The sequence below is a fragment of the Flavobacterium sp. FlaQc-52 genome (assembly GCF_044007495.1).
Lineage (GTDB): Bacteria > Bacteroidota > Bacteroidia > Flavobacteriales > Flavobacteriaceae > Flavobacterium > Flavobacterium cupriresistens.
Genome location: NZ_JBIPCV010000013.1, coordinates 115,343 through 172,130 on the forward strand (window position 1 = coordinate 115,343; position 56,788 = coordinate 172,130).

Genomic DNA, 56,788 nt, shown 5'->3' on the forward strand with positions numbered 1-56,788 from the left:
TAAAAATAGAGACTATTCGCCCATAATCTGGAAAATGATTCGCCCAACATTTGAAAAACCGTTTAATAAAGGAGAAGAATAAAATGAGAAAAGTAATTTTAATGAAAGGATTGCCTGGAAGCGGTAAATCGACTTTGGCAAAAAAGATAATTTCAGAAAATCCTGAAACATACAAACGTATTAATAGAGATGATTTGCGTGCTATGTTTGATAACGGATTTACAAGTCAGAGAAACGAGAAGTTTGTCAAAAAAATTCGTGATATCTTAATCACAAAATCTCTTGAAGAGGGAAAAAGTCTTGTGATTGATGATACTAATTTGTCTGAAACAAATCTTAGACGTGTTTCACAATTGGTAGAAGAATACAACGCAGAATTTAATGAAAAAGTGGTGGTTGAAGTAATAGAAGTAAACACTGATGTTGAAGTTTGTATAGAAAGAGATACTTTGAGAGCAAAACCGGTTGGAGAAAAATTAATCCGAAAAATGCACCGTCAGTTTTTCAAAGATTCTCCTGAATACTGTGTTCAAAATCCGGAGCTGCCAAAAGCTATTATCTGCGACCTCGACGGAACTCTAGCCTTAATGAATGGAAGAAACCCCTTTGACGCCAGTAAATGCGATGAAGACGAATTGAATAATCCGGTAGCCAATGTATTGAGAAACTACAAGAAATTGGGTTACAAAATACTCTTAGTTTCGGGAAGAGAAGACCAATACAGAGAACCGACTTTACGTTTCCTAGCAAAACACGAAATCGGTTACGATGCTCTAATCATGAGAAAAACAAAAGACTATAGAAAAGATTCAATCATTAAAACTGAGATTTACAATGAATTTATCAAGGATAATTATTTTGTTGAATTTGTATTAGACGACAGAAATCAAGTAGTAGATACCTGGAGAAATGATTTGAAGTTGCCGTGTTTTCAGGTCTATTACGGGGATTTTTAGAGGAAAGGGACTTCGACTTCGCTCAGCCTGATAGATGGGGGGAGAAAAGTGCTGAGATTCTGAGGAAAAAAACTTTGCGCTTTTGCGGCTTTGCGAGAAATTTTTGGAAAAGGTTCAAAGGTACAGAGGAACAAAGGTGTTGAGTTACTGAGGTTCTGAGAAAATTTCTTATTTGTACGATTGTCACCCTGAGCGAAGTCGAAGGCTGGTTAAGATAAAAGGGGCTTCGACTTCGCTCAGCCTGACAGATGGGGGGAGAGAAAGGTGCTGAGGGTCTGAGTTACGAGGTTCTGAGAGAGAAAAACTTTGCGTCTTTGCTTTTAAAAAAAATAAAAGAACACATGTTAGCAAGCATTTCACTTCTAACATTAAACATTTCACAAGAAAAAAAATGAAAACATATATAGACATAGGTATCAACCTAACCAATAAACAATTCCAAAACGATATAGACGATATCGTACAAGACGCAATAGATGCCGATGTAACAAAAATGATCCTTACGGGAACAAGCATAAGAAACAGCGAAGAATCATCAAAGATTGCCAAACAATATTCGGGGGGTTTTATACTCTACTGCGGGAATACATCCGCATGATGCGAAGAGTTTTGACCATCAGAGTATTTCGAAACTTAAGAATTTATTACAGCAGAAACATGTTGTTTCAGTTGGAGAGTGCGGACTTGATTTCGATCGTGATTTTTCGCCCAGGAACGTGCAGGAAGACTGTTATAAAGCCCATTTAGAATTAGCGATCGAGATTCAGAAGCCTTTATTTCTTCACGAAAGAGCAGCTTTCACACGTTTTATGAGTATTACAAGCGAGTATTTGCCGAAACTGCCCAAAGCTGTTGTACATTGTTTTACGGGAACTCTGCAAGAAGCTAAGACCTATCTCGATAACGGATTTTATCTTGGCTTTACTGGGGCAATATCAGACAGCAAGCGATTTGAGCATTTAAAAGAAGTCATTCAATACGTGCCACTCGACAAAATAATGATTGAAACCGATGCGCCCTTTATGCTGCCAAAAAATGTTCCAAACAGCCTCTTGAAGAAATACCACGAACGCCGTTGTGAACCTGCATTTCTGCCTTATGTAGCAGGAACGATTGCACAGTTTAAAGGCATTCCTTTAGATAAAGTGGCGGAAGAAACGACAAAGAATGCGAAGAGCTTTTTTGGAATTTAGATGCAGAGAGGTAAAGTTGCAAAGTTTCTTAGAAAAAAAACTTTGCGCTTTTGCGACTTTTCGAGAAATAATTTCAACAGCAAAACGAATGCAAATTTCAGCAATAATCTGTTTAGTTTATCGCAGGAGAATAATTCTTACCTTCGGTCTTTAACTTCATAAAAATGAACTGCAACATATCATTTGAGGAAAGAGCTAAGTTAGGTATGGAAATATTGTCCAAGCAATCTCCCGTTACCATAGAGAAAGCGAGATTACAAGCGGAGCGTCTAAGTCAGGCAAGTAAATCAAAAGAAAAAAAACAGGCTGATAAAGAATAGTTAAACTAACCCGTTTGATATAATCCCTAAACTGGTATTTACCGCATAGAAACATAGGTTTTTTGAACTATGAATCAAGATGGTTTTAGAAATCATGATTTTTTCGCATAGCACTATGCGGTTTATTGTAAGTAAAACGACTTTTTCAAACTTTACAAGCTATGTTTCTATGTGTTAAAATAATTATGCACATCGAGTTAATTTAGCTCTAAATAGATTTTTGACTTATTAATACAAGTCCATTCCATAACATTTTATAAACCATGACCATACAAGACCTAAAATCCCAAAACCTGATTCTTTTTGAAGTTATTTCAGGAAGCAAATCTTTTGGGTTAAATACGCCTGCTTCTGATACCGATATAAAAGGTGTTTATTATCTGCCGAAAGAGAAATTCTTTGGTTTAGAGTATATTTCGCAAATAGCAAACGAAACCAACGATGAGGTCTATTATGAAATCGGTCGTTTTGTGGAATTGCTCCTAAAGAATAACCCCAATATCCTGGAGATTCTTGCGACTCCCGAAGATTGTATACTGTACAAACACCCGTTGATGGATTGTTTAAAGATAGAAGACTTTCTGTCTAAACTCTGCAAAGATTCTTTTGCTGGTTATGCCGTATCGCAGATTAAAAAAGCGAGAGGTTTAAACAAGAAAATCGTCAATCCAATGCCGAAGGAAAAGAAAAGTCTTTTAGATTTTTGTTATATCCTAAAAGGCTACGAAACAATTTCTTTGGCAGCCTATCTGACAGAAAATAGCCTAAATCAGGAACAATGCGGATTGGTGAATCTGCCGAACTCCAAAGGAATGTTTGCGTTGTTTTACGATGCCGATAGCACATTGGGTTACAAAGGAATTATACAAAAAGAAATCTCAAATGATGTTTCGCTTTCGTCTGTTCCTAAAGGTCAAAATAGCATTGCTTATTTATCCTGCAACCAAGACGGTTATTCGAAATACTGTAAAGAATATACTGATTATTGGAGCTGGATCGAGAAACGAAATGAAGACCGCTACAACACCAACCAGCAACACGGAAAAAATTACGACAGCAAAAACATGATGCACACCATCCGACTTTTGCAAACCGCTGAACAAATTGGTTCTACCGGAAAACTGAATATAAAAGTTAACAATCGGGAGGAATTATTAGACATCAAAGCCGGAAACAGAGTATACGATGACTTACTGCAAATGGCTGATGATTTGATTGTTTCTATTGAAAGTTATTATAAAACTTCGGCTATGCAAGAAGCTCCGGATGAAGTAAAGGTGATAGAAACTTTGATTAGGATTCGGGAGGAATTGTATAAATAACAGAAAAGCGTTTTAGTTTTAAAACGCTTTTTTTATGTTTTAAAATCAGGGGTTTTTGCTTGATTTTTTGGCTATTTGTTTTAGCTATATTTGAAAAAGATTCAATTTTTTGGATTTATGGAAATCCGTAAAGTTGTTGATTGAATTTGATTTAGATTTGTTAGTAGAACAATATTATATAACTAAATGTTTTCGGATTATTCAATAATAAAATTAAAAATATTATGAGCATAATTAGTAGAGGATCAGAATGGAGAAAATGGAACTTCCATGTTCATACTAAGGGGACAAATAAAAATGATCATTTTGCTTCTTCAAGTATGGATGATTTTTTTTATACATTTTTTAAGAAAGCATATCAAAATAAAGTTGAAGCAATTGGTATAACGGATTATTTTTCAATTGATAGATACTTAGATGCAATTAAGTATGTTAAAGAGATAGATAATAAAGTAGATGATGATTGGGGTGAGAAACTTTTTTCTGATGATGAAATCGAATTTATTCAAAAAATATTCATTTTTCCAAATGTTGAATTACGTATTTCTCCAACTACTAAAAGAGGAAAATTTATAAACTTACATTTTATATTTAATCCCAATATTGTGGGAAATTTGAATAATGAGTTTTTTAATAAAATTTCCAATGTTGATAATTTTTTAATGAACTATCAGGGAATTAAAGATTATGCTAAAAATATAAAGGAATCTTTAAATGAAGATCAATTATACAAATATGGAATTGATAATTACAATATAGAATTTGGCAAAATAAAATCTTTACTAGAAAAAAATAAATTGATTCGAGATAATTCTTTGGTTGCGGTTAGTAGTAAATCGAATGATGGTGTTTCAGGATTAAAAGATTACTATGAGGAATTTGAAAAAGAATCAGGAAGTTTATTGGGAACAGTAAAATCTATTTACAAAGCAACTCATATTATATTTTCAAATGCGCCTTCAGATAAAGAATACTTTTTGGGAAGAAAAACTTCAAAAGAAGAAGTTATTCAACACGTTGGCTCTTTAAAACCATGTATTGTTGGGTGTGATTCTCATAGTGAAGATACACTATTTGATAAGTTTACGTGGGTTAAGACAGATTTGACTTTTGAAGGATTACGTCAAATATGTTATGAGCCTGAACAAAGAGTTAAGATACAAAATGATAAGCCTGATTTTAAAGAAGATAAAGTAATTATAGATAGAGTTAAGTTTATTTCTCCCAGTAAAATTTTTGCAAATAACGATATTTATTTAAATCCAAATTTAAATGTTATAATAGGGGGAAAGTCTTCTGGTAAATCAATTTTTCTATATTCTATTGCAAAGACATTATTAGTTGATGATGCAATATTGAAAAATGAAAATTCAATTGAAAAGTATGATTTAAAGTTAATTGATTCAGATTTTAATTTTGAAGTTACTACTCATGCTGGAATTATTCAAAAAATGTTTCGTAATAAAGAAGAGAATTCAATTATTCCAGATATTAAATATATTCCACAAAATTATCTGGTTAAACTAGCAGAGCCTGAATTAAATAAAAAAGGAAAATCTCTAAACAAGCTTGTTCGTGATTTGATTAATGAAGATGAAGATTCAAAATCTGAATATGATCAATTCATTAGAATTGTTAAGCAAAATGACAAGGATAGAGAAGCTTTAATTGATAAATATTTTGAATCCTTAGATGATGTTGGAAAGAGTGAATCGGAATTAAAGACCAAATCTAATAAAGAGGTTCTTGAAAAAAATATTATTTCTAATACTGAAAAAGTTGAAAAATTAAATAAAGAAGCAGGTTTAACAGAAAAAGACATTTCGTCTTATAAAAAAATTCAAGAAAAACTAGAAGTAAATACGATAAAAAATAATGAGTGGAAAGACGATTATACAACTGTAACAAATCTTTTTTTTGAGATAAGCAGGCTTTCATCTGAAATACTGGGAAAGAAAACAGATTTAATAAAAAATATTAAAACAGAGAATGTAAAAGAATATTATAATGATAAATTATCATTTATTGATGATGTAAATAATGATATTTTTAGTATCCTTAATGAAATAGAAATTAATACAGGTGAGGATGGAACACGACATTTTAAAAATGATAATATTTTAAAAAGTAATCTAATTTTAATTAATGAAGAAAAAAAAACTTTACAAAAAGAATTAGAACCATTTCAACAAAATTTAGAATTAAAAAAGCAAATTGAAATTTTAAGTAAATCAATAACAGATGATAAAAAACTATTACTTGACATTGAATTTTTAAGTAAAAGTATTGTTGAAAAAAGGCAGACTATTGTAAATTGTCAACAAGAAATTTTTAGGTTATATAGAGACAACTTTGATAAATATATTGATATAATTAATGTACTAAAAAAACGCACATTTCAGTTAGAAGGTGATGGTTTAAAAATTGATGGTATTGCCCAATTTAACTTTCCTAAATTTTCTAAAAATATTTATGAAATTAGTGATGGAAGAAAAGCATCTTATAATAATTATTCGATTTTGGATAATAATAAAAAAGGTACAACAGAAATTAATTTTGAAGAAATTATAAGTGAAATAGAGAAAATATTTATTGATATTTTAAAAGGAGATTATTCTATTTTGCCAAGAATCGACAAGAAACAAGCCATAAGAGTGTTACTTGATGATTATTTTTTTGATTACTGGAAAATAACTTATAAAAATGATAAATTAGGAGAAATGTCAACTGGAAAGGCAAGTTTTGTGATTTTGATGTTAATAATTGGTCTTAGTATTTCAAAAGCACCTATTCTAATTGATCAACCTGAGGACAATCTAGATAATAGATCAATAACACTAGATTTGGTTTATTATCTAAAAAATAAAAAATTAGAAAGACAAATTATTATTGTTACGCATAATGCTAATATAGTTGTCAATTCTGATGCAGAAAATATAATAGTGGCCAATCAGAAAGGACAGAATGAGATTGATACTACAAGTGTTTTTAGGTTTGATTTTATAAATGGCCCAATAGAGAATAGTTTTGATAAGAAAACTACGGAGACTGATATTTTAAAAAGTATGGGAATTAGAGAACATATTGCAGATATAGTTGAGGGAGGTAAAGATGCGTTTAAAAAGCGTGAGGAAAAATATGGTTTCTAAAAAAGGGAGAAATATTTATCATAGTATTTTTTTGTAAGTAAATACATTGTTTTTTGTCATGAAAAAACATATCTTTGTAGTTGTCAAAAACACTTCGAGGTCTAATATTTTTAATTATGACACAAGAAAATCAAAAAACATCAAACAATGATGTAATGCCATCCGTGGTCAAATTCCTTTCGAACGAATGGTTTGAAGGAGAATTTAAAGAACAGCCATTGTATTTGCAGGAAATTTTCGAGTTACTGCTCGAAACGGAGTACGGCGGCGATCTCGATTTAAGGTTAAAAATGCTCAGTTGTTTGCGTACGAGCAGAAATTTGGCCCAAACGTTGGCAGCATTTACAGATGAAGAAATTCAAAAAGTCTGTAGTAGTGCAGCAAGTTAAAATGTAGTGTTCTAGTTTTTAGAATATCAATAAAGCTCCGTCATTGCGGAGCTTTTTGTTTTTTGTCCTTTTAACCTAAGCAGAAATCGCATAAGTATTTCTACAACGATTGTCGATTTGCTTTGCGGAATTTCTAGTGTGATTTCTCCTTACGTCGAAATGACACGGGCTACTAAGATGTCGTATTCTAATCTATAAAATAACCGCAAGGCGCGCTAAGTTTAATTATTGCAGTATGGCTCTTTTTTAATTTATACCTAATTTTTTTGCGCGCAGATTTGCTTCGACAGTTCGCTATCGCTCGGATAGCAGATAACACAGATTTTTTTAAGAGGTAAATAAGATCGGCCAAATCTGCTAAATCTGCGTGCAAAAGAAAATCTTTGCGCTAGAGGGATTGGTCTATAAAAGTGTAGCACACATCAAGCTAAAAGACTTCAAGTCTGCGTTTACATTGTCATCTAACGGTGAAGTGATGCCGACCACCAGTACTAAAATAAAACTCTTTTTTTGATTTTATTTCCTTTAATTTAAAAAGCACTCCATAATTTTCTCCCACTCTAATACCCGAAGGAACTCTAACCAAAAAGCGGGAGTAACCGATTTCGTCTAATATTCTACCAGAATCGGCAATAATAGGGGAATGAACGGCAGGATATCGATAAGGTATAAAATGTACAGCAACAAGTTTTAATGATCGCGGTGGTATCTTCTCCTTATAAGGATTGTCATCTGTAGACAATCTAATTGTAGTTCCTGTAGCACCTTCTGAAGGAGAAAGAGAAGTGAAATATATACTATCCATAAAACTTCTATTCAAGTTGTTTTTTAATTGTTTTATATCGTTGCTTTTGTTTTTTAAGGCTTTAACGTTTGAATACAATGACTATTTGCAAATGGTTTTGGGTACATAAACACACAATAATTATATATTCGGGTAAAAACTTAAACGGGAATTGAAGCCAATCCAGTTTTACTTCGCAAGACTTTGGAGCTTGGACAATATTAAAAACAAACTTGATATAAAGGAATGCTAGATTTATATATGAATTCTTTCTATTTATATTTGGAGAAATCACTTTAGTCTGGAAAAATATAAAGAGCAAAAAAATTAGTATTGAAAAGAGATTATTAGAAGTACCTAAATTATCTCGTTTAGCTCGAAATAAAATAGTACAAGAATCTTCAGAAAGTTTTCCAATTAAAGAATGCTTTGCTCTTTGATTATAACAGGATTACCTTTAAAGTTGTATGCATTTTGTTCTTAAAAAGACATTGTCAAAAATAATTCCCTTCCATTTTGTTTAAATTTTATCTCAAGAAGTAAATTGAAATAGAATTCGGATTTTTACTACTAAAACAGGTGTTTATACGCAGTCTTTTGATTTTAATTAACTTTAAATTTGACTTGTAATAGCAAACCATTGTTGGTACATGATAATTTGAGTTTAGAAATGAAAAGACGGTGTAAGTGTATATTGGTATTTCTTTTTGTATGCACCGGCCCCTTTTTGTCCGCTCAGAACGAAAGATTAATTATTGGCCGAACAACAGGGAAGTTAGCGATTGCAAAAAACGTAACCATACGTACTTTCGGTTTTACGGACTCGCTTTCCGGTCAGGTTACTTTCCCGGGATCGGAGATTGAGGCTAGGGAAGGAGATAGTGTAAGTATTGATTTTTGGAACATTTCGCAAGGAAATCCGGTCTCTTTATATTGTAAAGAAATTGAGTTTCAGCAGCGGAATTCGGAAAACGAAGTAATGAAGGTCAAAGAGCCAATTCATCATATGGTGCATGGGTTTTATTCTTTTCAGGCTAAAAAAGCAGGAACTTATCTGTATTATAGTCCCGAGAATTATCCCTTTAATCTTCAGGCCGGTATGTTTGGAGTGCTTATTATACGCCCAAAAGAGACAGATTCATTAGACCACAAACCATCGCAGGAAATGCTATGGTGCAGTAACGAAATAGATACCAAATGGCATACCGATGCTATTATGGGTACAGCATATGATGTTTCTAACAAGCCCATACTTCTTCCGCTCTACAAGCCCAATTATTTCTTGATTAATGGAAAAACAACGATAGAAAACAAAGGATTACAATCGTTTGTGAATAAAAAAGAGAAGGTGCTTCTTCGTTTGGTTAATTCAGGATTATACCTTCATGAAATACAGTTTCCATTTGATGCGAAACTGAAGTTCATTTCGGGAAGTGATCGCAATCTGATTGTAGGTCCTAACGGATATAAAATACAGCTTCATTCCGGAGAATGTCTGGAAGTGTTTGTTTTTTTAGATCAGGTAAACGAGAAGGAAAAGATTAGGTATCATTTTATAGAACCGATTTCAAAAAAGGTAGCATACAAGGCTGAAATTCCGGTTTTTTATTAAAATTTAAATCAATAGCCATGAAAAAAAGAATCTTATATTTTATGTTGCTTTTTGCCTCTTTGAACTCATTTGCGCAAAGCAAAGCTACTTTTTCGGTAGTGGGAAATGCAACAAATAAGGAAAGTCTGCAGAAAAATAAGCGACTGGATATTTCTAAAATCAAAGTCGAAAATATCTCTAACAAACCCATCTATTTGGTTTGGGAAACGGTATCAAACACTTTTCCCAAAGAATGGGATTGCTCGATGTGCCAGCATGGGGCTTGCCAGATCGGGATTCCGAAAGGTTCGGCTTTTAATAAACTAAATGCCGATCAGCAGGGATTTATAGCCATACACGTGATTCCGGCAAACAAATCGGGTAATGGCATTGTAAAATTTAAAATTTATGATAAAGCCAATCCCAGCTATGCGAAGATTTTGACTTTTGAAGTCGATGTGCTTTAACAGCAATACACAACTGATTATAAACCTAAAAACAAACAAAATGAAAAAAATTACTCTTTTATTCTTTATTATTTTGATTTCGGGGCTCTCCTATGGTCAAAGTAAAAGTAATGTGAAATACATTAGATGGAACGCCAATACGCCACAAGGACAGGAAAATCTGAAAGCAATGAATATCGCTTTTCAGAAAATGCGTGCAATGGGCTGTGAGATGGGTGTTTCCTGGTACTATCAGGGAGCAATACATAATATCCCGAATGCAATTAATGGTCCTAATGCGCTTTGTGCGGCGTATCAGACCGATAAAGATAAATTATGGGCTTGGGGTGATTGCACACATAATGGGTCAGATGCAGCTTCTTTAAATTTTCTTTTATGGCACAGAATGTACATTTGGTTTTTAGAAAAAATTGTTCGTGAATTATCCGGAAAAGACGATTTTGCTATACCGTATTGGAATTATGGAAGTAAAGATACAGTCGATAATATCTTGGCAGAACCGATAAGAGACAAATCAGGTTCGCTCTTTACAGCAGCCCGTTATACGGTTCTGAACAACGGAAAACCGATTCCTCAAAAGCAACTTACGCAGATACAATTAGCGCTTGAAGAATTGAGAACCAATCCTTCCTTTACCGGATCGGCTGGATTTAGTCAAAACCTTGAAGGTTCGCCTCATGGTTTTATGCATAATCTTATAGGAGGAGGATATGCAGATCCAAGCGAAAGTTATTATAATGAAATATACCAAAAGGTGACATCGGGTTTAATGGCAAATGTTGATTCGGCAGGATTTGACCCTGTTTTCTGGTTGCATCACAGTATGGTCGATCGTATTTGGGAGTCCTGGGATGTTTCGGCTTACGGAGAACGTCCTACTTTAGAACAGCTAAAAGCGGACCCGTGGCCTTATCAGTTTATAGCGCCTAATGGAGATCACCTTACTTATACAATGGAAGAAGTGTACAAGATCGTTTTCGATTTAGATTACAAATACGACAATTTACTTTATGGTTCTAAAACCCCGGTTGTAGCGGCCAATGAAACGAAAACTAAAAAATTAGTGTCATTTCAAGATTCAAAAGAAGCTGTGATCTGGGAACAAAAAGTAGGTAAGCCACTTGGGGGAACTGATTATAGTCATAAAGTAACCAGTAAACTTGTTCAAAATACCAATAAAGTTTTTACCAGTAAAGCAAATGCCAAAATTGTACTAAATTTGGATGTAGTAGCTTACAAAGAACCAAAAGATTACTATACGGTTTATCTTCGTTATCCGAAGAAAAAAGATGTATACGTTGGAACAATGACGTTCTTTGGACTTGAACATGATCACGGAGTTGATGAAAGTCATGCAATAAGTGAAGATGGGATAAAAAAGAGCTTCTCCTATTATATTTCGGATAATTTATTGAAAACGAATTCGAATTATGAAATCATTATTAAAAAAACCGGAGGTGGTGATGCTAAAGTAACGCTTGAAAAAATTGGCGTTTCGCAGATAAACTAAGGCAATTTGAGTGTAGTACACTTAAAAAAGTAGTAAGCTTTTTTAATAAAGTAATTAAAATCATAAAAGAAAAAAGAAGCCGTTTCAGCACTGAAACGGCTTCTTTTTATTTATACCGCCACTTGGTTATGCAACGCCATTCTGGTCGCTAGTATATGTTCGCAAGGTCCTTTTCGCAATTGATTGGATTGGTAAAAGGAACATTCACAATTGCCTTCAATCAGACGGTTGTCTTTGTCTAATACGGCTAGGGTAGTATAAGTGAAATTTTTATCGGTTACTTTTCCTTTGATTTGCAGTTGATCTGCTTTTATATTGGAAGTAATTTTTATGCGATTTTCGCTTATATATTGATTTGCAATTTCTTCTTGTGGACTTGCAAAACGCAAGGTTTTCATATTCAAAGGCTCCTGAGTTAGTTCCCTCACGCGATATACACCTAAGTTCAAATCATAGATTACTCTTCCGGCTTGTGTATAGGCTGCCAATGAGGCCGAAACTACTGAAGGGTCAAGATTCAGTTTTTTAGCCAAATGATCAGAGGTATCCAGCCAATTTTCTTTCAAGGCATTGAAAACTTTTTCCTGCGTAAATAAATCGACATTAGTTCGGGGTGCCATTAAATCAAAATTTCCGGCAGTACTCCAGTCGTTTTTAGTCCATCCTGATAAGCCTAAAGTATACGACATATCGCCCAAGTCTGCGATGAAAAAGGAAGGCAAACCGGATCCCAGTAAAACGACCTTAAAATTGCGGGCAATAGGAATTAATCTTTCCAAAATTAGCAAACGGCGTCTTCCCCAAATACGAATTGTTTTGGACTCATTTCCTTGAAATAAAGAACGATGAAACGTTATTTCGTCATGCGAAGGTTCAAATATTGCTTTGATAGGTTTGTCCGGTTCCAGTACAAAACGTAATGCTCTTGGTCCTTTCTTTTCTTTGAAACGACGCAAATATTGACACAAACTAAAGATATCCATAGGATGTAAATCCAGTACAGTTGCTGGCAAAGTCATCGCTGAACTCACCTGTAGAAAACCTCTGACCCAGGAATCCGGGAGATCAATTTTTACTTCCTTGTAAACTTCTTCGTTTGTTGTTTTGGCTTCAAAACCGGAAGGATCAATTTTAAATTCGGTTTCCTTGTAGTTTCTTATTTTTTGGAATTCATTATACAATCCTTCCGAATAATCGATATTGGTAGTGCCACACTTAAAGTCGCTGATCTCCGTAAATATGTTATAGTTACAGCTTAATTTTCCGTATGAAGATTCGTCTTTGCTGAAACATTCAAAAAAAACTTCATCGGGATGTACCGTAATTACAGGATCGAGAACAAACCAGGCGTCTTTGTCGTTTTTATAGAGATAATCAAAATAGGCGGTTTTGGCTTGGTTAAAAGGCCCCATGATGGTTCTTTTCTCTTTCTGAACGATGCTTAATTCTTCTTTTAGTTCCTGAATGCGGGTTCGGACATTTTCAATCTGAAAATCGGCCATGTACTCGCTTAACCATAATTTCTCTTGTTCTGCAGCCCATAATTTGTAAGCTGTTTTATCCTTTGGAAAAAAACGTAAATCGGAGATTACCACATCGTGCAATGCCGAAATAGCTTCTCTGAAGGCTATTTTCTGATTTAGTTTTCCAACAAAAAAAGTAGGTTCCCGCAAGGTATCCGGCGAAAAACTCATGCCGGTACTTGTTGAGGTGTTATTTACAATGGTGCTTCCGCTGTATTTATAATCAAATAACATAACTTAGTTTTTAAGGATTAAATGGGTATGCAATTGCGGGTAAACCGTTTTTAAATCGGTCAGGATTTCGATACAAGTTGCTTTGTCCTGTATTGCTACGGTGGCAGAAACTTCATCGATGATCTGCGTTACAAAAGCAGCAGCTTCTTCATTTTTCTTTCCTTCAAGATGCAAGAATTGAAAAATACGTTGTTTTGCAATTCGGGCTTTATGCACACGTGTTAAGACAGAACGGAAATAAAAATCAAGTTCTTTAAGCTTCGGCAGATTATCGGAAGCATAAGTGTTGAGGTAATTCGTAACAAATATTTGAATATTTACACTAGGATGCTGGCTTAACTTCGTTAAGTACGTTACGCCATCTTCCGGATTAAAATAGCGGGTGATAATTTCTTTTCCAAACTGTTCAACAGCAGGCAATACAGAATCTACAATACTGATCAGACATTCTAAATCCCAGTCGGTTTCGTCAAATTCGGTTTTGAAAAAATGAAAGGCAAATGTTCTCGTATCGTCCCAAGTCGTATCCAGTATAGCTAAAGCGTTATTTCTTTCAGAGCGTATACGTTCTTTTTTATCCATGAAATAATTCCAGCACCATTGACGGATGGCCAGAATTTCATGGTTTCCTAAAGAGATAATCTGACGGATTGTAAAAGCATCTTTACGGGTATATTTTTTCAATATTTCGTATCCGGTTAACTGACTTTCTCTATAATTGGCGTAAATTAATTTGATAACATCGCGAGGTTCTAATGCGGTATTCCACTGCTGACTCGTTTCTTCGAGTATGAATTTTTTGAAGATCAGATGCGAACCTTCAAATTTTTCTTTTCGAATCATGGCATAGACCGTATTGCGGAGCGCAAGGTCAAGCAGGTCGAAATTTGATTTACTCAATTGTGTAATACGCGCCAAAACAGCTTCCAGAACATCTTGATAGTTAGTCTGTAGTAAATCTAATAAAGAACTACTATTTGCCAGCAAATCATCCTCCTGATAGTTGTTTAAGAGCTGAATACCATTTTTTCTAATTTCAAAACTGTCATCTGCTAAGAAAAGCGCAATTAGTGAAAACGGGATTTCTTTTGAGGCTACTTTTTCAGATTTTAAGATTAAAATAGTACTGGCCAGCAGGTTATTTGTTTTTAAATCAGAAGAGATTAAACGCGCTACAATATCCCAGCTTAGTTGTTCTAGTTGTGAGGCAGCTATTTTTTTGAGCCTCTCTATAGCTAATGTTGCTGCCTTATTATTGGCTTCAGATTCTTCGAATGTAAGGAGCTCAACGATTACTTTTCCGGTAATTATTTTGGCTTTATCTTCCGTAAAAGCAAAATTTTCTAAGGTGTTCGTGATCCAGTTTTTTACATCAGGAACTTCATTGAAAATCAGTTTTACAACACATTCGATATCGTTTAGAAATAGTGTCGGATTTGCTGTAATGTGGTTTTTGGCCCAGTTTCTAGCCGACTCGGTTTTAGAATTCAGTACCGTTGCAATAAAACCAAGCTGTGTAGAAAGCGCTACATTTTTAAGAACTATTGTTTCGAACCCTAAAGTATTTGGAATAGCAAAATCACTATTCAATAAGTTTAATATGCTTGTTTCATCAAAACGATCTAGTAAAGTATTAAAATCGTTTCGAGCCTTTAAATTATGATAAGCAAACTCATGAATGATATTCATTTGAGCTTCCATAATAAGCTGAATGTAAGCTTCTGGAAAAGCATCCCAATGTTCCGGGAATAACTCTAAACGATTTTGGTCGTCTTTTTGGACTGTTTTTTCTTCTTCGGGAACGATTAGACTTGGAGACTTTTTCTCCGTTTCTTTTTTACCAAAGAAAGTTGAAAATGCTTTTTTTGCTACATCAAGAACAGATTCGGAATTCGGAACAGCTGTTGTATTTTCTTCTTTGACCGTTTTTTTGTCTTCTACCTTAGTGACTTCATTTACAGAATAATAATAATAATTTCTGCTTGAGAAAATTTCCTGACTTAAAATGAATTTCATCTTAGGCGTTAAAATTCTTTTTTTATCATTCCCAAATAAAATAGTAGACAACAATAACAAATTAGAACACTCCGGATAATCTACAACGGTGTAATAATATTTTCTATCATTGTAATTGTATTGCCCATAGGTGTTTAAAGGCGATTTCTCGGCTTTGGTGTAATTGTCTTCTGTGTATTTAGATAAAATAGACACCGCAAATCGGAGGTATTTTTTGGAGTCTGTTTCCGCATCCAGTTCCTTTAAAAAGCGAAGGCTGTTTTTTTGAAAATAGAGTTTGGTGAAATTCGAGAAAGCAATTTTACTGTCTTTTGCACGAAGCTCTTTTCCAATATTTACTCTTTCATTGACAGCAGCAACAAATTGCGTATCGTAATAGTCCCCCTCTAACGAAACAGTTCGGGTGAACATCGGATTTTCATCTTCAAAACGATAAGCAAGAACCGCAATTACATCGGCATCATTTCTGATATGAGCTAATTTGTAGATCGCTCTAATGTGTTTAAAATAAGGCGGTCTGAATGGTACGGCTTCCAGTAAAAAAACAACAATTTCGTGTAGTTTACTATCAAATTTTGCTGCTAAATACAAAGCAGTCAGATAATTGATAGAATTGTTTTCCAGTTCTTCTTTTAGAAAAAGGATCAGCGAGTCATAATCCTTTTTATCAATATAATAGCGTGCTTCCTGAGGTATGGTCTCGAGAATGGTGGCAATATGTTTTTGTAATTTTTCATCTTTCAGGATTCCTAATAATCCCTCATGAGCCAGATTTCGTATGTATTCTTTCTGTTTGGCTTGTAAAGCATTAGAGCTGAAAACCGCTTCTGCTTCAGTAGATTTAAATTTTATTAAAGACCAAATAGCAGAATACGTTTGTAAATCATCCCCTTTTGATGCTAATTTTATGATATAAGGAATGGCTTCTTTAATGTCCAGTAAACCTGCTTTCCAAATAACACGGCTCGTTTTCCATTTTGTTTTAAAAGACTCTCTGCCTGTTACAGCGTCTTCTAAGCGTTGTAGAATTACACCGTTTATAGAGTCAGGTTCTACACTTTCTAGAGATGGAAGTTCAATTAGTGTTTCGATCTCTGAAGCGTATCCTTTACCCTTTTTTTCATTTTCAAGTTTATCAAAAATTACTTGTGCTTTGTCGGCCGAAACGTATTCAGGGGTTTTTGTTCCTTCTTTCAGCACGCTGCCTCTTTTTCCATATCTGAAATTGACCACATAATTATCGGCATCAATGGAACATAAGTCAATTTCGTATACTTTATCTGAATTCCCTTCTTTATAGAAAAGTTTAATCTGTTTAATTAATTTCATAATTGAAAAAGGCTATTAATTAAAAAATATTCCACCAGTTCTCCGGCTTTTGCTCCATTACTGTTTCTTCTGTCTCCTCCAAAACCGGAATAGCGATTGGAGTCAGTTCTTCGGGAATACTTGTTTTTTCTATAATAGGCAAACCGTGTTTGTTTATAATGTTTTTTAAAGTCTGTTTGAATGCAACTCCTTTTTCGGGGTTAACCATAAACACATAATTGATGTAACCTTCTATAGCATTAATTAAATGAATGGCTTTTCCCCATTGTTGCTCCTTCCATCCATTTTTTTCGATATTGTGAAGCAGGGCACGGAATTTTCGCAATTGAATCCGATCAATATTGAGTTTCTCATTTACCACCACTCCGGTTACCTTTTGTTGCATGCCTTTTCGCATGACATGTATTTTGTCGGGATGAATGATGAAACCTTCCGATTCAATGATTTTTTTAGTGAAATATAATAATCGGGATACATTTTTGCTGTTCTCTTTCGTAGTAGAAAAGCTCATGTCGTCTGCATAACGGCTGTAGTCGAAATTTAACTTTTTGGCCAACCCTTTGATTTTTTTATCCATTTTATAAACAATCATATTGCTTATGGCTGGGCTGGCAGGTGAACCCTGTGGCAATTTACGTTCACCGGATTGCACGTAATACGTAACGCCGTCTAGTGTGGTTTCGTTAATTTCAGAGTAGGTGCACAGTAAACTCAAAAGAGTAGCAATTTCTTCCGAATAGCCTATTTTATGAAACAAGCCTTTTACTCTTTTATGGGTTACAGTAGGGAAAAAATCTTTTAAATCGATATTAACCACAACCTCTTTGTTCAGATGTGGTTTTGCATTGGTTACTATAGAACGTTCTTTTATAAAACCATGCGCTTCCTCTGTATAAGGTATTTTATGAAGTATGTTTTCTAAAATCCAGCTTTGAACCTCTTTTAGTTTTGCTTTTGGAGCTGATATTTTGCGTTTACCGCCTGATTTTTTTTCAAGCTCAAAAGTATGATAGTGATTGATTTTAGAAACCTTTCTGTTATAAGCAAGGTATTGTAAAGCTTTGAGGTCAATTTGCATGCCTTTGGCCAATGCCAGCGCATCTTGATAAACAGGTAAATTGTAGTGTTCTAAAAGGGTAGTATTGGTTTCTTTGGTATTTAGACCTCCGGATATTTCTTCACCTAAATAAAGAATTTGCTGTTGCTGTACTAATTTCCAGTTTTTTGCCTTTTCCAGCTGTTTTTTCTCGCGGTTAAGTATAGTCTCAATTCTTTTTTGCTTCGCAATTTTCATTCGGGCTTTACGCATTTCGAGTAGCATGGCTTCTCTATTGCTAAACTTTTTGTCTTGTGCTAAAAGTTCATTGAGCTCTTTTTCAATCTTTGTTTCCTGATGGATGAGAATTTCAGACAATGTAGGTTCGGACCCGGATTGCCAAAACCCTAAACGTTGCATTTCTTCTAATATGTAGCTATCCTTTGAGGTAGCTCTTATTCTATCATAGATTTCTTGTTTACTAAGCTGTTCAGACATATTACAATCGCTATTTTACATTAAAAAGCCCTATTGCAACAATAGGGCTTAAAGTTTAAAACCTTCGTATTTTCTAAGGACTATGTCTATCAACTCCCGAGAAAGGGTACTATACGTACAGTTAATCTCGAGGAGGTGGAACCGAAACTGTACGTATAGTACCCTTTCTCATCCATAAGATAGAAGTAGTGCTGAATGTTAAATAATCTTACATCGATGACGAAACATCATCATTTTCTTTATACAAGAAAAGCAAGGTATTTCTTAAACTCAAAACAAACATAGTAAAAAAGTTTTAATTCAATACTACTAAAATTTAAAATAGAGGAGTCTTTTTGTTAGCTTGGTTAGAACGATTTTTTTAAATATTGAATTACAATAGGATAGCGTTTTTTTTAAAGACTATTATTTGGAAAAAAATGCTTGGATTAAAGGAAAATGCAAGGTTTAGAAAGATTAATTCTAAAAGTTGTGGAGAATTTTGCTTTCTTTTTTAGACTTGAGGTAGATTAATATTCAAAATTTAGATTATTGTTTAATAGTATTTAATGTGTTTTTTTATTTCTCGCAAAGACGCAGCGTCGCCAAGTTTTTATCCTGATTTTTTAACTTTGCGACGCTGCGACTTCGCGAGATTTTTGTTTATCCACAACTTTTGAACCCGATCCGTTTAAAAACAATTTTTAAAATAACGGAATAAAAAAGGACCGTCCTTGCGAGACAGTCCTTTAAAATATATAGAATTTGATTCTTAGTTGTTACCGTAGATTTTAACGTAAAGATCTTTGTAGATTTCTTTTATGATTTTACGTTTCAATTTAAGGGTAGGAGTAAGTTGTCCACCATCGATTGACCAGACATCCGGAGTTAGTTCAAAACGTTTGATTTTTTCCCAGTGACCGAATTTTTCATTAATGCCTTCTACTTCTTCATCAATTCTTTTGATTACTTGAGCGTTTGAAGCAATTTCGCTATTTGAACCTCCTAAAGTAATTTTATGGATTTTGGCCCATTCTTTTACGAATTCAAAATTAGGCTGAATAAAAGCTGCCGGCATTTTTTCGCCCTCACCAATTACCATGATTTGCTCAATAAAACGAGATTGTTTCATCGCATTTTCAATTAATTGAGGAGCAATGTATTTTCCACCTGAAGTTTTGAACATTTCTTTTTTACGATCGGTAATTTTTAGGAACCCTTCGCTGTCAATTTCTCCAATATCTCCGGTGTGGAAATAACCGTCCTGTAAAGCTTCAGCCGTTTTTTCAGGATCTTTAAAGTACCCTAACATTACGTTTGGTCCTTTGCAAAGAATTTCACCGTCTTGGGCAATTTTTACTTCAACATTGTTTATTACTTTTCCAACAGTTCCAATTTTGAAACCTCTGTTTCTTTGATCGTTAACAGCAATTACAGGAGATGTTTCAGATAAACCGTATCCTTCCATAACCGGAATTTCTGCAGCAGCAAAAACTCTTGCTAATCGAGGTTGTAAAGCGGCACTTCCTGAAACCATCAAATCCAGATTACCTCCTAAACCTTCTTTCCATTTGCTGAAAATAAGTTTACGGGCAATTTTTAATTGAAATTCGTACCAACCACCGTTTGCTCCGTATGGTTCATATCTTAAACCTAAATCAATAGCCCAGAAGAATAGTTTCTTCTTGATTCCTGTTAATTCAGCTCCTTTTGCATAGATTTTATCATAAACCTTTTCTAATAGTCTTGGAACAGCTGTCATAACTGTTGGACGCACTTCTTTCAGGTTATCACTGATTTTATCAATAGATTCTCCGAAATAAACCGATACACCATAATATTGATAGATGTACAAAATCATTCTTTCAAAAATATGGCAAATTGGTAGAAAACTTAAAGCAGTACTTTTTCCCGGATCAAAAGGAATCCTCGGTGAGCTGTCTAAAACATTGGAAACAATGTTTTTGTGTGAAAGCATAACCCCTTTAGGTCTTCCGGTAGTTCCTGATGTATAAATAATAGTAGCCAAATCATCGGCTTGAATGCTGTCTTTTCTGGCCTCAACTTCAGACTGATTGCTTTCATCTGCACCCAAAGTCAGTAATTCTGACCAGTGTTTGCAGCCTGCAATTTCATTAAAAGAATACACTTCTTTTAAGGTCGGAACATTGGCTTGGATTGCTTTTACTTTTTGGTATACTTCGTCGTCTGAAACGAAACAGTAAATGCTTCCGCTATGGTTTAAAATATATTCGTAATCTTCTTCAGATATAGTCGGATAAATTGGAACGTTCTGTGCTCCCGTTTGTAAAATACCAATATCCATGATATTCCATTCGGTGCGGTTATTAGAAGTGATTAAAGCAATTTTATCATCTTTCTGAATGCCCATGCGCAATAATGCTCTTGAAACAGCATTTGCTTTAGCAATATATTCCTGGCTTGATGTTTTTTCCCAGGTTCCATTTTTTTTGGTTGCAAGCGCAACCTGTAGATTATAAGTCTCTTGTTGATAATAAGGAAAATCAAAAAGGCGTGTGATTGAAACCATGTTTAAAATATTGAATTTTATTGCAAATTAAATAAAAAATGGGTATAATTTTTAATTTTGTAGAATTTTATGGCAAAAATTATAAGTACTATTAAAAATCAACGAAAACGTTTTCTTTTCACTAGTAAATTTCAGAAAAAATCAAGAAATGTTTAATTTTTACCTGCTGCTTATTGCACATGAAAATCTTCATAAGTTTTTACTCTCTCTCCCATTAAGAACATTTTCTTTTTGACAAAATGAATGGAAAGTTGCGTGTAATTCCATTCATCGCTATCGTTTGTTCTGTACCAAAAGGTATAAGAGGCACTGTTGAAACCTTCTTTAAAAACGGCAACACCTTCTTCTGTGCATTCAACACCCCAATTTATCTTTTTTTTGCTTAAATCATCATCCTGAATGATACCTGTCCCATCTGGATTTAGAACTGTACTAGGTTCTTTCTTTCCAATAGGCAAATAAGTTCCTTGCATCGGATAGGAAATAGTAGTGGTGATGTAACGTTCGCGACCTTTGTAAACAATTTTATCAATGTTGATTTCCTGAGAATAAGATTGCGTGGCAATAAAAAATAAGACAAAAAGAAATGCTTTTAAAATTTTCATTCTATGTAGATTTTAGTGTTTTTGGGGCCTCAAAAAATCCTTTAGCAGGTTTTTTAAGCGAATATAGTTCAAATTTCAATAAAAAATGACTCCAAATTACAAGAATGATATTTTTTTTAACATTTCATTTCCAAAGATTGCTATCTAAGAAAATTAGCTTTTTTATCCGTTTTAATCCGCGTCTTCGCGATAGCGAATCTGTTTTGTCTGTGTGCAAAGAATGCGTATAGATAGGACGCGGATTACGCGGATTTGCTGTCGCAAAAACGCTGATGAAACTGATTTTTTTCTTTTCTTTTTTCTGATTTTTTTTTAGACTGCGGTGATCTTGGAGAAGGGTTACTCTGTTGAAAATTGATTTTCCAGTAGTTTTTCTTTGAAATCAGATTTGAATGTGTAAGCAAAAGTAAGCATTAGAGCGCGTGTGTCTGATTTTGAGGTTCGGTTGTTACTAAAAAGAGCCGTGTTGTTTTTATAGCCGCTTTCGAGTGTGTTAAACATATCGGTTACGACCAGTCCTAGACGGGCATTTCCTTTTCCTAATTTTTGTTGAAAACCCATGTCTACATTATAAATCGGAATCCTTTTTCCTTGTGGAGTAGCCAATGCAGAATTGTAATTTCCAATTATCTGAAGTTTTCCTCCTTGCCACGGAGCAAAATTATTAATGATTTTTCCATACCAGTTAAACGCATTGTTAACCACATCCTGAGCCAGATTAGAGGCGTCAATATTTTGTTGAAAAGCAGTTATACTAAGGTTTGCATTGTGAAATTTAAATGGTTTTAAACTAAAGATGGTTTCCAGACCATAGGTGGTCGTTGTGCCGATATTCTGCGGTTTCAGTAAAACAACGCCGTTGTCTTGAAGTTCCGCGTATTGTTTGATGGTATTGTTGGCATTTCTGTAAAAAGCATTTGCTGAGATAGAATAGTTCTCCCATTCTTTATTGTATCCTAATTCTACAATATGTATAATTTCAGGTTTTAGATAAGGATTTCCTCCATGCGGATTCAATGCATCTGTAATGTCGACAAAAGGATTCAGATTGTCTAAATCCGGACGATTGATACGTTTGCTGTAGCCCAATTTCAGAAACTCATCTGATTTTAGATTTAGTTGCAAGGATGCTGACGGAAAGAGTTTTAAATAATTGTTCGAGAAATTGTCGCTGTTGTTTTGTGTTTTCCCATTGTTAGTAACCTGTTCGGCACGAATACCCAGATTGTATTTCCACTTTGGATTTTCGGCATTGCCAATAAAGGAATTCAACAAACCATAGGCCGCATTGATTTGTTCGTTAAAATCAAAAATGTTGCTGGCTAAAGGATTAACCACATAATCGCTATTGATTTGGTCCGCACTCTGAAAATCGGAATTAAAAAATCGGAAAGTTCCTTTGTATCCGGTTTCGACGATTGCTTTTTCTGAAATTGGAACGACATAGTTTAAAAAGGCATTGGAGATATTTTCCTTTTCATAGTTATGTGTTTTTTGAAGGGCTGGACCTCCAATTATCACTTCATTCTCATCATAATTATTTGTATCAATATCGGTATTTTCTCTATGAAAATTGAACGACGAAGTAATACCTGCATTTAGACTTTTTCTATTATCAGAAAATTTTCGATCATAATTAAAAGCCAGTTCTGCTGCTTTTGAGCGTTCCAGTTCCAGAGAATGTCTGATGTTGTTTGAAAAAAAGTTATTCGTATTGGTATGAACTGCGGTATGCAAAGTTTCGTCATTGTCCTGATTTTCTAAATTTCCGAGTGCTTCAAAAGAGAATGTATTTCTTTCGCTTGGCGAAAAATCAATATTAAATTTTAGATTTTGTAATCCTTCCGTGCGTTGATCGCTTCTGTTTTGATCGATATAATGTTCGTCAGCAATAAAATAATTGGTTCTTTCGCCTTTTATTTTTTTTGTTCGTCCGGCAAAACGATTGTCATAACCCAAGCCAAAATTCCATTTTTCGGTTTTCTGATTTAATTGTACAGAGCTGTTCATTCTGCCTTTCGCTCCAAATCCTCCACCTAAAACTACAGCACCGTTAAGACCGGCCTGATTGTTTTTCTTGAGTTTTATATTGATAATTCCGCTTTCTGCATTGGCGTCGTATTTGGCAGTCGGATTGCTGATTACTTCTATGCTTTCGATACTGCTTGCCGCGATCTGATCCATATTGGTGATGGCAGAGTTTTTTCCGTTAATCAGAATCATTGGAGTTTTTCCGCGTAGTGAAATGCCTCCGTCAGCATCTACGGCGACGGTTGGAATGCTTTTTAGCATGTCTGTAGCGGTACCGCCGGTTTGTGAAATATTTGATGCGGCATTAAAAACAAATCCTTCATCGGTTTTTTGAATTTGTTTTTTATTAGAATTTACAATAACGGCGTTTAATACGTTCGTGTCGTTTTGTAAAACCGTTGTGCCGAGATTTATGCCGGTGTTTATAAAAGTTATTTTTTTAGAAGCAGTTTTAAATCCAATTAATTCGAATTGCAACTGATAATCGCCTGAAACGACTTTTTCTAAAGAAAAATTTCCTAACGCATCTGTTACGGCATAAGAAGCAACTTTGGTAGAGTCATTACTTTTTTTCAAGATTACAGAAACAAATTCAATTGGAGTTTTACCATCAGAAACAGTTCCTTTTATGGAAGGTGAATTTTGGGCAAAGGTGTATTGACTTATGATAAGTAAAGCGATGAGCAGTGTTATTTTAGGCATGTATTTTTTCATAAGGCAAAGATATTTGTCAGATGAATTAAGCGGGAAGAAACTGGCTTAAGATAGTATTAAATTAATCTTAGTCCGTGCTAAAGATTAGATTATAAACCTGAACTTGATTAATAGTTTGGATTTAAATCATTGTTTATCAGTGCTTAATATGTGTTTTTTCTGTCTCCTGTAAGGTCTTTTTTTTGACCTTGTAGGGATCATTATTTATGTTTTAGACTTAGCAGGGTTAAAAAAAGACTTAGCAGGAAAATCGCAATACATCAATGAGTTACTTAATAATCGAATTCAGGTTAGTAATAAAAAAGGGTGTTTTTCCCCTAAAAAAAACAGGAAAAAGCAGAAGAAGCAAAAAGTTGGATTGCGGTAATTTTATCAAATAATTAAATGCGTAAGCCGAAAAGCAAACGAGTAGGCTTTAATTTAAAAATAAGATCATGGAAACTGCTTTTTTTTTAATGATGGGCTGGTGTGGTACTAAATATCCTGGTTGGAGACCATGGAAAGTGCCGCCACATCCAGATCCGGAACCTTGGTGGATTTACACCGTTCTTGGTTTGGGAATAATAGCCGGAGTTGTAGGTGGAACAGTATTTAGTAATCTAACGATTGATAATCAGTATTTTGCTGGTCAAAATGCAGTCGCTTCCGGATTAGCAGCTTTTGCCGCTTCGGGTATAGTTACCGGTCTTGCTTCGTTAGCAAGAAAATAAAAAAATGCCTCAGCTATTTGGGGATAGTACTGAGGCGTTTTTGTTATATTTAGTTTTTCTCAATCCATTTTCTGGCATTGACAAAAGCTTCATGCCAAGGCGAAACTTCGTCATTTCTGTCTTTTGGATAATGTGCCCAGTTCCATTGGAACGTTGAACGCTCAATATGTGGCATCATTACCAAATGTCTTCCTGTTTTATCACACATCATTGCCGTGTTGTAATCCGAACCGTTAGGGTTTGCCGGATAACCTTCGTAAGCATATTTAGAAACGATGTTGTAATTTTCTTCCGGTTCCGGTAAGTTGAATTTTCCTTCTCCGTGTGAAACCCAAACTCCTAAAGTACTTCCCGCTAATGTAGATAACATAACCGAATTGTTTTCCTGAACGGTTACCGAAGTAAAGATACTCTCGTGTTTGTTACTTTCGTTATGAAGCATTTTTCCGTGTACTTTATGTTCCGGATTGATTACTTCTAATTCCATAAACAACTGACATCCGTTACAGATTCCAACCGATAAAGTATCTTCTCTTTTGAAGAAATTAGCTAAAGCTGTTTTTGCTTTTTCGTTGTATAAGAAAGCGCCGGCCCAACCTTTGGCAGAACCTAAAACATCTGAATTAGAGAATCCTCCAACTGCACCAATAAACTGAATGTCTTCTAATGTTTCACGACCTGAGATCAAATCGGTCATGTGAACGTCTTTTACATCAAAACCAGCTAAATACATAGCATTTGCCATTTCACGCTCAGAATTACTTCCTTTTTCACGAATAATAGCGGCTTTTGGTCTCTCGACTCCGTTCGAGATGACAGGTTTTTTACCTGTAAAGTGTGCCGGGAAAGTATAGTTTAATACTTGATTTTTATAGTTTTCGAAACGGGCCTGAGCTCTTCCGTTTTTAGATTGTTTTTGATCTAATAAATAAGAAGTCTCAAACCAGATATCTCTGTACTTCGCAATATCCAATTTGTAAGCTCCAAATTCCAAGGTAGCGGTATTTTGTATGGTACCTATTTTGAAGAACTCAACATTGTTGGCGCTTAATTTTGCTTCAACAGCTGCATTATTTTTAGCTTGAAAAACGATTCCGATGTTTTCTGCGAAAAGAATTTTTAACAAGTCTTTTTCAGCGAAAGCAGAAAAATCAATTTTAGCTCCAAGATTTACATCAGCAAAACACATTTCTAATAAAGTAGTGATCAAACCACCACTTCCGATATCGTGTCCGGCAAGAATCTGATCTTCTAAAATTAATTCCTGAATCGTGTTAAAGGCAGTTTTAAAGAAAGAAGCATCTTTTATAGTAGATGTTTTATTTCCGATTGTGTTTCTGGTTTGTGCAAAAGAAGAACCTCCTAATTGGAAAGCATCCTGAGATAAATTGATATAATAAATAGCATCTCCGTTTTTCTGTAAAACCGGTTCTACTACTTTTTTAATGTCGATACAATTTCCTCCGGCAGAAATAATAACCGTTCCGGGTGCAATTACTTCGTCGTTTGGATATTTTTGTTTCATCGAAAGAGAATCTTTTCCTGTTGGAATATTGATTCCTAATTCGATAGCAAATTCAGAACAACCTTCAACAGCAGCATACAAACGAGCATCTTCTCCTTCATTTTTACAAGCCCACATCCAGTTAGCTGAAAGTGAGATTCCTTTCATTCCATCTTTAATCGGAGCCCAAACGATGTTTGATAACGACTCTGCGATAGCATTTCTACTTCCTGCAACAGGATCAATTAAAGCAGCAATAGGAGCATGACCGATAGAAGTTGCGATTCCTTCTTTACCTAAATAATCTAAAGCCATTACACCCACATTGTTCAATGGTAAATGTAATGGACCTGCATTTTGCTGTTTAGCTACTTTTCCACCTACACAACGGTCTACTTTATTAGTCAACCAGTCTTTTGAGGCAACCGCTTCTAAACGTAAAACGTCTTGTAAATAACTTTCGAAATCATTTGCCGAGTAAGAAACATCAGTATATTTTCTGTCGATTGTTTTGTCAGTCATTACTGTTTTTGGTGAACTTCCGAAGAAATCTTCCAAAGCATAATCCATCGGTTTTGAACCATTTGATTTAGATTGGAAAGTAAAACGATGATCACCCGTAACATCACCCACCTGATACATTGGAGAACGCTCTCTGTCGGCAATTCTTTGTAAGGTGTCAATGTCTTTTTGGCTAATAACCAATCCCATTCTTTCCTGAGATTCGTTACCGATAATTTCTTTTGCAGAAAGGGTAGGGTCTCCAACAGGTAATTTATCTAAATCGATTAAACCTCCGGTTTCTTCCACCAATTCAGAAAGACAGTTTAAGTGCCCACCCGCACCGTGATCGTGAATAGAAACAATTGGATTATTGTCGCTTTCAACTAAACCACGAATCGCATTTGCGGCACGTTTTTGCATTTCCGGATTAGAACGTTGAATCGCGTTTAATTCGATTCCTGAACCAAAAGCACCTGTGTCTGCAGATGAAACTGCAGCGCCACCCATTCCGATTCTATAATTTTCTCCACCTAGTATCACGATTTTATCGCCTTCCTGTGGTTTCTTTTTGATGGATTGATCCAGTTTTCCGTATCCGATTCCACCTGCTTGCATGATTACTTTGTCGTAACCAATTTTGCGGTTGTTTTCTTCGTGTTCGAAAGTTAAAACTGAACCTGTAATTAAAGGCTGACCAAATTTATTTCCAAAATCAGAAGCTCCGTTTGATGCTTTGATTAAAATATCCATTGGAGTCTGGTACAACCATTTTCTTTCTTCAACAGCATTTTCCCACTTACGTTCTGCGTTTAAACGAGAGTAAGAAGTCATATAAACAGCAGTTCCTGCCAATGGCAATGAACCTTGACCACCCGCTAAACGGTCACGAATTTCTCCTCCTGATCCGGTTGCAGCTCCATTGAAAGGCTCTACAGTTGTTGGGAAATTGTGTGTTTCTGCTTTTAATGAAATAACCGAATCAAATTCTTTTACTTCATAAAAATCAGGTTTATCGGCAGTTTTTGGTGCAAACTGCTGCACTTTTGGTCCTTTTACAAAAGCAACGTTGTCTTTGTAAGCAGAAACAATATCGTTAGGATTTTCCTGTGATGTTTTTTTGATTAGTTTGAATAGAGAAGTTTCTTTTTCTTCACCGTCAATAATAAAAGTTCCGTTGAAAATCTTGTGACGACAGTGTTCTGAATTTGCTTGTGAGAAAGCAAAAATTTCAGAATCGGTTAGTTTTCTTCCAAGTTTTACGGCTAAATTATCTAAATAAGCTACCTCTTCTTCACTTAAAGCCAAACCTTCCGTTTTATTGTATGCCGCAATATCATCGATATCGAGAATCGGTTCCGGTTGTACGTTGATCGTGAAAATTTCCTGATCTAATTGGCTGAATTTTTGCAAAAGCATCGGGTCAAAATCGGTGAAATCCTCCGTTGCAGGGTGAAATTCTTCAATTCTGATAATGCCCGAAATACCCATATTCTGAGTAATTTCTACTGCATTTGTACTCCAAGGTGTAATCATAGTGGCACGTGGGCCAACAAAAAAATCCGTCAGTGCGGATTTTTCGATCTTATTGGAGTCGGCAAAAAGCCAGTTTAATTTTGAAATGTCTTGAGCTGAAATTTCGTTTTGCGTTTGTACGGCAAAAACAGTTTTGCTTTGGTTTTCAAAGAAATGGATCATTTTGTGTAGTTTGTTGTATTGAAGTGCAAATTTAGTGTAAATAAATAGTAAGCGCAAATTTGAAAACCATCTCTTTTGAAAAAAAATTAAAGGCTGTTTTTTTATGAAAGCAAGTAATGTAAGTTCGTTTTGAAAGTGGGAACGAGGCGGTTGTTGTGTTTCGCTTTTTTAATCTCGTAAAGGCGCGGAGTCGCAAAGTTTTATTTGTGTATTAGGATGTTTAAACTTTGTGACTCTCAGGCTTTGCAGGTGGAATTTGGACTGGCTTTGAATTGCCGTTGGTTTCAATCAACGGTTATTAAAAAAACATCTCAAATAATTTAAAAAAATAGCTTGTCTGATTTTTGTGAAAAAAAAGCGGCAATCTGCCGCTTTTAAATTATAAATGTTCTAGTTTTTAATTAGTTGATTATGATTTTTTTGTAAACCGTTTTTGCTTCGGTGGCTATTTTGATAATGTATATTCCCGCTGCAAGATGGTGAACTGCTATTTCGGAATCTGTGTTATTTCGTTTTTCGAAAACTTTTTGTCCGGAAAACGAAAGGATTTCAACAGAATAGTGCTCTGTTGAATTAGGAAATCCAATAGTGAAGTTTCCTTTAGACGGATTAGGGTAAATCAGAATTTCATCGGTAGCAGTAACCGTTTCTTCTTTGCTTACTTTTGCTTTTTTACTGGCTAAATTGTTACAGGTGTCACTAGTGTAGGAATCCCACTGCGAGGTTAAATTAAATGTTGTGGAAGGAGAAGTTACGGTTGCCTTTCTTCTTAGCGTAACATCGGCGGCAAAGTTGGCTGTTCCGCCACTAAACGTTCCGATGATGTCAATTAGAACACCATTTTTAAATAAACCTACAGCATCATTGCCGTTAAAAGCCAGTTCGGTTGCGGTTGTCGAAATATTGGCGGCACTGGTTGAGAAACAAGTCGAAGAAATGGAGCTGTTTACCAGAACATATTTACCGCCACTGCCCAATGTTCCCGTTAAGGCTAAACCTGTACTCCAAGCACCTGCGCCATTTGTTTGTTTTTTTAGGGTATAAATAGACAGGTTTACGGCACTTCCGGTGTTATTTGCAATTTCTAAAGCTTTATTGTTTCCTGAACCTTCAATATATTCGGAGAAAAGTAACTCGGTGGCAGCTTCGCCTGTACCGCTACTGTCGGTTGTAACGGCAATCGTAGTGCTGGGTGGAGAAGTATTTCCTGCCGCATCTTTTGCTTTTACGTAGATCGAATAATTGGTCGAAGCAGTTAAACCTGTTAGGGTTGCAGTTGACCCTGAAACAGTAGTTTTTAAAACATTGTTGGCATAAACATCGTAACCGGTAACATTCACATTATCGGTAGAAGCGGCCCAGCTGAGCGCAATTGAAACCGAAGTTTTACTTGTTGAAGCTAAACTTGTTGGTGTAGTAGGAGCCTGAGTATCTCCGGAAGGAGAAGTGCCACCACCCCAGATTTGGTTTACATATTCCGGATGATCGATATAGGGATTTCTATTGTTTTGACGCGCGTAGATGGCATTGTTTCGGGCAATTTCTCTTGCACTTACAGGATCTTGCGCATTCCATTGCAAAAGAATATTTAAAAAAACGGTTGTAAATACTTTGTTACTGGAACCATCAAACATCGCATAACTATAACCCGAGACAGTATTCTCATAACGGGTTGCAAAGTAAAAATACATTCGGGCAATATCTCCTTTGAAATCATTTATAGGTTCAAAAACAGTTCCTGAATACCCTGATGTTGAATTCGGACCCAGTTTTCCTCCGTTTTTAGACGTATAAGTTGGGGAATTCACCACTCCGTGTGGATAGTTCGAGCGTATTCCGTTTACTTTACCATCTGTTGGTGTAATAAAATGGGCATCGGCAACCATTGGTGATTGCTCATTAAAAACCGATTGTGGAATAATGTGTTCTCTGTTGTAACAATCGCCTTCTACAGAATAGTTACCGCATCTTTGTGTAGTTCCTGTACTGTAATTATAAGGGTCTTTTCCAGATGGGTTTTCGGAGTACATGTCTAAAACGGTTCCGTCATTTTCGTAGAAATTGTCTACATCTGAAGTTTGGTAGGTGGTGTATAAACCTGCATATCCGTTATTGGTATGGTCTTTTATAATGTTATACAATTGTGTTTTCAGTGTGTAACCGGTTGCGGTTGCGGTGTTGTAATAACCGGATGGAATCTGTGCGAAACTAGCAATAGTAAAGACCAGTAACAGAAACGAAGAGTAGCTTTTTTTCATAAATAATAGTTTAGGTTTGGTTAGGTGAACAAGATAAATTAAATTTTCAGAAAATTGGTAATCAGTTATTTAATTTATTGATCGCGCCAAACCTACTATTTTTATAAGTATGCGGTATTAAGAGATGTTTAAGTTTTGGATATATTTTCTTACGGTTGTTTTAGTGCTGGTTTTACACGCAGAAATTGCTGTGTTTTTTTTAAACCATATAAGTGATGTAAGTTCATTTAAACGAAACTTATATTTTCTGACATGACTTATATGGTTCAAATTCGGCAGCTATGTAAGCAATAAAACTTATTTTATAAAAATTTTACTTTAATGAACTTACATCACTTATATGATTCAAATTCGGCAGCTATGTAAGCAATAAAACTTATTTTGTGAAAATCTTACTTCAATGAACTTAGAAACCAAATAAGTAACATGTTATTAAGTTAAGTTTAAATGAACTTACATCACTTATATGGTTCAAATCCGGCAGCTATATGGGCAGTAAAACTTATTTTGTGAAAATTTTACTTTAATGAACTTAGAAACCAAATAAGTGACATGCTATTAAGCTAAGTTTAAATGAACTTACATTACTTATATGGTTCAAATTCGGCAGCTATGTGAGTAATAAAACTTATTTTGTGAAAATTTTACTTTAATGAACTTAGAAACCAAATAAGTAACATGCTATTAAGTTAAGTTTAAATGAACTTACATTACTTATATGGTTCAAATTCGGCAGCTATGTAAGCAATAAAACTTATTTTATAAAAATTTTACTTCAATGAACTTAGAAACCAATTAAGTAACATGCTATTAAGTTAAGTTTAAATGAACTTACATTACTTATATGGTTCAAATCCGGCAGCTATATGGGCAGTAAAACTTATTTAGGGAAATCTTTACTCTGATAGGCACCTAAATCGGGAGGAGAAGTTCGGGCATTTCCAATAATATCCAATGGAATTGCATAAGCCTGATTTCCTTTCGCGAAAGCGGCAGACGTTTTGTCTATATTGAATTTGTTTTTAGAGGCATTATAAAACTTCGGATTTTCGTTTAGAATAATTTGATTGTAGTGAACAGGATCATTTTTAAACTGGTAATCCGGACTGTTGTTTGTGCTGCTGAATTTCAATAAACAGTTATTCAGTTGATATACAAATTGTGCATTTGCGCTTTTGTCTAAGTTAAATTCGTTTGTGCTTGTACCATAGATAATGCAATTGTTAAAAGTTGCCTTGGTTAAATCTTTGGTTTCGGGTGTTGCACCGGCCAGACGATTGCTTAAGTGAACGGCGAAATGTTGGCTACTCGACCAATTGTTGTAAAAAGTAGCATGTGTAAAGTTGTAATCACCACCGTATATACAAGATAAACTCGCTAGTCCCGAATAATTTATAACAATATTCTCTCCGTTGATTCGTGCATTTTGAGCTAAAATTCCATATTGAGAACAGCTGTAAATCTGTGTATTTTTGATTTGTACCGTTGTAGCATCCTGGTTTCTGATGGATAAACCTATTGTAGCATTCTTTAATGTCAGATGATTGATGGTGTGATTTGTGCTTCCGTCCGCCAGAATAACAGCATCCCATTGTCCCGGAATATCTGCGTAAAGGGATTCCAGTCGATCTCCTCTAAAGACAACTTCGTTTTCCAGTTTTGAACTGGTTGAAGCAGCTCCGTTTATTTTTAAAGAAGCATTTTTATCTACAAAAAGTCCGGAATTGGCATGGAAATAAACTTTTGCTCCGGCTTCAAAAGTGACGGTTTTGCTTTGAGGAACTCCGGCATAACCATAAATAACGTATGGTTTAGTGTTGTTGAAAATCAGTTCGTTTCCGTTAACTGCATCTGTTTCATTCAAGTAAAAACCATCAACAGCTTTTCCGTCGATTTGGATTTTTTCTTTGGTTCCGTCCGGATTTTGCTGTGGGTATAAAAAAACAGCGTCCTGAATTAAGGTTACTAAAGCTACTTTTTGCAGATTGGCCCCGCTGTCGAATTGAATTTCATCCGTGTATAAAAAATCAGTTGGGTTAGCATCTGTAATGTCAGCTGTGGTTTCTACAAAAATGTACAGACTGTCTTTAGCCAAAAGGGTAACATTGTTAAAAATCTTACCATTGTTTCCGCTCATTCCGTCTACAGTCATTCGATATTTAGAATTTAACCCTTTTTTGAGTTGAATGACCGGAATAGAAATGTCTTTTTTGCTTGTGTTGTATACTTTAAGTTGATAGGTGCTTGAGCCGATGTTTTTAAAAACGGTATCCAAATAAACAGTGTCTTTTGAAAATTTTAAATTTCCTGAACTGGCTGTGGTATCAAAATCAGTCCGACAGGAGCTGGCAGCTAAAAGTATTCCGAAAATGAAGAGTACAAAAAAGTGACGCATTTGAATTGGTTTAGTTTTTTTGTTGCAGATTGAAAGGGTTTAAAAAAGATTTTTGTCTATTTAATCTTAATGCCTTCTCCCTTAATAATCTGTGAAATCCAAGGCATTGAATTTTATTGAAAATGTATTTGCCTTTGATTTATGTTTTGGTAAAAATAGCAAAAATCTGACAGGTTTATAAATGAATTTTAATATTAGAATTGGATTTTCGGATTTGTATCTCATCTTTTCTTTAATTTTACGATTTTAAAGCCTATTTTAATGAAGTATACAAAAGAACAAATTTTAGCGCACTGCAATGAGTTTTCGAAAAACACTTTGATGGAAACGTTAAAAATAGAATATATTGACGCCGGAGAAGATTTTTTGACGGCAAAAATGCCAGTAAACCCTGCTGTTTACCAACCAATGGGATTATTGCACGGAGGAGCTTCAGTCGCTTTGGCTGAAAGTGTAGGAAGCGCAGCCTCTTTTTTCTTTATAGATCCGAATGAACAAGAAGTTCGCGGAATCGAAATTTCTGCCAACCACCTAAAAAGCATTCGCGAAGGTTATGTTTTCGGAACAGCGCGAATTATTCACAAGGGAAGAAGTATTCATCTTTGGGAAATTAAAATCACAGATGAAGCTGGGAATCTGATTTCGCTCTGCAAATTGACGAATATGGTTTTGGATAGAAAGAAAAGTTAAAAATAATATTTTAAAAAATTAATGGCTCAAACAAATTCAGCGGCAGTTTCTGCTACGTTTAGAGAGAGGACCGTAAAAGCGATTCTTTCTGTTATCTTCTTTTTTATTGTCTATCTTTTACTCATTATTTCAGGTATTGGTCTTACTGTTTTGGCAGGTTATGGAGGACTAATGCTTATTGCGGCCAAACCTAGTTTTTTGACCTTTATGGTTGGTGGTGGATTATTGTGTATGGGAATTTTAATCTTGATCTTTTTGTTCAAGTTTATTTTTGTGAAAAATGTAGTTGACCGATCTCATTTAGTCGAAATTACAAGAGAAGAAGAACCTAAATTATTTGATTTTATTGAAGAGATTGTAGGTGCTGTAAAGACAGATTTTCCAAAAAAAGTGTATTTATCATCAGATGTTAATGCTGCAGTTTTTTATGATTCTAATTTTTGGAGCATGTTTTTACCGATTAAGAAAAATCTTCAAATTGGTGTTGGACTTATCAATTCAGTTTCAGAATTAGAACTTAAAGCTATTTTGGCTCACGAATTTGGTCATTTTTCGCAAAGAAGCATGAAAGTAGGAAGTTATGTTTATAATGTAAACAGGATTATCCATAATATGCTCTTTGATAATGATTCGTATAATTCTATAGCACAAAGCTGGGGAAGCGTAAATGGGTATTTTGCTTTTTTTGCCGGATTAGCAGTAAAAATTGTGCAAGGAATTCAATGGGTTTTGAGGCAGGTTTATGAGGTTGTAAATTTAAGCTATTACAGTTTATCCAGACAAATGGAATTTCATGCTGATGCAGTTGCTGCAAATGTAACGGGTTCTGAACCTTTAATCACTTCTTTACTCCGTCTGGATCTTGCTAGCCATTCGTTTAATAAGGTTTTAGATTATTATGGAGATAAAATCCCGAAATCTATTAGTACAAAAAACATATATGAGCAACAGACTTTGGTGATGAATTTTATTGCAGCTAAAAGTAAATTGCAAGTTCAGAATGATTTGCCACAATTGACTACAGATTTTTTGAATCGGTATAATAAATCAAAGCTTGTAATCGAAAATAAATGGGATACGCATCCTAGCATTGAAGACCGAATTTCGGAACTAAAAAAATTAGGGATAGAAAAGTCTGTTGCAAGCGACAAATTAGCAACCTGTTTGCTAAACAATCGTGTTGATTTGCAGAATAAGTTTACAGACAAGTTGTTTTTGGCAGTTTCGTATCCGGATGCGGTCGTTTACAACAAAAATGAGCAATTTTTTGAAGAGTTTGAAAGTGAGTTTTTGTCCGGGTCTTTTGATGAGGTTTACAATAATTATTACGATAACAAGAACCCTGATTGTAAAACTCATGAATTAAATTCTTCAGCCGAAAAATATGAATTGAGTGATTTGTTCAGTAATGCTTCAATTGATTTGGTGTACAGTTCAATTTCATTAGAAAATGACATTCAGGTTTTAAAACAAATTTCAAATGGAAGTTATAAAGTGAAATCATTCAATTATGATGGACATAAAATTTCATCAAAAAATTGCGATGAGTTGATCGATAAGTTAACAGTTGATTTGAAAGAAATTAAAGAGGAAATTCTTGAAAATGATATTCGTATTTATTCTCTGTTTTTAGAATTGGCAAATAGTCAGGGTAAAGGGGGAGAGTTAAAAAACAGATATGATAGTTTTTTTGATTTAGATAAGAACTACGATGAAAAATTCGAGTATTATATGAAGATGCTGAAAGTCTCTGAATTTATGCATCATGTGGCTACTTTTGATGCTATTGAAAAGAATATGTTGCTACTAAAAGAAGAGGAAAGTCAATTTAAGATTCAAATTGAAAAAATGCTGGAAAGTAATGTTTATAGGGAAGCAATAACAATTGAGATGAGAGTCTCCTTTAATAAGTATTTATCGGAAGAATGGGTTTATTTTAATGGTAATCAATATTTAGATGAAGTTTTGGAGTTGCTATCGAAATCGATGATTGATTATCAGGATGTTTTGTCAAAAACATTTTTTAAAACCAAAAAAGAACTTTTAGAGTATAAAGCTCAACTTTTACAGTATCATGAATAATTTCTTTTCTATAATAAAAAATCATAAAGCACAAAATTTACCCTTTGTGCTTTATTCCAAACCCAATTCGACCAGAATAATTGGGCTTTTACAACAAAATAATGATTTACACACCGTTTCAAATTTTACGGAGAAAGGATTTGTTTTTGCTTCTTTTGATGAAAAACAACTGATTCTGATTCCTGAAAATGAATCGGAAATAATTACTTCTGAACAGGAAAGCGTAACGATTGCTCTAACTGAAATAAATGATTCGGGTTTTGATGTCGCTGCTAAAAAACAATATGAAGATTTAGTAGCCAAAGGAATTGAGGCAATTAAAAACGATGAATTTAAAAAAGTGGTTTTGTCAAGAAGCGAAAGCGTTGCCTTAGCCGAATTTGATTTTACCGTTGTTTTTCAGCAATTGATTCAATTGTATCCGACGACTTTCTGTTATTGCTTTTTTCATCCCAAAGTCGGATTTTGGATGGGAGCAACGCCGGAACAACTGCTTAAAGCAAACGGAAATGAATTTGAAACCACAGCATTGGCGGGAACACAAAAAGCCAATTCGGAAGTGGAGATTTTGTGGCAACAAAAAGAAAAAGAGGAGCAGCAATATGTGACCGATTTTATCATTAAAAGACTTCGTGAAGTGGCTTTGTCTGTAAACGTTACAGAGCCTTACAGTATAAAAGCAGGATCAATCTGGCATATCAAAACCGATATTTCGGGTGTTTTGAATGAGAATTCTACTTTAGAAGAAGTGATTGATACCTTACATCCGACACCGGCTGTTTGTGGTTTACCGAAAAAGAAAGCAAAAGCATTTATCCTTGAAAATGAAAATTACGACCGCACTTTTTATACGGGTTTTCTAGGCGAGTTAAACAGCAGTTTGGCTTCAAGTGCCGTAAGTTCTGATTTATTTGTAAATTTACGAAGCATGCAGATTCAGGAAAATAAAGCCATTTTGTATATGGGCTGCGGTATTACCAAAGAAAGTATTCCCGAAAAAGAGTGGGAGGAAAGCGTGAATAAATCAATGACCATGAAGAGGGCTTTGTCTATTAAAGCTGTATAGTCTCAGTTTTCAGTCTCAGTATCAGTCTGTACTGCAACTTGAAACCTGAAACCTGAAACAAAAAAAATCAAAAAGAAACAAAAAACAAAAAAAAATGAAACTAGACATATTAGCCTTCGGAGCACACCCTGACGATGTAGAATTAGGTTGTGCCGGAACCATTTTAAAAGAAGTATCACTTGGAAAAAAAGTGGGCGTTGTAGATTTAACCCGTGGTGAATTGGGAACCCGCGGTACAGCAGAAATCAGAGATCAGGAGGCAGCTGCTGCTGCAAAGATTTTAGGGGTTGTAGTTCGGGAGAATTTAGCAATGCGCGATGGCTTTTTCACCAATGATGAAAATCATCAATTAGAAGTCATTAAAATGATCCGAAAGTATAAACCTGAGATCGTTTTGTGCAATGCCATTGATGACCGTCATATTGATCACGGAAAAGGAAGTAAATTAGTCTCTGATGCTTGCTTTTTGTCAGGATTAGTAAAAATTAAAACATTGATTGACGGAGTAAGCCAGGAAGTCTGGAGACCGAAAGTAGTCTATCATTATATTCAGTGGAAAAACATTGAACCGGATTTTGTTGTAGACATCACTGGATTCGAAGAAAAAAAGATCGAAGCCATTCTGGCCTATAAAACGCAATTTTATGATGCCAATTCAGAAGAACCTGCAACGCCAATTACGAGTAAAAACTTCTTAGAAAGTTTAAATTATCGTGCACAGGACTTAGGAAGACTCGTTGGAAAGGATTTTGCCGAAGGATTCACTGTTGAAAGGTGTTTGGCAGTCAATAGTTTAGAAGATTTATTGTAAATTTTTCATTTTTTTATTTGTGGAAGTAAACCTTTGTTGTATATTTGCAACCGCAAAGAAAAATGGTGGTTGTAGCTCAGCTGGTTAGAGTATTGGTTTGTGGTGCCGAGGGTCGCCGGTTCGAACCCGGTCAGCCACCCAGGATTTTGGAAAGCCTTGAAGAAATTCAAGGCTTTTTTTGTGGTCTTTTTTTTTGAAACCATATAAGCGATGTAAGTTAATATAAGCTGGGATGCTTAATTCTTGAAAACGCTTCATATGTTTACTATAATCCCATCCTCCGGATTAAAAAATAGCAGCCTTTTTTATTTTAAGTGCAAATGCGCAACGATTTCTAAAGCGCATAAGAGAACTCTTTTAAAAACCAAATGTCACCCTGAGCGAAGTCGAAGGCTACGTAAGGAACTACACAATCTTCAGACTTGAATCAAAGTTTATTTTACTTTTCTTTTTCACGCAGATTTAGCAGATTCTTGCAAAAGCAGTGATAAAAATCTGCTAAATCTGCGTGCTATTTTATTTTGACATTTCCTCACCAGATTTTGTTCTTGATTCGGAATTCTTTAGAAATGCGAATAACACCCTGAGCGAAGTCGAAGGCTTCAATAAACGAATTAGAATGTGGCCCAAAGAAAAACCAAATGTCACCCTGAGCGAAGTCGAAGGCTGCGTAAGGAACTACGCGTCTTTTAAGCTCGAATCAATCTTCAACACTATAAACCACCAATGATATAGAAACGTCAGTTTGTACACCAACAAACAGACGCAGCAATTTTTCAAAAAAAAATCAAGTACATTCTAAGTGATTTACAAGCAAATACAATTTTTAATGAATTTACATCACTGATATGCCATTTTTTTCTTTGCAGAAGTAAACCTTTATTGTATATTTGCAACCGCAAAGAAAATGGTGGTTGTAGCTCAGCTGGTTAGAGTATTGGTTTGTGGTGCCGAGGGTCGCCGGTTCGAACCCGGTCAGCCACCCAGGATTTTGGAAAGCCTTGAAGAAATTCAAGGCTTTTTTTGTGGTCTTTTTTTTCGAAGCATATGAGTGATGTAAGTTAAGGTAAGTTTGATGCTTGGGTTCTGAAAAGACTTCATTTGTTTATAAGAGTTCTTAAAAAAAATCTCGCGAAGACGCAAAGTCGCTAAGTTTTTGTTTTGATTTTTTAACTTCGCGACTTTGCGTCTTTGCGAGAAATAATTTCTACTACGCCCCAGTTTTTTGCATTGATCTATTTTTTGAGGATTAAATTAGATTTGAAACAATCAGAACAATCCCGTAAATTAAGCATCCCGGCTTATATTAAATTACATCACTCATATGGTTTAAAAACAAAAAAGCACGATCGTAAAAATCATGCCTTTCGGGTTGTTATAATTTAGTTTTGTGAATTATCTAACTTCTGAAAAAGTATTTCCTTGTTTAATGTCACCTGTATTAAAGCCTTTCTCGAACCAATACATTCTTTGTTCAGAAGAACCATGAGTAAAAGAGTCGGGAACTACATGCCCCTGCATTTTACTTTGTATGGCATCATCGCCCACGGCACTTGCAGCGCTCAAAGCTTCGTCAATATCGCCTGCATCGAGGTTTTCTTTATTATGATGTGCCCAGACTCCGGCATAAAAATCAGCTTGTAGTTCTAATGCAACAGAGAGTTTGTTGGCTTCCGCTTCACTTTTTCCTTGTTGCGCTTCTCGCATTTTTGCTGAGGTGCCCAGTAAGGTTTGGATGTGATGGCCAATTTCATGCGCTATAACGTATGAAATGGCAAAGTCGCCACCCTTGGCACCAAATTTGGATTTTAGTTCCTCAAAGAAGCCTAAATCCATATATACTTTTTTATCGCCCGGACAATAGAAAGGACCGGAAGACGATGAGGCGCCTCCGCAGGCCGTTTGAACAGAACCTCTAAAAAGTACCAGTTTTGGTTTTTGGTACGTCATACCATTTTCTTCGAATATTTTGCTCCAGGTGTCTTCATTATAAGCCAACATAACTCGGACAAAATTGCCCATTTCTTCATCTTCTTTGCTTAGTGGAGCAGCAGCTTCGGTCTGGGTTTGTTGTCCGCCTTGTAGTTGTTCTAAAACCGGGGTTATAAGTTGCGCATTTTCACCGCCAAAAATGTTTACTAATAGTATAATAATACCAATAATTCCGCCTCCTACGGCTACTTTTCCGCCGGAAATAGATCTTCTGTCTTCAACATTGTCACTTTGTCTTCTGCCTTGCCATTTCATATCGTGTTGTATTAGTGGTTATTGTGGTTATGGTCTTACGAATTTATATATTTTTTTGAAACAAAAGCCAATCAGGAGGATTAACTTTTTATTTATCTAAAGGTATTAGAGATAATTATCTTATCCATTTTGACAGGGCCTCTTCAACAGTGCCACGAATAATTGGTTTTGAAATGTAATCATTCATTCCGGCTGACAAACATTTATTTCGCTCGTCTTTTTCGGCACCAGCCGTGACCGCAATGATCGGAATGTGTTTGCCGTTTATGGTGTTTCTAATGGCTCTCGTCGCTTCGTAACCATTCATAATTGGCATTTGAATGTCCATGAAAACCAGATCAGGATTGATATTCTCGATTTGATTGACCGCTTCATAGCCATTTTCGCATTCGTAAATGATGGTGTTGATATTCAGATTCTTTAAGATCGTTTTTAGAAGCAGCATGTTTACTTTATTGTCTTCCACAATCAAAATACTTACTTTTTTATGATTCACATAATGGTCTAAATCGTATTCCTCATCAACCGTTTTAGAAATAATTTTATATTTCTCATTGTTGTTTTTATGACTGGTATTTAAATTCAGGTCAAAAAAGAAAGTGCTTCCGCTGTTTATTTTACTTTTAAGCTGCAGTCGGCTTTCCATTAAAGCCAATAGCTGATTTGAAATGGTAAGTCCTAAACCGGTTCCTCCAAATTTTCTCGTTGTAGAGCTATCTTCTTGGGAAAAAGCTTTGAATATTTTTTTCTGATTTTTTTCTAATATTCCAATTCCGGTATCTATTACCGCGAAACGGATGGTATAATTTTCTTCCGATTTTTTTTCAAGGATAGAAACAGCAAGTTTGATGGAACCTTCATTTGTGAATTTAATGGCATTTGACAACAGATTGATCAGAATTTGTTTTAAGCGCACGATATCGGTCCAGATGTATTTCGGTACATTCGGGTCAACGTTTAATTCAAGTTGAAGACTCTTCTGATTGGATTCGTAAACAATCAGATCAAAGATTTGTCCTAATATTTTCTGAATGTCGTATAAGTCGATGAAGAGCTCCAGTTTTCCGGCTTCAATTTTAGAAAAATCCAGAATGTCATTGATGATTTCCAATAACGAATGAGCCGATTGATTAATAGTAGTCATGTACTTTTCCTGAATTTCTTCAAGATTAGTTTTCATCAATAAATGTGTGAATCCAATGATGCCGTTTAAAGGCGTTCGGATTTCGTGCGACATATTGGCCAAAAAATCAGATTTCGATTTATTTGCTGCTTCTGCTAATTCTTTGGCTTTTATTGCGGCTTCACTTTCCTTAATTTTTGCCTGATTTCTGTTTCGTTCTAAAGCTGATGAAATGTTATTAGCAAGTGTCTGAAAGATGTAAATCTCGTCATCTGTCCATTTTCTTTCTCTGGTGCAATCGTCGAAACCAATAAAACCGGAAAAGTTATTGTTGGCATATAAAGGCAATATTAAAATCGATTTAATCTCGTTGGCAATCAGTAATTTTTTGAAGAAAGTTTCTTCAAGGTTTTTCGTCAACGTGCTTAAGACTTTTTTTCTTTGAGAATGAAGAACAATTTCTTTTAAATTATCTTCTGTAAATTTCTGTAAATCACTTATTTGGTGTTTTACGCCTTCTCTTGACCATTTGTACTGTTGACTAATGGTTTGGGTGTCAAAATCTTTTTGATAGTAAAATATATGATCTACTTTTGAAGCTTCTCCTATAATTTCATAGGTTTCTTCAAACATTTTCTCCGTACTTTTACTCATTAAGAATTTTTCTGTACACAGTGCTAAAGCCGAAAGTAATTCACTTTTAAGTTCCAGTTTTTTCTCTGCTCTGAGTCGCATTTGGGAGGAAATGGCGAGTGAGATTACATCCGATATGGTTTTGGCATAATTAATATCTTCATTGTCCCATTCTCTTTTTTCTTCGGTACTTTCAAAACAAGCCACACCGGCCAACTGTCCGTTTAGGAAAATGGGCGCATCAAGCATCGACTTGATTTTGTTTTTTGTGAAATAAATGCGCTTAAATTCAGATGTTTCTAATTTGTCAAAAACATCAGGAGCATTTATGATTGCCTTGTTTTTTAAGGTTTCAAAATAAATGGGATAAGACTCCTTGTCCAGAATATTTTTATCATTTGTGGTTTGTTTGTCACTGCTGAATAAATTTTCACAGGTAATAATATCATTTGAATACCTCCAGAAACTGACCCTGTTTGTTTTTGATACCGTTGCCGCTTCCTCAATGATTGAATCAATTACCGTTTGAAAAGTGTTGTAATTCCGGAAATCGGTAGTCGATAATTTTTTGGTTGAATTGTTATACGCCTCAATTTTTTCGTGACGTCTTCTTTTCTCGTTTTCAATGTTTTTTATTTCGGTAATATCCCGTGCAATACCGGCAAAACCAATAGTCTGATTCAGATCATTTTTGCGGATAATTACTTTCTGCGAAATCCATAATTCCTCCCCGTTTTTCTTTAATACCGGAATTTCAATAGTAGGGTAATTGGTTTCGTTTTGTTCTAAATTTTCATAAAAATCAACCGCATTTTTGATGTAATCATCATGAATAAAATTCGAATAATGTTGTAGAATTATTTCATTTTCAGCATACCCTAAGATCGAAAATCCGAACTCATTTACAAAAGTAAAATACCCATTTGCATTGATTTCAAATATGATATCGGTGGCCGTCTGAATCAGGTTTTTATATTGATCCTGAACGATGATTTGTTCGGTGACATCCTGACCAATACTAATAATTAAATCGTCGGAAAATTTTTTGTCTTTCCATTGGATGTATTTATACTCGCCATTTGTATTTTTTAATTTCTGAATATAGAGTTTATCGTCAATCTGTTTTTTAATGTAGTTTTCTTGTTTTACCTCGTGGTCTTCATTGAGTTTCCAGAATTTTTTTGCCATAACATCGTCCGGCGAATAGCCCAGAATTGAAGTAATGGTTTCGCTGCAAAATAAGATTTCTCCTTTTTTATTTGTTGCAATTGTCAAGGAGTTTCCTTTGTGGACGATCTCATTTGTAAATCTGAAATTATCACGATTGTTCAGTAAAATGGCATATTTTACCTGATTAATGATGAAGATCAGTATCGAGAAATTAATTAAGAGTATAGACGATTTTAACGGAATCAAATGAAAAACTACCGTTATAATCTGAAAGGTAAAAGTCAGACCAACAAAAAACCAATAGATTTTTATGGGTTTCAGAATGTTATAAGAAAAGAAGAAAGAGATCAGAAAAACAATTATCGGTACAACATCATTGGAGAGGTAGATAATATTGTGCCCGACATAAGAGATGTAAACAAAGAAAAAGAAGATAAAAATCGGCTGGATTTTATTCCTCAGAAACTTTACTTTATCTGTTATTAAGTACACTATCAGTACTAAAAAACCAATAGATACATTTAAGATCAATAAACTTTTGGGTCTGATCTTAAAAATTTCATTAATAATTTCGATTACAATAACCGCTATCCCAAAGAATAATATATAGAGTTGGTATTCACGGTCTGCGGCTTCGTCTTCTTTCTTTTTTTCAATGAAGTACCCAATTTTAGTTTTAATTCTAAAAAATTGATAAATCAGTAAACCAAGAAAACCAAATAAGGACAGTGCTAAAATGATGATTTTAGGGCTGTTATAGAAAATGATGTCAGAAGTAAATACAAACCAATTTAATACATTTGATTTCAAGAGATCTCCAAAAATGGGGATTCCTGAAAGCAATGAATTAAAGGAACTATAGCCTTGTACCATTGTATTTTGGGTAGGTTTGGTTGAGTAATTAGCTTTTGGGGAGTTTTTTTTAAGAGTAGGTTAAGCTCTTTTTCTACTTAGAAGTCGATTATTATTCTAAATCTGACTTACCGATTGAATCAATAGAATTCTCATCTTCCATATTGAATATTGCACAATAAATAGCATATTTTACAGAGTAGGTAATCGGAATTGTAAACACGATTCCTATACAACAACCAATAAAACCAACCATAGAGGCCAATGAACCAACAATAATTAAAAGCAGAATTGTTAAAGGTTGTTTGCTTACAATCATAATGCTTGATTTTATCGCATCGGTTGCATTCAGGTTACCGAAAATGATCAAAGGAATAGTAAGTGTTGTGAAAAACGATATTGCAACTGTAAAGAGAGTCTCTACATACAGAACGCCTATGAGGTTAAAGAGTACTGAAATTAAGCCTCCAAGTAGAGAGATTATTAGAGTAGCAATAAAAAGTGGCGGGAAATAACGTGAAGTGTAATACGAAAAAATAGTAGAGGCGCTGAAAGATTCATCTCTATCCGCGCAATCGGCCATTTTTAAAAAACCTGCAGCAAACGGACTAAAAATCGCAGCAACAAAAGCGATCACTACCGAATAAATAAGGAATACTGAATTTTCAGGTTGTTCGTTTTGTAAACTCTTGAAGAATTCCTCATTAAAATGTTGAACACCGTATAGGGAAATCAAAATTCCACTACCAAGAAAAAAAGCAAGAATTGAAAAAACCAATAAGATTAATCCTGCATACATCGCTATTTTTTTGTAATTTTCGAAGGCATGGTTAAACACATTAGAAAAATCTAATGCATAGCCATTTTTCCTAATTTCTTCAATTTGGTAAAGTGTTGATTTCATTTTTTTGAGTAAAGTTGTTTTATATTTGGTCTGTTTAGCTGTTTTTCTGACGTAAATATAATATTTTTAATCAATTCCTTATTAAAATCGGTGAAACATTACTAAAATGTTTTAGTGCTTATAGCCAGTCTAATATACGTTTAATGGCGACTAATTTCTCTTTATAGGGAGCGTAACGCATCGGTAAATCCAGCCAATTTGCTTTTTTGACTACCCCTTTATGATGGGAAAAAATATCGAAACTCAATTGTCCGTGATAAGCCCCTATTCCGCTATGACCAACACCACCAAAAGGGAGTCTTTTATTGGAAAAATGTATAACAGTATCGTTAATACAGCCACCTCCAAAAGAATAGGTCGTAATTAATTTTTTAGCAAAAGATTTGTTGTCACTAAAAACATAAAAAGCAAGAGGCTTCTCATATCTGCTGATTACATTTTTAATATCTTCTTCTGTTTCATAAGTAAGGATCGGTAAAATTGGTCCAAAAATTTCTTCTTTCATTACAGCACTGTCCAAACTTGGCTCTTCGATCAGAGTTGGTGAAATGTATAAGGCATTAGCATCTGTTTCTCCGCCAAATAACACTCTTTCCGGATCAATCATATTCGCCAAACGCAACCAGTTTTTGGTGTTGACAATGCGCGCAAAATCGGGTGATTTTTCTATCTTTTTGCCATAAGCTTTTGTGATTTCCTGCATCAGGAAAGAAATGAAATTGATTTTCATATTTTTCTGAATCAGGATGTAATCCGGAGCAATGCAGGTTTGACCGGCATTGATAAATTTACCCCAGACGATTCTTTTGGCGGCTAATTTTAAATCGGCTGTTTCATCAATGATACAGGGGTTTTTACCGCCTAATTCAAGGGTAACAGGTGTCAGATTTTCGGCAGCGGCTTTGGCGACAATTTTACCTACAGCGACACTTCCTGTAAAGAAAATATAATCCCAGCGTTGTGCTAGTAATTTATTGGAAACTTCCACACCGCCTTCAAAAACTTCGACATGGTTGACATGAAATGTTTTCTGAATGATTTTGGCTATTATTGCGGATGTATGCGGAGTAAGTTCGGAAGGTTTTAGAACCACTCTGTTTCCTGCTGCAACAGCAGAAATTAAAGGGCATAGGGCGAGTTGAAAAGGATAATTCCAAGGCGCGATAACCAAAACATTTCCGTAAGGTTCTTTGAAAATATAATCAGTGGAAGGAAAATTAAGAAGGGACGGGAAAACAGGTTTCGGTTTTGCCCAATTGCGAATGTTTCTAATCGTATCCTTCAATTCCGAAATAACATAGTTGGTTTCGGTTAAAACAGCTTCAAATTCGGGTTTTTTAAAATCATCGTATAACGCTTTTACAATCAAATCCTCGCTTTTCTGAATGTTATAGAGTAACTTTTTTAGCGTTTCTTTTCTGTATCCGATGTCGTTTCTGTAGTCCATTTTTATGTTTAACTTGATTTTTCTCTATGCAAGTTAATTGATAAAATTTAAAAAGTTAACAATTTAATCATAAAATCACAGCGCATTCCAGATCGTTTCATTTGGAGTAGGAGCAATAATTATGATATCTTCTTTAGAAACAGGATGCACAAAAACTAACTTACGGGCGTGCAGATGAATACCTCCGTCAGGATTACTTCGGTCAAAACCGTATTTTAAATCCCCTTTTATCGGAGATCCAATGGCGGATAACTGCGCACGAATTTGATGATGGCGACCGGTATGAAGATTGATTTCCAAAGCAACATAGTTCTGGAGTTCTTTGAAAACAGTATAATCCAAACTGGCTATTTTACTGTCAGGAACTTCTTTTAAATGTGCTTTTGAAGTATTATTCTTTTCATTTCTTTTTAAAAAATGAACCAATTTGGCAGTTGTTTCTAAAGGTTTATTCTTTACAACTGCCCAATAGGTTTTTTGTGTCTCGCGATTAGAGAACATTTCGTTCATTCGCGACAATGCTTTACTTGTTCGTGCAAAAACGACAATTCCCGTAGTGGGTCTGTCTAAACGGTGAATCACTCCAAGGAATACATCACCAGGTTTCTTGTATTTGTCTTTAATATATTCTTTAACGACATCTGACAATGGCTTATCACCTGTTTTGTCACCTTGTACAATATCGCCTACACGTTTGTTGACCACAATAATATGGTTGTCTTCATGCAGTACCTGGAGGTTATTTTTATCGGAAACGATTTTCATTAGAAAGACTTAGAGGGGGGAGATTTTAGATTTCTGATTTTTCAAGTTTCAAGTTTCAAGTTTCAAGTTTCGAGTTTCAAGTTTCAAGTTTCAGGTTTCAAGTTGAAAACTTAGAAACTTAGCGACTCAGCAACTTAGAACCTTTTCTTAATACTGTTCCTTTTCATTCGGGAAATCACTGGATTTTACATCCGTTACGTATTGACCGATTGCAGTAGTCATTTCGTGATATAAATCTAAATAACGACGTAAAAAACGTGGACTGAACTCATTATTCATTCCTAACATATCATGAATAACCAAAACTTGTCCGTCTACACCGCCACCGGCTCCTATTCCGATAACTGGGATTGAGATGCTTTTGGCTACTTTTTCGGCCAGATGTGCCGGGATTTTTTCAAGAACTACACCAAAACAACCAATTTTCTCGAGCATTTTAGCATCTTCAATTAGTTTTTCGGCCTCGTCTTCTTCTTTGGCGCGAACGCTGTATGTTCCGAATTTGTAGATCGATTGTGGTGTTAAACCCAAGTGACCCATAACCGGAATTCCTGCGTTTAGTATTTTTTTGATAGAGTCTTTAATTTCTTTTCCACCTTCCAGTTTTACAGCATGACCACCGCTTTCTTTCATGATTCTGATCGCAGAGCGTAAAGCTTCTTTAGGGTCAGACTGATAACTTCCAAAAGGTAAATCTACTACAACCAAAGCTCTTTCGATAGCGCGAACTACAGACGAAGCGTGGTAAATCATTTGGTCTAAAGTAATCGGCAAAGTCGTTTCGTGACCTGCCATCACATTGGATGCTGAATCACCCACCAGAATCACATCGACTCCTGCGGTATCAACAATTTTCGCCATTGTAAAATCATAAGCAGTTAACATAGAGATTTTTTCTCCATTGCTTTTCATTTCGATCAATGACTTTGTTGTGATTCTTTTGTAATCTTTTTTTGCTACTGACATTTTATTTTTTTTGAGAATGTAAAAGTATTGAATAATTATAGATTGGAATCAGCAATAAAAGATTATTTCAATGGAAAGGAGTTTTCCGTCTTTAAATTCGATTGTAAAATGACCGTCTCCCAATAGTAAAGTGTAATAGTGGGGCGTTTTTATAGAAGCGCCAATATAGGTACCGTATTTTGCTATAAAAGCTTTTTCTGTTATCGAATGGTCGAGTATTGAATTGGCATTCAGCACTAGTTTGTTGTTTTCGTTGATGAAAACCTTTATGATTTCTGCTTGGTTTTGTTTTTCATCAACTGAAACTTCCAAATCAGGGTAATAATAAAAGAGATTGCTTAAATAAATCCCACAGTCATCACTGATAGTTGCTTTTTTAATTGGTTTTCCAAAAGTCTTTTCTAGCTCTTTTTGCGTAAGATAGAGTGATTTTGTTTTTTGTCCTTTGAGAATAAATTCAGCTTTTTTGCACAAAGCCATAATTTGTTCAGGGGTTTTAGGTTTTGCTAACCCTTTGGCTATAGCAATATTAAGATCGGTTTCAGCAATTAGTTTGGGATCATTTAATTGCTTGACAACTTCAAAATATCTTTGATACGCTGGAGCTAATTTTGAAACATCACTGTTCCATGCCAATTCTACAATTCGTTCTCCAATCGTTTTACGTTCGGAAATGGCAGTAACATCAAGTTGATCAAAATTCTTCAACAAGGCATTAAAAACGGGTCTTTCTCCAATAAACTTTCCTATAGTATATTGGGCATATTCAGGGGTAAAACTACCATTTATATTAACCCATTCTTCCGGGTTTTTAGGAAGATAGTTTACCGCAACCGGATCTCCTGTAAATAAAATTTCTTTTACTTTTGAATTTCTGTCGGGTAAGGCTCTTGCTTTTAAACCGGCAACTAAAACAAAAAGATGATTGCCTCCATAATAGTTGTCATTGCCCTCTATAATTGGATTTTCTTTGTCTTTTATTTTAATATCGGCAGCATTTAAGGTTTTTGAAACAAATTTTGCTTCTACATATCCTTCCGAAAAATTATCTGATTGTACTTTATACCAACCCTTTTCATTTTCGGATAATAACTGAATTTCTGCTCCGTACTTGAAATAGCCTAAAAATTCTCCTGTATTATTTTTTGAAGTGAATAATCTGGTGTCTGATTTTAAGTGATAACGATCTTGAGAATGAACCAGTGTGGAAAATAGAAAAAATAATATAAAGTGGTATTTTTTCATGAAGAGTTGTTTTTGATTTTTTTGCCACGAATTTCACGAATTTTCACGAATTGTTCTTTTACTCTCTGTTATGAGATTAATGTAAATTCGTGAAATTAGGGGCAATAATTTTATTTTAGCAATCTGCCATGTTTACCGCAATTGCTAAACCTCCTTCAGAAGTTTCTTTGTATTTAGAGTTCATGTCTTTAGCGGTTTGCCACATCGTATTGATTACTTTGTCTAAAGGCACTTTTGCATTTTTAGAATCGGTTTCTAAAGCCAGTTCTGCTGCATTTATGGCTTTGATGGCACCCATGGTATTTCTTTCAATGCATGGAATCTGAACCAGACCGCCAATCGGGTCACAAGTTAAACCTAAGTGGTGTTCCATGGCGATTTCTGCAGCCATTAAAACCTGTGCAGGAGTTCCGCCCATTAATTCGCAAAGTGCAGCTGCAGCCATAGAAGATGAAACGCCAATTTCGGCCTGACAACCACCCATTGCGGCAGAAATCGTAGATCCTTTTTTGAAGATACTTCCAATTTCTCCGGCAACCATCAAAAATTGTTTGATTTCTTTTTCTCCGGCATCGTGATTTTCGATTACCAAATAATACATCAAAACGGCTGGAATTACTCCGGCGCTTCCGTTAGTTGGTGCGGTAACCACACGTCCTAAAGAGGCGTTTACTTCATTCACAGCAAGTGCAAAACAACTTACCCATTTTAAGATCTGACGGAATTTTACTTCCGTTTTTCTAATCTCTTCTAACCAAGTTTGTGGAGAATTATAGTTCGATAATCCGATTAGGTTTTGGTGCATGTCAAAAGCTCTTCTACGCACGTTTAGTCCACCCGGAAGAATTCCTTCAGAGTGACAACCAATGTACATACATTCGAGCATAGTGTTCCAAATGCGCATTAATTCGGAATGAATTTCTGCCTCGGAACGCATTGATTTTTCATTTTCGTATACAATTTCAGAAATCAATTTGTTTTCTGTAACGGTATAGTCTAATAATTCAACGGCGTTTTGAATAGGGAATGGAAAGGCACATTTTATTTCCTCCTTTATTTTGGCAGTGGTGCGTTCTTCTTTCACAACAAAACCTCCACCAATAGAATAAAAAGTAGATTCGTATTCTGAATTATCGGCTTTGTATGCAGTAAATTTTAATCCGTTTGCATGAAACGGAAGAAAGTCTTTATTGAAAACAATGTCCTGAAGAAAATAAAACGGAATCGTACTGTGATTTCCCAGAATGATTTCGTTTTTGGTCTCAATATTTTTGATAATTCCAGCGATATCTTCCACCGGAATATATTCAGGATCCTGACCGCTTAAACCTAACATCACAGCCAAATCTGTGGCGTGACCTTTACCGGTTAGAGAAAGAGATCCGTAAAGATCGACTTTAACTCTGGCAGTTTCGTCTAAAATAGATTCGTCTTTTAATTCTTCTAAAAAACGTTCGGCAGCACGCCAAGGACCAAGAGTGTGTGAGCTTGAAGGCCCAACACCAATTTTAAGCATATCAAAAACAGAGATACATTCTTCCATTGTACAATTTTTATTAAGACAAAGATAATTGAATAATGCAAAGAAGCTTAATTTTCATTTGTTAATGTTGCAGTTTTGTTAAAAAAGATATTAAATTTTAATAATTTGGCAACGATGTAAATTTAAATTCTTAATATCGAACTTTCGTAAAAAGTTCGTGTTTTTTTTAGGTATTTTTGTGAGGAAATAAATGCCGGAGAATTTGATTTTTTTTATAGAAATCAGTAAAACGAAGTTCTGAGATTTCATTTAAAATAAGGTGTCCTTTGACGAAAAACGGAATAGCATAAAGAAGATAAAATTTAACTATGATAGAATTTTTCAAGCATTTTTTACAAGAATTCGAATTACCACTAAGCAATCCAGTATTGATCTTTTCGTTGATACTTTTCATTATTTTATTGTCTCCAATTTTATTAAAGAAAATAAATATTCCGGGTATAATCGGATTGATCATTTCAGGCGTAATCATTGGGCCTCACGGACTTAATATCCTGGCAAAAAACTCTGCAGTCGATTTGTTTTCGACCATCGGACTACTTTATATTATGTTTATTGCTGGTTTGGAACTCGATATGAATGAATTTAAAGCCAACAGAAATAAAAGTTTATTGTTCGGTTTATTCACCTTTATTTTCCCGCTTTGTATTGGATTTCCGGTTTGTTTTTATTTGTTGCAATACGATTTTAATGCCAGTTTTTTAACAGCGAGCATGTTTGCAACTCATACATTGGTGGCCTATCCAATTGTTAGTAAATTGGGAATTGCCAAAAATCAGGCTGTTGCAATAACAGTCGGGGGAACCATTTTGACCGATACCGCGGTTTTGATTATTCTTGCGGTAATTATGGGAAGCAGTCAGGGAAATCTGAATCAGGCTTTCTGGATAAAATTAGGGGTTTCATTGGCTATTTTCTCTGCCATTATGTTTTTGGTTATTCCGAGGATTGCCAAATGGTTCTTTAAAAAATTGGAAAGTGAAAAACACGCCCACTATATCTTTGTACTTTCGGTTGTTTTCTTTGCGGCATTTTTAGCCGAAGTAGCAGGAGTAGAGCCTATAATTGGCGCTTTCGTTGCCGGTTTGGCATTAAATCCTTTGATTCCGCATTCTTCTGCGTTAATGAACAGAATCGAGTTTATCGGAAATTCTTTGTTTATTCCATTTTTCCTGATTTCTGTTGGGATGTTGGTTGATATTAGCGTAATTCTAAGTGGACCGACCGCTTTAATCGTGGCAGGAACCCTGAGTGTTGTAGCTATTTTTGGAAAATGGATTGCGGCGTTTTTTACACAAGTAGTCTTTAAATATACAAAAACCGAGAGACAGCTTATTTTCGGATTGAGTAGTGCGCACGCAGCAGCAACTCTAGCGGTTATCCTGGTTGGATTTAAAGCAAAAATTCTGGATGAAAATATTTTAAACGGAACAATTATTTTAATTCTGATAACCTGTATTGTGGCTTCTTTTGCCACTGAAAAAGCGGCTAAAAAAATCGCGATTTGCGAAGAAGAAGTTTCTACGGAAGATGCTAATAAAGATCAGACTTTAGAAGAACACATTTTGATTCCGCTGGCTAAAACTTCGGCAACCTCCAGTCTTTTGGATTTTGCTCTTTTGATAAAGGATAAAAAATCGAAAAATCCGGTGACCTTGTTAACGATTGTTCCGAACAACGATCAGGCCGAAATTAATATTTTAAAATATAAAAAAGCGGTTGATAAATTTGTAATTCAAGGTTCTGCCTCTGAAGTAAAAATCACCACAATCGCCAGAATTGACCACAATCCGGCAAGTGGAATTGCGCGTACTTCAAAAGAAATCATGTCCGATATTGTGATTATCGGCTGGCCAAGAAAAACAGGTTTTTTGGATAAGATTTTTGGAGAAAACGTAGATTCAATAATCAATAATGTAGATAAGAGTTTGTTTATCTGCAGATTTCAGAAAACATTTATAGAAGAAAAAAGGCTGGTTTTTATTTGTCCGCCTTTTTCAGAAAGAGGAATCGGATTTCATCTTTTGCTGCAAAAAATAAGTCGATTGTCTCAGGAATTAAGCATCCCGATCGTTATTTATGCCGAGTATAAAACGCATCAGTCCATTACGCAAATTGCGGCTAATTTGAGGTTAAATGCAAAACTGGGTTTTAAAAGTATTTTGGATTGGGAAGATTTTGATGCTATTTCGGATGAAATTAAACCAACTGACTTAATTGTTTTTAATTTGTCCCGTAAAGGTTCGGTATCGTACCAGTCGATCTTTGACAAATTGCCTCAGAAATTTGAAAAATCATTTGATGATAATAATATAATATTGGTATATCCTCAGGACGATCGTAAAGAAAGTGCCATGGATGCCTACGAAGATTTTACCGCAACACCTCTTAAGAAAAGTATCGAGGCGATTGAACAAATTGGTAGAGGTCTGGGAAGTATATTGAAGAAAAATTAAGAAAAATAGAATAAGAATTGGTACCCTTGACAATGACACGAAATTTTTTTGCCGTTATAGCGCTATCTATAACTTTTGTAACAACAGCTCAAACGAAAATGCAAGCAGTAGATAAACTCATAAACAAAACAGATCCGGGCTGGACAGTTGTTGAAGGTTGGATTAAAACAGCAACGAATAAAGTTGAAATTTTACCGGTTGATACGGCAAAAGCAAAAGAAGTATTGTACAAAACACAAGTTACGACCCAATCACCAATGGGGGCTATAGTTTTTATGACAGGAGGCCTTTTAATTGATGACGGGTGGATTAGAATTTTAGGTTCCGGAAATGCAAAATTTAATCGCACACTTCCGGATTGGAACAAAGGAAAAGCATTTAAGGAATTTGGAGAAGCACCTTCTTTTTTGATCGTGGCAGATGATGCAATAGGCGGTTTTTATCTCTTAAATGGGGGCGGACTGGGAACAGACTTAGGAAAGATATATTATTTTTCACCTGATAATTTAGAATACGAAGCACTTGATATTACGTATTCTGAATTTTTGCAATTTTGCTTTTATAATGATTTGGATAAATTTTACGAGGGCAACAGATGGAAAGGATGGAGAGAAGAGGTTTCAAAATTAAAAGGAGACGAGGTTTTTAACTTTTATCCGTTTCTTTGGTCAAAAGAAGGAGGAGATATTAATAAGAACTCCCGAAAAATTATTCCGGTGGAAGAGCAATATAGCCTGAATGTTGATTTGCGTAGTCAGCTTGGTTCTAATAAGTAAAACCGGATTTTTAGCGTTACGATATTAATTTAAAAAAAGATATCATGAAACATAAAATCAAGTCAATACGACCGTTTATCGGAGCAAAAAATTTTGAAGTATCAAGACGTTTTTATCGTGATTTGGGCTTTGAGGAAGGCGTATTAGAAGCTAACTTCTCTGTTTTCAAATCTGGAGAAACTGCATTTTACCTTCAGGATTATTATGCTAAAGAGTGGATAGAAAACACGATGATTTTCTTAGAAGTCGATGATGTTGACCGTTATTACAAGGAACTTTTAGCCTTAAATCTCTCAGAGAAATATGCCGGAGTAAAATTAACACCAATTCGAAATCTTGACTGGGGAAGGGAATGTTTTTTACATGACCCGTCCGGTGTTTTGTGGCACTTTGGGGAATTTAAGTAATATAACCTATTTTTCTTTTAGAAATTTTTTGCGCAATCTCATAAAGGGCTTTTCAATTGCCTGATGAAGTAGGAATGCAGCAATTATGCAGGATAGAGTACTAATTAATAGCGATAAATTACTATCAATATCAATAGTAAGTTTTAGGAGTAATTGTTGGGTAATATGAATAATTCCTTTGTGGGTTAAATAAATTCCATAGGAAAGTGCTGCAATAAAAGAGGTTGTTTTAGAATTCCATTGGTACAAAATACTGGTGGGAGATATGGCACCCAAAACCATAAATCCGTACCCTAAAGCAACAAGTGGAAATCCGAAAATAGAAGCGTAAAAAGATCTTTGTTCCATACATAAAAAGTAGGCAGCAGTTAGTATAAATAGACTAATGGCTAAAAAGTAATTCCCGAATTTTGAAAGCCTTCCCCATAAATCGGGCATAAATTGATAAACTCCGGCGATAGAAACACCAATCAAAAGTCCATCTAAGCGGTTGTAAGTAGGATAATAGATGTATTTGTGCCAATACAGCCATGAATTTTCTGCTTCAATAAAAGGAAAGTATAAATGCTGCCAACTAAAAAAGCGAATCGCAAAACCAAAAGCAAATAAAACAATTAAAATCCAGTAGGACTTATAAAATAGGTTGTTTCTAAGTAAAAAGAGAAGTACAATGGGCAATATCAGATAAAAATGCTCCTCCACACAAAGGGACCAAGCATGAGAGAAAGTTCCGAAATCCTGGATATTTAATCCTATATTCTGTGTAAAAGTCGCAAATTTCCATATGGGAGCAAGTGCTTCTTTCTCTCTGAAAAAAGGAAATAAAAAATAGATTGCTGTAACAAACCAAAAAGCCGGAAGTATTCTGAAAAAACGTTTAATAAAGAAATCTTTAAACGAGATTTCGGTTCCATTTTTAATTTGAAAAAAAAGTTGAGAAGAGATTAAAAAACCACTTAATACAAAAAATAAATCTACTCCTGTCCAGCCAAATTTAGCAAAATCGGTCAACCATTCCGGATGTCCAAAAATGGGAATTTGGTAGTGGAATAAAAAAACAAAACTGATTGCAAATGTTCTTAAATGATCTAGTCCGTATAATTTTTTGTGCACTTCAGCTTCCGTTTTTTTGGTTTTTAAAACTCAAAGATAAAAGAATATGTAGTGCTTAAATTTCTTAAAATATAAGTTTTATTAACAAAATAGGGTAGGTGATATGGAGTGTATTTCCATACTTTATATTTTTACTTTTTTCTCTAAATTTTCTTTTACTCTGAATTTTACAATTTTAGTTATCAGAGCAAAAGGCATCGGTTCGTTTAAAGGAAATTGGACAGATCCTTTTCCGGATTTGTATTTTGAAAGTTCTTCCTTAAAAGTTTCATGTCCACTTGGTAAAGCATATAAACCAATATGGTTTTTGAAAGCAGCAAAATAAACAACGATCCCATTTTGATCAAAAGCAGGCATAGAGTAGCTGATTTTTTCCTTGGCATCAGGAGCCGCTTTCTGAATCGTCATTCGTATTTTTTCTAAAATTTCCTGCACGTCGTTTGGGAAAGAACCGATGTATTCGTTTATGGTTGTGGGTTTTTTGATGTTCATTGGTTTTATTGTTTCATGTTTCATGTTTCAAGTTTCAAGTTTCAGGTTACACGTTTCATATTTCACATTTTCGTTTTTAGACGTTTTATGTTTCAAGTTTCACACTTTATGTTTCGCATTTTACATTTTTACAAGTTTCAAGTTTCAGGTTTTAGGTTTCAGGTTACTGATTGCTGATTACTGGTTTCAGGGATGTCTGAATTTTGTCATCCTATGTTTGTAGTAAAAAAGGATTTAATGTTTTTATTAAATTTATGTTGAAATTTTTCAACAGAAGAAAGGGAAAGATAAAAGCTAAGTTTTGTCATTTGTCTTAGAGACTGTTCGCAATGGTAGTTCCTTTCCCTCTCTGCTTTTGAGCTTGGACAGTTCATTAGGCCATGAGCCTGTATTTAGGATTGATAAGTCAATAGCAGATTTCTTCCGTTTACTTTTTACCTAAAAACAAAGTTATGACAAAAAACAAAAATTACATTGGTATTGATATATCAAAATTAAGTTTTGATGTTGCTATTAAAAATGAAAACGAGAAATATTCACATTTTAAGTTTAGCAATGATAGTGAAGGCTTTGCAAAATTCACAGAATTACTAAAGCCAGATTGTGCTATATGTGTAATGGAAGCCAGTGGTCCTTATTATTTAAGATTAGCCACCTTTCTGTCTAATAAAAAAATATCAGTTTGTGTAATAAATCCTTTAGTGATCAGACGTTTTAGTCAAATGCGAATGTCACGA

General features: G+C 34.9%; 38 protein-coding genes, 2 tRNA genes and 1 pseudogene (1 of these 41 only partly in view). 21 read left to right on the forward strand and 20 right to left on the reverse strand.

The annotated features are described in order from the left end of the window. The 7 genes and pseudogenes from ACHRV5_RS19285 to ACHRV5_RS19315 all read left to right on the forward strand — a co-directional run. Positions 1–82 carry the end of an RNA ligase gene (locus tag ACHRV5_RS19285; RefSeq protein ID WP_395427848.1) on the forward strand. Its footprint begins 935 nt before the window's first position, so the window shows 82 of its 1,017 coding nt (coding positions 936–1,017); the start codon falls outside the window, past its left edge; it ends in the stop codon at positions 80–82. 1 nt (position 83) lies between these two features. After that, on the forward strand, positions 84–956 hold the full coding sequence (locus tag ACHRV5_RS19290) for an AAA family ATPase (protein ID WP_395427849.1): 873 nt from the start codon (positions 84–86) through the stop codon (positions 954–956). A gap of 391 nt (positions 957–1,347) precedes the next feature. Continuing rightward, positions 1,348–2,149 (forward strand): annotated as a pseudogene (locus ACHRV5_RS19295) (TatD family hydrolase). 164 nt (positions 2,150–2,313) lie between these two features. After that, complete coding sequence (locus ACHRV5_RS19300) at positions 2,314–2,469, forward strand: hypothetical protein (protein WP_395427850.1); 156 nt, start codon at positions 2,314–2,316, stop codon at positions 2,467–2,469. Positions 2,470–2,732: 263 nt separating this feature from the next. Further along, entirely contained in the window at positions 2,733–3,791 is a 1,059-nt protein-coding gene (locus tag ACHRV5_RS19305; RefSeq protein WP_395427851.1) for a DNA polymerase beta superfamily protein, read from the forward strand. Between the two features lie 224 nt (positions 3,792–4,015). Further along, positions 4,016–6,940 (forward strand): TrlF family AAA-like ATPase, encoded by a 2,925-nt coding sequence (locus tag ACHRV5_RS19310; RefSeq protein WP_395427852.1) that lies wholly within the window; start codon positions 4,016–4,018, stop codon positions 6,938–6,940. A 116-nt stretch (positions 6,941–7,056) separates the two neighbouring features. Then, a complete protein-coding gene (locus tag ACHRV5_RS19315) occupies positions 7,057–7,329 on the forward strand; it encodes a hypothetical protein (protein ID WP_395427853.1) in 273 nt (90 codons plus the stop codon). A 457-nt stretch (positions 7,330–7,786) separates the two neighbouring features. Here ACHRV5_RS19315 and ACHRV5_RS19320 read toward each other — a convergent pair whose 3' ends face one another. Next, positions 7,787–8,134, reverse strand: a complete 348-nt coding sequence (locus ACHRV5_RS19320; RefSeq protein ID WP_047773655.1) for a hypothetical protein — start codon at positions 8,132–8,134, stop codon at positions 7,787–7,789. Between the two features lie 706 nt (positions 8,135–8,840). On the opposite strand from ACHRV5_RS19320, the gene ACHRV5_RS19325 reads away from it, so the two are divergent. Genes ACHRV5_RS19325 through ACHRV5_RS19335 form a run of 3 tightly spaced genes read left to right on the forward strand, consistent with a single transcriptional unit; the run spans position 8,841 to position 11,681 of the window. Continuing rightward, a complete protein-coding gene (locus tag ACHRV5_RS19325) occupies positions 8,841–9,725 on the forward strand; it encodes a multicopper oxidase domain-containing protein (RefSeq protein WP_395427854.1) in 885 nt (294 codons plus the stop codon). Positions 9,726–9,742: 17 nt separating this feature from the next. Next, positions 9,743–10,171: a hypothetical protein gene (locus tag ACHRV5_RS19330; RefSeq protein ID WP_395427855.1), complete on the forward strand. Its 429-nt coding sequence runs from the start codon at positions 9,743–9,745 to the stop codon at positions 10,169–10,171. 40 nt (positions 10,172–10,211) lie between these two features. Beyond that, entirely contained in the window at positions 10,212–11,681 is a 1,470-nt protein-coding gene (locus tag ACHRV5_RS19335) for a tyrosinase family protein (RefSeq protein WP_395427856.1), read from the forward strand. A 110-nt stretch (positions 11,682–11,791) separates the two neighbouring features. Here ACHRV5_RS19335 and ACHRV5_RS19340 read toward each other — a convergent pair whose 3' ends face one another. The 6 genes from ACHRV5_RS19340 to ACHRV5_RS19365 form a co-directional block, all read right to left on the reverse strand. After that, entirely contained in the window at positions 11,792–13,438 is a 1,647-nt protein-coding gene (locus ACHRV5_RS19340; RefSeq protein WP_395427857.1) for an SWIM zinc finger family protein, read from the reverse strand. 3 nt (positions 13,439–13,441) lie between these two features. Then, positions 13,442–16,783, reverse strand: a complete 3,342-nt coding sequence (locus ACHRV5_RS19345; protein ID WP_395427858.1) for a WGR domain-containing protein — start codon at positions 16,781–16,783, stop codon at positions 13,442–13,444. A gap of 19 nt (positions 16,784–16,802) precedes the next feature. Continuing rightward, on the reverse strand, positions 16,803–18,317 hold the full coding sequence (locus tag ACHRV5_RS19350) for a reverse transcriptase family protein (RefSeq protein ID WP_395427859.1): 1,515 nt from the start codon (positions 18,315–18,317) through the stop codon (positions 16,803–16,805). A gap of 751 nt (positions 18,318–19,068) precedes the next feature. After that, positions 19,069–20,847 carry a long-chain fatty acid--CoA ligase gene (locus tag ACHRV5_RS19355; protein ID WP_047773647.1) on the reverse strand — a complete coding sequence of 593 codons (1,779 nt, stop codon included), beginning with the start codon at positions 20,845–20,847 and terminating at the stop codon, positions 19,069–19,071. 170 nt (positions 20,848–21,017) lie between these two features. After that, a complete protein-coding gene (locus ACHRV5_RS19360; RefSeq protein WP_047773645.1) occupies positions 21,018–21,452 on the reverse strand; it encodes a hypothetical protein in 435 nt (144 codons plus the stop codon). Positions 21,453–21,791: 339 nt separating this feature from the next. Continuing rightward, positions 21,792–24,197: a TonB-dependent receptor domain-containing protein gene (locus ACHRV5_RS19365; RefSeq protein ID WP_395427860.1), complete on the reverse strand. Its 2,406-nt coding sequence runs from the start codon at positions 24,195–24,197 to the stop codon at positions 21,792–21,794. 434 nt (positions 24,198–24,631) lie between these two features. Between ACHRV5_RS19365 and ACHRV5_RS19370 the strand changes: the two genes are divergently transcribed. After that, complete coding sequence (locus ACHRV5_RS19370) at positions 24,632–24,907, forward strand: hypothetical protein (protein WP_131701510.1); 276 nt, start codon at positions 24,632–24,634, stop codon at positions 24,905–24,907. A 49-nt stretch (positions 24,908–24,956) separates the two neighbouring features. Here ACHRV5_RS19370 and purL read toward each other — a convergent pair whose 3' ends face one another. The 3 genes from purL to ACHRV5_RS19385 all read right to left on the reverse strand — a co-directional run bounded on the left by purL (position 24,957) and on the right by ACHRV5_RS19385 (position 33,263). Continuing rightward, on the reverse strand, positions 24,957–28,610 hold the full coding sequence (purL, locus tag ACHRV5_RS19375) for a phosphoribosylformylglycinamidine synthase (protein ID WP_395427861.1): 3,654 nt from the start codon (positions 28,608–28,610) through the stop codon (positions 24,957–24,959). A gap of 401 nt (positions 28,611–29,011) precedes the next feature. Continuing rightward, the gene (locus tag ACHRV5_RS19380; protein ID WP_395427862.1) at positions 29,012–30,868 is read right to left on the reverse strand and encodes an endonuclease; all 1,857 of its coding nucleotides are present in this window, start codon (positions 30,866–30,868) and stop codon (positions 29,012–29,014) included. Positions 30,869–31,748: 880 nt separating this feature from the next. Further along, positions 31,749–33,263: a hypothetical protein gene (locus ACHRV5_RS19385; protein WP_395427863.1), complete on the reverse strand. Its 1,515-nt coding sequence runs from the start codon at positions 33,261–33,263 to the stop codon at positions 31,749–31,751. A gap of 261 nt (positions 33,264–33,524) precedes the next feature. Between ACHRV5_RS19385 and ACHRV5_RS19390 the strand changes: the two genes are divergently transcribed. The 6 genes from ACHRV5_RS19390 (at position 33,525) to ACHRV5_RS19415 (ending at position 38,896) form a co-directional block, all read left to right on the forward strand. Further along, entirely contained in the window at positions 33,525–33,953 is a 429-nt protein-coding gene (locus tag ACHRV5_RS19390; protein WP_047773634.1) for a PaaI family thioesterase, read from the forward strand. Positions 33,954–33,974: 21 nt separating this feature from the next. Continuing rightward, the gene (locus tag ACHRV5_RS19395) at positions 33,975–36,035 is read left to right on the forward strand and encodes a M48 family metallopeptidase (RefSeq protein WP_395427864.1); all 2,061 of its coding nucleotides are present in this window, start codon (positions 33,975–33,977) and stop codon (positions 36,033–36,035) included. Continuing rightward, a complete protein-coding gene (locus ACHRV5_RS19400) occupies positions 36,028–37,101 on the forward strand; it encodes a chorismate-binding protein (protein ID WP_395427865.1) in 1,074 nt (357 codons plus the stop codon). Before ACHRV5_RS19395 ends, ACHRV5_RS19400 begins: the two co-directional genes overlap by 8 nt. 94 nt (positions 37,102–37,195) lie before the next feature. Continuing rightward, a complete protein-coding gene (bshB1, locus tag ACHRV5_RS19405) occupies positions 37,196–37,912 on the forward strand; it encodes a bacillithiol biosynthesis deacetylase BshB1 (RefSeq protein WP_395427866.1) in 717 nt (238 codons plus the stop codon). 65 nt (positions 37,913–37,977) lie between these two features. Further along, positions 37,978–38,051, forward strand: a tRNA-His gene (locus ACHRV5_RS19410). A gap of 771 nt (positions 38,052–38,822) precedes the next feature. After that, positions 38,823–38,896 (forward strand) — tRNA-His (locus ACHRV5_RS19415). 411 nt (positions 38,897–39,307) lie between these two features. Here ACHRV5_RS19415 and ACHRV5_RS19420 read toward each other — a convergent pair. From ACHRV5_RS19420 to ACHRV5_RS19455, 8 genes are all read right to left on the reverse strand, one after another. After that, entirely contained in the window at positions 39,308–40,159 is an 852-nt protein-coding gene (locus tag ACHRV5_RS19420; protein WP_047773627.1) for a neutral zinc metallopeptidase, read from the reverse strand. 115 nt (positions 40,160–40,274) lie between these two features. Further along, complete coding sequence (locus ACHRV5_RS19425) at positions 40,275–43,958, reverse strand: response regulator (RefSeq protein ID WP_395427867.1); 3,684 nt, start codon at positions 43,956–43,958, stop codon at positions 40,275–40,277. Between the two features lie 91 nt (positions 43,959–44,049). Next, positions 44,050–44,841: a hypothetical protein gene (locus ACHRV5_RS19430; RefSeq protein WP_395427868.1), complete on the reverse strand. Its 792-nt coding sequence runs from the start codon at positions 44,839–44,841 to the stop codon at positions 44,050–44,052. Positions 44,842–44,959: 118 nt separating this feature from the next. After that, positions 44,960–46,288 carry an aldehyde dehydrogenase gene (locus tag ACHRV5_RS19435; protein WP_047773617.1) on the reverse strand — a complete coding sequence of 443 codons (1,329 nt, stop codon included), beginning with the start codon at positions 46,286–46,288 and terminating at the stop codon, positions 44,960–44,962. A gap of 75 nt (positions 46,289–46,363) precedes the next feature. Next, a complete protein-coding gene (locus ACHRV5_RS19440; protein WP_395427869.1) occupies positions 46,364–47,053 on the reverse strand; it encodes an RluA family pseudouridine synthase in 690 nt (229 codons plus the stop codon). 147 nt (positions 47,054–47,200) lie between these two features. Further along, complete coding sequence (panB, locus tag ACHRV5_RS19445) at positions 47,201–48,019, reverse strand: 3-methyl-2-oxobutanoate hydroxymethyltransferase (RefSeq protein ID WP_047773614.1); 819 nt, start codon at positions 48,017–48,019, stop codon at positions 47,201–47,203. 48 nt (positions 48,020–48,067) lie between these two features. After that, a complete protein-coding gene (locus ACHRV5_RS19450) occupies positions 48,068–49,264 on the reverse strand; it encodes an SH3 domain-containing protein (RefSeq protein WP_395427870.1) in 1,197 nt (398 codons plus the stop codon). A 115-nt stretch (positions 49,265–49,379) separates the two neighbouring features. Continuing rightward, a complete protein-coding gene (locus ACHRV5_RS19455) occupies positions 49,380–50,807 on the reverse strand; it encodes an L-serine ammonia-lyase (protein WP_230002658.1) in 1,428 nt (475 codons plus the stop codon). A gap of 308 nt (positions 50,808–51,115) precedes the next feature. Here ACHRV5_RS19455 and ACHRV5_RS19460 point away from each other — a divergent pair, with 308 nt between their 5' ends. Genes ACHRV5_RS19460 through ACHRV5_RS19470 form a run of 3 tightly spaced genes read left to right on the forward strand, consistent with a single transcriptional unit; the run spans position 51,116 to position 54,446 of the window. Next, positions 51,116–53,263: a cation:proton antiporter gene (locus tag ACHRV5_RS19460; protein WP_047773608.1), complete on the forward strand. Its 2,148-nt coding sequence runs from the start codon at positions 51,116–51,118 to the stop codon at positions 53,261–53,263. Positions 53,264–53,295: 32 nt separating this feature from the next. Further along, positions 53,296–54,039: a DUF2625 domain-containing protein gene (locus tag ACHRV5_RS19465; protein ID WP_395427871.1), complete on the forward strand. Its 744-nt coding sequence runs from the start codon at positions 53,296–53,298 to the stop codon at positions 54,037–54,039. A gap of 44 nt (positions 54,040–54,083) precedes the next feature. Next, positions 54,084–54,446 (forward strand): VOC family protein, encoded by a 363-nt coding sequence (locus tag ACHRV5_RS19470; protein WP_395427872.1) that lies wholly within the window; start codon positions 54,084–54,086, stop codon positions 54,444–54,446. A gap of 6 nt (positions 54,447–54,452) precedes the next feature. Here the strand turns inward: ACHRV5_RS19470 and ACHRV5_RS19475 are convergent, their stop codons facing one another. Together ACHRV5_RS19475 and ACHRV5_RS19480 are read right to left on the reverse strand one after the other, a co-directional pair. Further along, positions 54,453–55,559 (reverse strand): acyltransferase family protein, encoded by a 1,107-nt coding sequence (locus tag ACHRV5_RS19475; protein ID WP_395427873.1) that lies wholly within the window; start codon positions 55,557–55,559, stop codon positions 54,453–54,455. A 123-nt stretch (positions 55,560–55,682) separates the two neighbouring features. After that, positions 55,683–56,051, reverse strand: a complete 369-nt coding sequence (locus ACHRV5_RS19480) for an iron chaperone (RefSeq protein WP_395427875.1) — start codon at positions 56,049–56,051, stop codon at positions 55,683–55,685. Positions 56,052–56,503: 452 nt separating this feature from the next. Here ACHRV5_RS19480 and ACHRV5_RS19485 point away from each other — a divergent pair. Continuing rightward, a partial coding sequence (locus tag ACHRV5_RS19485; RefSeq protein ID WP_395427874.1) for a transposase occupies positions 56,504–56,788 on the forward strand: 285 nt, incomplete at its 3' end.

Coding starts and splice junctions, on each gene's coding strand:
- ACHRV5_RS19390 (WP_047773634.1), top strand. CDS start 33,525: ATGAAGTATACAAAAGAACAAATTTTAGCGCACTGCAATGAGTTTTCG.
- ACHRV5_RS19310 (WP_395427852.1), top strand. CDS start 4,016: ATGAGCATAATTAGTAGAGGATCAGAATGGAGAAAATGGAACTTCCAT.
- purL (WP_395427861.1), bottom strand. CDS start 28,610: ATGATCCATTTCTTTGAAAACCAAAGCAAAACTGTTTTTGCCGTACAA.
- ACHRV5_RS19330 (WP_395427855.1), top strand. CDS start 9,743: ATGAAAAAAAGAATCTTATATTTTATGTTGCTTTTTGCCTCTTTGAAC.
- ACHRV5_RS19450 (WP_395427870.1), bottom strand. CDS start 49,264: ATGAAAAAATACCACTTTATATTATTTTTTCTATTTTCCACACTGGTT.
- ACHRV5_RS19360 (WP_047773645.1), bottom strand. CDS start 21,452: ATGAAAATTTTAAAAGCATTTCTTTTTGTCTTATTTTTTATTGCCACG.
- ACHRV5_RS19320 (WP_047773655.1), bottom strand. CDS start 8,134: ATGGATAGTATATATTTCACTTCTCTTTCTCCTTCAGAAGGTGCTACA.
- ACHRV5_RS19395 (WP_395427864.1), top strand. CDS start 33,975: ATGGCTCAAACAAATTCAGCGGCAGTTTCTGCTACGTTTAGAGAGAGG.
- ACHRV5_RS19345 (WP_395427858.1), bottom strand. CDS start 16,783: ATGAAATTAATTAAACAGATTAAACTTTTCTATAAAGAAGGGAATTCA.
- ACHRV5_RS19435 (WP_047773617.1), bottom strand. CDS start 46,288: ATGGACTACAGAAACGACATCGGATACAGAAAAGAAACGCTAAAAAAG.
- ACHRV5_RS19430 (WP_395427868.1), bottom strand. CDS start 44,841: ATGAAATCAACACTTTACCAAATTGAAGAAATTAGGAAAAATGGCTAT.
- ACHRV5_RS19425 (WP_395427867.1), bottom strand. CDS start 43,958: ATGGTACAAGGCTATAGTTCCTTTAATTCATTGCTTTCAGGAATCCCC.
- ACHRV5_RS19400 (WP_395427865.1), top strand. CDS start 36,028: ATGAATAATTTCTTTTCTATAATAAAAAATCATAAAGCACAAAATTTA.
- bshB1 (WP_395427866.1), top strand. CDS start 37,196: ATGAAACTAGACATATTAGCCTTCGGAGCACACCCTGACGATGTAGAA.
- ACHRV5_RS19465 (WP_395427871.1), top strand. CDS start 53,296: ATGACACGAAATTTTTTTGCCGTTATAGCGCTATCTATAACTTTTGTA.
- ACHRV5_RS19470 (WP_395427872.1), top strand. CDS start 54,084: ATGAAACATAAAATCAAGTCAATACGACCGTTTATCGGAGCAAAAAAT.
- ACHRV5_RS19455 (WP_230002658.1), bottom strand. CDS start 50,807: ATGGAAGAATGTATCTCTGTTTTTGATATGCTTAAAATTGGTGTTGGG.
- ACHRV5_RS19385 (WP_395427863.1), bottom strand. CDS start 33,263: ATGCGTCACTTTTTTGTACTCTTCATTTTCGGAATACTTTTAGCTGCC.
- ACHRV5_RS19290 (WP_395427849.1), top strand. CDS start 84: ATGAGAAAAGTAATTTTAATGAAAGGATTGCCTGGAAGCGGTAAATCG.
- ACHRV5_RS19300 (WP_395427850.1), top strand. CDS start 2,314: ATGAACTGCAACATATCATTTGAGGAAAGAGCTAAGTTAGGTATGGAA.
- ACHRV5_RS19420 (WP_047773627.1), bottom strand. CDS start 40,159: ATGAAATGGCAAGGCAGAAGACAAAGTGACAATGTTGAAGACAGAAGA.
- panB (WP_047773614.1), bottom strand. CDS start 48,019: ATGTCAGTAGCAAAAAAAGATTACAAAAGAATCACAACAAAGTCATTG.
- ACHRV5_RS19340 (WP_395427857.1), bottom strand. CDS start 13,438: ATGTTATTTGATTATAAATACAGCGGAAGCACCATTGTAAATAACACC.
- ACHRV5_RS19380 (WP_395427862.1), bottom strand. CDS start 30,868: ATGAAAAAAAGCTACTCTTCGTTTCTGTTACTGGTCTTTACTATTGCT.
- ACHRV5_RS19370 (WP_131701510.1), top strand. CDS start 24,632: ATGGAAACTGCTTTTTTTTTAATGATGGGCTGGTGTGGTACTAAATAT.
- ACHRV5_RS19315 (WP_395427853.1), top strand. CDS start 7,057: ATGACACAAGAAAATCAAAAAACATCAAACAATGATGTAATGCCATCC.
- ACHRV5_RS19440 (WP_395427869.1), bottom strand. CDS start 47,053: ATGAAAATCGTTTCCGATAAAAATAACCTCCAGGTACTGCATGAAGAC.
- ACHRV5_RS19480 (WP_395427875.1), bottom strand. CDS start 56,051: ATGAACATCAAAAAACCCACAACCATAAACGAATACATCGGTTCTTTC.
- ACHRV5_RS19350 (WP_395427859.1), bottom strand. CDS start 18,317: ATGTCTGAACAGCTTAGTAAACAAGAAATCTATGATAGAATAAGAGCT.
- ACHRV5_RS19305 (WP_395427851.1), top strand. CDS start 2,733: ATGACCATACAAGACCTAAAATCCCAAAACCTGATTCTTTTTGAAGTT.
- ACHRV5_RS19355 (WP_047773647.1), bottom strand. CDS start 20,847: ATGGTTTCAATCACACGCCTTTTTGATTTTCCTTATTATCAACAAGAG.
- ACHRV5_RS19335 (WP_395427856.1), top strand. CDS start 10,212: ATGAAAAAAATTACTCTTTTATTCTTTATTATTTTGATTTCGGGGCTC.
- ACHRV5_RS19365 (WP_395427860.1), bottom strand. CDS start 24,197: ATGAAAAAATACATGCCTAAAATAACACTGCTCATCGCTTTACTTATC.
- ACHRV5_RS19460 (WP_047773608.1), top strand. CDS start 51,116: ATGATAGAATTTTTCAAGCATTTTTTACAAGAATTCGAATTACCACTA.